Origin of the sequence: Prosthecobacter sp., assembly GCF_046154365.1 — a bacterium.
Lineage (GTDB): Bacteria > Verrucomicrobiota > Verrucomicrobiia > Verrucomicrobiales > Verrucomicrobiaceae > Prosthecobacter.
In genome coordinates this window covers 1-48372 of sequence record NZ_JBJXFV010000203.1, presented here as the reverse complement: position 1 = coordinate 48372, position 48372 = coordinate 1, and the positions used below count along the sequence as shown (strand labels likewise).

40 protein-coding genes and 1 pseudogene are annotated in these 48372 nt (G+C 60.7%); 24 read left to right on the top strand and 17 right to left on the bottom strand.

Annotation, left to right across the window (positions count from 1 at the left end; genetic code table 11):
- Nucleotides 1–677: 677 nt before the first annotated feature.
- The 7 genes from ACKVY0_RS26095 to ACKVY0_RS26065 all read right to left on the bottom strand — a co-directional run bounded on the left by ACKVY0_RS26095 (nt 678) and on the right by ACKVY0_RS26065 (nt 5413).
- Nucleotides 678–1604, bottom strand: coding sequence for a cation diffusion facilitator family transporter (locus ACKVY0_RS26095; protein ID WP_409217804.1), 927 nt, complete (start codon nt 1602–1604; stop codon nt 678–680).
- A 61-nt stretch (nt 1605–1665) separates the two neighbouring features.
- Complete coding sequence (locus ACKVY0_RS26090; RefSeq protein ID WP_409217803.1) at nt 1666–2358, bottom strand: HAD family hydrolase; 693 nt, start codon at nt 2356–2358, stop codon at nt 1666–1668.
- 113 nt (nt 2359–2471) lie between these two features.
- Nucleotides 2472–3035: a hypothetical protein gene (locus ACKVY0_RS26085; protein ID WP_409217802.1), complete on the bottom strand. Its 564-nt coding sequence runs from the start codon at nt 3033–3035 to the stop codon at nt 2472–2474.
- A 145-nt stretch (nt 3036–3180) separates the two neighbouring features.
- Nucleotides 3181–3342, bottom strand: coding sequence for a hypothetical protein (locus ACKVY0_RS26080; RefSeq protein ID WP_409217801.1), 162 nt, complete (start codon nt 3340–3342; stop codon nt 3181–3183).
- Between the two features lie 148 nt (nt 3343–3490).
- Nucleotides 3491–3949 carry an acyl-CoA thioesterase gene (locus ACKVY0_RS26075; RefSeq protein ID WP_409217800.1) on the bottom strand — a complete coding sequence of 153 codons (459 nt, stop codon included), beginning with the start codon at nt 3947–3949 and terminating at the stop codon, nt 3491–3493.
- 31 nt (nt 3950–3980) lie between these two features.
- Nucleotides 3981–5129 (bottom strand): cysteine desulfurase family protein, encoded by a 1149-nt coding sequence (locus ACKVY0_RS26070; RefSeq protein ID WP_409217799.1) that lies wholly within the window; start codon nt 5127–5129, stop codon nt 3981–3983.
- A gap of 32 nt (nt 5130–5161) precedes the next feature.
- Complete coding sequence (locus ACKVY0_RS26065; RefSeq protein WP_409217798.1) at nt 5162–5413, bottom strand: UPF0175 family protein; 252 nt, start codon at nt 5411–5413, stop codon at nt 5162–5164.
- Nucleotides 5414–5500: 87 nt separating this feature from the next.
- Between ACKVY0_RS26065 and serS the strand changes: the two genes are divergently transcribed.
- The 6 genes from serS (at nt 5501) to ACKVY0_RS26035 (ending at nt 12236) form a co-directional block, all read left to right on the top strand.
- The gene (serS, locus tag ACKVY0_RS26060) at nt 5501–6772 is read left to right on the top strand and encodes a serine--tRNA ligase (RefSeq protein WP_409217797.1); all 1272 of its coding nucleotides are present in this window, start codon (nt 5501–5503) and stop codon (nt 6770–6772) included.
- A gap of 30 nt (nt 6773–6802) precedes the next feature.
- Nucleotides 6803–7204: a hypothetical protein gene (locus ACKVY0_RS26055; protein WP_409217796.1), complete on the top strand. Its 402-nt coding sequence runs from the start codon at nt 6803–6805 to the stop codon at nt 7202–7204.
- Complete coding sequence (locus ACKVY0_RS26050) at nt 7201–8523, top strand: ImmA/IrrE family metallo-endopeptidase (protein ID WP_409217795.1); 1323 nt, start codon at nt 7201–7203, stop codon at nt 8521–8523. The genes ACKVY0_RS26055 and ACKVY0_RS26050 overlap by 4 nt, the downstream gene beginning before the upstream one ends.
- Before the next feature lie 24 nt (nt 8524–8547).
- Nucleotides 8548–9489, top strand: coding sequence for a serine protease (locus ACKVY0_RS26045; RefSeq protein WP_409217794.1), 942 nt, complete (start codon nt 8548–8550; stop codon nt 9487–9489).
- A gap of 136 nt (nt 9490–9625) precedes the next feature.
- Complete coding sequence (locus ACKVY0_RS26040; RefSeq protein WP_409217793.1) at nt 9626–10582, top strand: hypothetical protein; 957 nt, start codon at nt 9626–9628, stop codon at nt 10580–10582.
- Between the two features lie 55 nt (nt 10583–10637).
- The gene (locus ACKVY0_RS26035) at nt 10638–12236 is read left to right on the top strand and encodes an NAD(P)/FAD-dependent oxidoreductase (RefSeq protein WP_409217792.1); all 1599 of its coding nucleotides are present in this window, start codon (nt 10638–10640) and stop codon (nt 12234–12236) included.
- 427 nt (nt 12237–12663) lie between these two features.
- Here ACKVY0_RS26035 and ACKVY0_RS26030 read toward each other — a convergent pair whose 3' ends face one another.
- A complete protein-coding gene (locus ACKVY0_RS26030; protein ID WP_409217791.1) occupies nt 12664–13152 on the bottom strand; it encodes a low molecular weight protein-tyrosine-phosphatase in 489 nt (162 codons plus the stop codon).
- A gap of 170 nt (nt 13153–13322) precedes the next feature.
- On the opposite strand from ACKVY0_RS26030, the gene ACKVY0_RS26025 reads away from it, so the two are divergent.
- From ACKVY0_RS26025 to obgE, 4 genes are read left to right on the top strand one after another with little or no spacing between them, the layout of a single operon-like run.
- Entirely contained in the window at nt 13323–14444 is a 1122-nt protein-coding gene (locus ACKVY0_RS26025; RefSeq protein ID WP_409217790.1) for a citrate synthase, read from the top strand.
- Complete coding sequence (locus ACKVY0_RS26020) at nt 14434–15018, top strand: hypothetical protein (protein ID WP_409217789.1); 585 nt, start codon at nt 14434–14436, stop codon at nt 15016–15018. The genes ACKVY0_RS26025 and ACKVY0_RS26020 overlap by 11 nt, the downstream gene beginning before the upstream one ends.
- A gap of 47 nt (nt 15019–15065) precedes the next feature.
- The gene (locus ACKVY0_RS26015) at nt 15066–16886 is read left to right on the top strand and encodes a hypothetical protein (RefSeq protein WP_409217788.1); all 1821 of its coding nucleotides are present in this window, start codon (nt 15066–15068) and stop codon (nt 16884–16886) included.
- 57 nt (nt 16887–16943) lie between these two features.
- Nucleotides 16944–17981, top strand: coding sequence for a GTPase ObgE (obgE, locus tag ACKVY0_RS26010; RefSeq protein ID WP_409217787.1), 1038 nt, complete (start codon nt 16944–16946; stop codon nt 17979–17981).
- A gap of 53 nt (nt 17982–18034) precedes the next feature.
- Here the strand turns inward: obgE and ACKVY0_RS26005 are convergent, their stop codons facing one another.
- Nucleotides 18035–18403, bottom strand: a complete 369-nt coding sequence (locus tag ACKVY0_RS26005; protein WP_409217786.1) for a hypothetical protein — start codon at nt 18401–18403, stop codon at nt 18035–18037.
- A 44-nt stretch (nt 18404–18447) separates the two neighbouring features.
- Nucleotides 18448–18897: a hypothetical protein gene (locus ACKVY0_RS26000; RefSeq protein ID WP_409217785.1), complete on the bottom strand. Its 450-nt coding sequence runs from the start codon at nt 18895–18897 to the stop codon at nt 18448–18450.
- A 492-nt stretch (nt 18898–19389) separates the two neighbouring features.
- Between ACKVY0_RS26000 and ACKVY0_RS25995 the strand changes: the two genes are divergently transcribed.
- The 3 genes from ACKVY0_RS25995 (at nt 19390) to ACKVY0_RS25985 (ending at nt 23359) form a co-directional block, all read left to right on the top strand.
- The gene (locus ACKVY0_RS25995) at nt 19390–21711 is read left to right on the top strand and encodes a G8 domain-containing protein (RefSeq protein WP_409217784.1); all 2322 of its coding nucleotides are present in this window, start codon (nt 19390–19392) and stop codon (nt 21709–21711) included.
- Between the two features lie 121 nt (nt 21712–21832).
- Nucleotides 21833–22615, top strand: coding sequence for an ABC transporter permease (locus ACKVY0_RS25990; protein WP_409217783.1), 783 nt, complete (start codon nt 21833–21835; stop codon nt 22613–22615).
- A 96-nt stretch (nt 22616–22711) separates the two neighbouring features.
- Nucleotides 22712–23359: an ATP-binding cassette domain-containing protein gene (locus ACKVY0_RS25985; RefSeq protein ID WP_409217782.1), complete on the top strand. Its 648-nt coding sequence runs from the start codon at nt 22712–22714 to the stop codon at nt 23357–23359.
- Here ACKVY0_RS25985 and ACKVY0_RS25980 read toward each other — a convergent pair.
- Nucleotides 23356–25290, bottom strand: coding sequence for a matrixin family metalloprotease (locus ACKVY0_RS25980; RefSeq protein ID WP_409217781.1), 1935 nt, complete (start codon nt 25288–25290; stop codon nt 23356–23358). The two genes, ACKVY0_RS25985 and ACKVY0_RS25980, sit on opposite strands and share 4 nt — an antisense overlap.
- Before the next feature lie 167 nt (nt 25291–25457).
- Here ACKVY0_RS25980 and ACKVY0_RS25975 point away from each other — a divergent pair, with 167 nt between their 5' ends.
- The 3 genes from ACKVY0_RS25975 (at nt 25458) to ACKVY0_RS25965 (ending at nt 33246) form a co-directional block, all read left to right on the top strand.
- Nucleotides 25458–30164, top strand: a complete 4707-nt coding sequence (locus ACKVY0_RS25975) for a tetratricopeptide repeat protein (RefSeq protein ID WP_409217780.1) — start codon at nt 25458–25460, stop codon at nt 30162–30164.
- Between the two features lie 74 nt (nt 30165–30238).
- On the top strand, nt 30239–31702 hold the full coding sequence (locus ACKVY0_RS25970; protein WP_409217779.1) for a hypothetical protein: 1464 nt from the start codon (nt 30239–30241) through the stop codon (nt 31700–31702).
- A 23-nt stretch (nt 31703–31725) separates the two neighbouring features.
- A complete protein-coding gene (locus tag ACKVY0_RS25965) occupies nt 31726–33246 on the top strand; it encodes a GTPase domain-containing protein (RefSeq protein ID WP_409217778.1) in 1521 nt (506 codons plus the stop codon).
- 9 nt (nt 33247–33255) lie between these two features.
- On the opposite strand, the gene chrA is transcribed toward ACKVY0_RS25965, so the two are convergent.
- Together chrA and ACKVY0_RS25955 are read right to left on the bottom strand one after the other, a co-directional pair.
- Complete coding sequence (gene chrA / locus ACKVY0_RS25960; RefSeq protein WP_409217777.1) at nt 33256–34539, bottom strand: chromate efflux transporter; 1284 nt, start codon at nt 34537–34539, stop codon at nt 33256–33258.
- A gap of 73 nt (nt 34540–34612) precedes the next feature.
- On the bottom strand, nt 34613–37429 hold the full coding sequence (locus ACKVY0_RS25955; protein ID WP_409217776.1) for a PSD1 and planctomycete cytochrome C domain-containing protein: 2817 nt from the start codon (nt 37427–37429) through the stop codon (nt 34613–34615).
- Between the two features lie 66 nt (nt 37430–37495).
- Between ACKVY0_RS25955 and ACKVY0_RS25950 the strand changes: the two genes are divergently transcribed.
- Nucleotides 37496–38632 carry a M20 family metallopeptidase gene (locus tag ACKVY0_RS25950; protein WP_409217775.1) on the top strand — a complete coding sequence of 379 codons (1137 nt, stop codon included), beginning with the start codon at nt 37496–37498 and terminating at the stop codon, nt 38630–38632.
- A 4-nt stretch (nt 38633–38636) separates the two neighbouring features.
- Here the strand turns inward: ACKVY0_RS25950 and rpoN are convergent, their stop codons facing one another.
- The 3 genes from rpoN to ACKVY0_RS25935 all read right to left on the bottom strand — a co-directional run bounded on the left by rpoN (nt 38637) and on the right by ACKVY0_RS25935 (nt 43261).
- Entirely contained in the window at nt 38637–40055 is a 1419-nt protein-coding gene (gene rpoN, locus ACKVY0_RS25945) for an RNA polymerase factor sigma-54 (protein WP_409217774.1), read from the bottom strand.
- Between the two features lie 169 nt (nt 40056–40224).
- Nucleotides 40225–41130 (bottom strand): hypothetical protein, encoded by a 906-nt coding sequence (locus tag ACKVY0_RS25940; protein WP_409217773.1) that lies wholly within the window; start codon nt 41128–41130, stop codon nt 40225–40227.
- A gap of 163 nt (nt 41131–41293) precedes the next feature.
- Nucleotides 41294–43261 carry a phospho-sugar mutase gene (locus tag ACKVY0_RS25935; RefSeq protein ID WP_409217772.1) on the bottom strand — a complete coding sequence of 656 codons (1968 nt, stop codon included), beginning with the start codon at nt 43259–43261 and terminating at the stop codon, nt 41294–41296.
- A gap of 169 nt (nt 43262–43430) precedes the next feature.
- Between ACKVY0_RS25935 and ACKVY0_RS25930 the strand changes: the two genes are divergently transcribed.
- Genes ACKVY0_RS25930 through ACKVY0_RS25920 form a run of 3 tightly spaced genes read left to right on the top strand, consistent with a single transcriptional unit; the run spans nt 43431 to nt 45656 of the window.
- Nucleotides 43431–44486 (top strand): SPFH domain-containing protein, encoded by a 1056-nt coding sequence (locus tag ACKVY0_RS25930; protein ID WP_409217771.1) that lies wholly within the window; start codon nt 43431–43433, stop codon nt 44484–44486.
- Between the two features lie 19 nt (nt 44487–44505).
- A complete protein-coding gene (locus tag ACKVY0_RS25925) occupies nt 44506–45093 on the top strand; it encodes a sigma-70 family RNA polymerase sigma factor (RefSeq protein WP_409217770.1) in 588 nt (195 codons plus the stop codon).
- The gene (locus ACKVY0_RS25920) at nt 45090–45656 is read left to right on the top strand and encodes a hypothetical protein (protein ID WP_409217769.1); all 567 of its coding nucleotides are present in this window, start codon (nt 45090–45092) and stop codon (nt 45654–45656) included. The genes ACKVY0_RS25925 and ACKVY0_RS25920 overlap by 4 nt, the downstream gene beginning before the upstream one ends.
- A 13-nt stretch (nt 45657–45669) precedes the next feature.
- Here ACKVY0_RS25920 and ACKVY0_RS25915 read toward each other — a convergent pair whose 3' ends face one another.
- The gene (locus tag ACKVY0_RS25915) at nt 45670–46329 is read right to left on the bottom strand and encodes a Uma2 family endonuclease (RefSeq protein WP_409217768.1); all 660 of its coding nucleotides are present in this window, start codon (nt 46327–46329) and stop codon (nt 45670–45672) included.
- 150 nt (nt 46330–46479) lie between these two features.
- On the opposite strand from ACKVY0_RS25915, the gene ACKVY0_RS25910 reads away from it, so the two are divergent.
- The 4 genes and pseudogenes from ACKVY0_RS25910 to ACKVY0_RS25895 all read left to right on the top strand — a co-directional run bounded on the left by ACKVY0_RS25910 (nt 46480) and on the right by ACKVY0_RS25895 (nt 48261).
- Entirely contained in the window at nt 46480–46710 is a 231-nt protein-coding gene (locus ACKVY0_RS25910) for a hypothetical protein (protein WP_409217767.1), read from the top strand.
- A 79-nt stretch (nt 46711–46789) separates the two neighbouring features.
- Complete coding sequence (locus tag ACKVY0_RS25905) at nt 46790–46954, top strand: hypothetical protein (RefSeq protein WP_409217766.1); 165 nt, start codon at nt 46790–46792, stop codon at nt 46952–46954.
- Nucleotides 46932–47270, top strand: a pseudogene (locus tag ACKVY0_RS25900) (OmpA family protein); the annotation flags it as partial. The gene ACKVY0_RS25905 and the pseudogene ACKVY0_RS25900, both read left to right, overlap by 23 nt.
- Nucleotides 47271–47466: 196 nt before the next feature.
- A complete protein-coding gene (locus tag ACKVY0_RS25895) occupies nt 47467–48261 on the top strand; it encodes a carbon-nitrogen family hydrolase (RefSeq protein ID WP_409217765.1) in 795 nt (264 codons plus the stop codon).
- Nucleotides 48262–48372 lie beyond the last annotated feature (111 nt).

The following is a 48372-nucleotide window of genomic DNA, read 5'->3' as shown; positions in this document are numbered from 1 at the left end:
CACCAGGAAACTGAGTTATACTTGGAGTCATCCAGATGGGTGATTTTGCCGCAGATTCAGGGAAGCCACAGATTGTTTTTGCCTGGTAGTCTGCCGGGTTCGTGACCAGCACCGGCTATGCGAATGGAGCGAACGCCCCTGGCGGTGTGGTGGACTCCTGGGGCTGGGAAACCACGCCGGGACTGAGCTTACGCATCAAATTTTCCCGGCCATCGAACTCACCTAGACACTGATTGATGACCACAGAGACACGAAGAGCACTGGGGTTGTCTTCTGAGCCTCTGTGCTCTTCGTGTCTCGGTGGTCCAAATTAACGAATTCTTCAGCGTTTCCTTAAAGCGCACATCAACCGTTGGCGAACGGTTCAGCGCTTCACCCCGCAGGTGAATGCCGCTGCCACACGCAAGGCCTTCAGTGTCAGGCGCAGACAGCCTGACCTCGGGCGCTGCTTGAACCGTGACCAGGTATGTCAATGAGCCTCTGCGACCGTCCAATCTCTGCGGTTAATTGGGATTGAACCGCAGAGGCTGGACGGTCGCAGAGCAGAACTGGATCACTGAGTTTCCCCTGGGGTCAGGATGTCTGTCGCGCTATCAACCATCCATTTGCTTCGCGGCTTCGCAGCTCAACCATCAACTGCCGCATTTTGGTTCATGCTCTGGGCACGACGTTCAGCATCATGCGCGCTTGGCGTTTGGATCGCTGGCCTCGCCGTGTTGATGGAGTTCATCGTGATCGCCGAGGCATTCGAGATGGGTGGTGATGAGCACGGGATAATCGACGCTGGTCTGGACGGCGTGTTCGATCTCGGTGGCGGTGCGGTGGGCGTCGCGCAGCATGATGTCATCGGGGAAGAGCAGATGCACCTCGACGTAATGCATTTCGCCGGCATCGCGGTGGCGCAGGGCGTGGAATTGGACGCCGTGCTTTGCGGTTTCGCGGCGCAGGGCGGCATCAAGCGCGGCATCGAGTTTGGGGTCGGCGCTGTCCATCAGGCCGACGACGCTTTGGCGCATGAGGCCGTAGCCGGTCCAGATGATGTTCGCGGCCATGACGATGCCGCAGATGGGATCCCAGCCGTGCCAGCCGGTCAAGGCGACGAGTCCGAGGCCGATGAGAGCACCGAGGCTGGTCCACACATCGGTGAGCACATGCTTGCCGTTGGATTCGAGGATCAGGGAGCCTGAGCGTTTGCCGGTGCGCAGGAGATAGGCACCGAGCGCGGCATTGATGACGATGGTGAGGGCGGTGAGGGCGAGACCCGCATCCAGATTCGACGGCGGTAGATGCAGCAGCCAGCGGCGCAGGGATTCGTAGATGATGAACAGCGCGGCGAGGATGATGAGACCGCCCTCGATGCCGGCGGAGAAGAAGGCGATCTTGCTGTGGCCGTAGGGATGGTCGGTGTCGGCGGGTTTGTGCAGCAGGCCGAGGCTGAAGGCGGCGAACATCACCGCGACGACATGCACGACGGATTCCGCTGCATCGCCGAGAATCGCCGCTGAATGCGTGAGCACATATGCGCCCATCTTGAGCACGAGCATGACGAAGCCGATGGCAAGCGAGAGCCGCATGGCGCGGGTGGCATCGGTGGAGTGGCTCATGGGCTGAACAATGACGAATGACGAAATCCGAATGACGAATGAAGGCCCAAGCGCGAGTGCTTCAAGCGCGCAGCAGCAGATCGACCATCGCAGGCACGTCGGCAAAGGATTCGACGGTGCGCCAGGGATTGAGGGAGCGCAATTCATCGGCGGAATACTGGCCGGTGGCGACGGCGAGGCATTTGGCACCGAAGGCTGCGGCGCAGCGGATGTCCTTCGGCGTATCGCCGATGACGATGACGTCGGTGATGTCGTAACGCGTGTCGGTGGCGTCTTGCATGCGTTGCAGGGCCACGGGGCCGAGCTGGTTGCGATCATGATGATCACTGCCGAAGCCGCCGTCGATGAAATGCTCGTAGAGGCCGTGGCGCGAGAGTTTGATCACGGCACCACGGCGCACGTTGCCGGTGAGCAGGCCGAGATGGGCCGCGCTTTCGCTGCGCAGGGCTTCGAGCAGCGGCATGACACCGGGCAGCGTGAATCCGCTGAAGTCGGCGGCTTGCAGACGGCGCTGAAGATGGGCGAGGTAGCGGTCGAGGAACGCGGTGACTTCCTGGGGCGGATGTTCGCGGTTCACATGCTGGAACACATCCATCGCAATGGCCGGGTCGGTGGAGCCGGCGAGTTGCAGCGGCGGCAGGGCATCGCGGTGGATGCCGAAGTGTTCTTCGGCGGCATCGAGAATCGCGGCGCCGCCAGCGCCGTTGCTGTCGATCAAGGTGCCGTCGATGTCGAACAGGAGGAGGCGGGGCATGGGGGAGGCAGAGGTCAAGGCTTCGCCGTCAAGAGGTGGTCAAGGAGGTCAAGAGGTGCGTGCTTGACCCGCTTGACGATGCTTGACCTGCCTTGACGGCATGGCTGGCTCCATCAATGCGGTTTGGCCGCAGCACCGGGTTTGGCTCCGCCCGTGTTGGATGGCGCGTACTTGGCGACCATCACGGCACCGGTGGCGGCGAGGATACAGCCGAGGATGAACGGGAGCGGCAGTGCCTTGATGCCGCCTTCCGGCGGATGCAACAGCATCGCGGTGATGGTGTTGATGATGGGCGCACCGCCGAAGACGATGGGCATCACCGCGGCGGCGGCGGCGCCTTTGTAGATCGGTGCTGCGGCACCGAGTGCGAGCACGAGTGTGAAGGCTCCCAAGGCACCGGTCACACCGGCGATGAAGCTCCAGGTGATGCCGCTGCCGGTGAAGCTCCAGTTTGAACCGCGCAGCTTGATGAGCACGGCGGCTGCGATGCCAATGATGGCATAGGCGATGCAGACAAAGAGGAAGGCTTTCAGGCTGGCATGCGGTGCTTCCGGTCCCATGGGCATGTAGCCGCGGCCTTTGTGCAGAATGACGCCATACACGCCCCAGGAGAGCACGGTGAGCAGGGCAAAGATGATCCAGGTTTCCATTTTCTTGCTGTTGGGTTGGGAGTTCACGGTGAGTGGGAGTGGAAGGCCGTTCTTCGCTGAGAGTGGGCGGGATTGCAAGGGCGGTGCTCGGATCAATCCTACTCGTCCTCCTACTCCTACTCGTCCTCGATGCTACCGTGCCGATGCCCCAGCGACGTTAAGTGCTCAGTGCTCAGTGCTCAGTGGCTCCCTGGCTGGCTTGCTGATGATCTTGCGTCAGTCGTGCGTCGCGCAATAGCGTGTCCCACTCCAGCCGCCGCGAGTAGTCATGCAGCAGCGCAAACACTTTGGCTGAAGCGACTGGCATCTGCTGCTGAACGGTGGCGGATGGCATGGATGGGAGAGATGCCGCGCGTCATCAGGATTTGGGAATTTCTATTCGCCCGGGAGTGCTGGAGTGCTGGAATACAGAACTCCACAACTCCATTACTCCAAAGGACCAGAAATTCCAAATCTTGATGACGCGAGGCATACCAATGATGTCAGTGCCGCTCTGGCCTCCGCAGCAATTCATGCGACGCGGCCTCGATCTTGTCGCGGAAGCGCTGGGGAATCTCGATGGCCTTGAATTTGCCTGTCGTTGGGTCTTTGCGGACGCAGGCGGCGGTGATGCGGCCTTCGGCGGCGAGTTCGCCGTCGCTCTTCCAGAAGCGGATGAGGTGGCGGATGACCTTGTGGCGCACTTCCTCGACGAGCAGCTCGCATTCAAACTCCTCCTCGAAGCGCAGCGGGGCCATGTAATCGCAGGCGGCATGCACACGTGGCCAGCCGACACGTTCCGCGCCCTCAACCGGCGGATCGACGATGGAGAAGCCGAGGCTGCGGAAGAAGGCGTGCTCCACGCGCTCCATGTAGCGGAAGAAGTTCGAGAAATGGACGATGCCGGCCATGTCGGTGTCGGAGAACTGGACGCGTTCGGTGCAGGTGAAGCGGTGGGCCATGGCGGCTGGGGCGGGAGTTAGGAGTGATGGGTTATGAGGAGATCACCATGCTGCCATCGCCGCGTTCGGCACGCATTTTGTGGGTGGCGTCGATCACGGCATCGGCGGCGGCTTCGGCCTCGGTTTTGGTGTTAAACCGGCTGAAGGAAAAACGCAGGGTGCTGGCGGCATGCGCGGCTTCGAAGCCCATGGCTTCGAGCACATGTGAGGGATGCAGCGCGGCGCTGTGGCAGGCAGAACCGGCGGAGCAGGCGATGCCGGCCTTGTCGAGCAGGATGAGCATGCCGGCGGCGTCGATGCCAGGGAGACAGATGCTGGTGATGTTTGGCAGGCGCGGTGCGCGTGCGCCATGGATGATGCTGTCGGGCAAGGCGGACATGAGGCGTTGCTCGAAATCATCGCGCAGGGCTGCGAGATCGTGCTGGCCGCACAGACTGGCCGCAGTGCCGAGGGCGACGATGCCGGGAACGTTCTCGGTGCCGCTGCGGCGGCCGTTTTCCTGACCACCGCCGACGAGCAACGGCGCAAAGCGCACGCGCTGGCTCACGAACAAGGCACCGATGCCTTTGGGTGCATGAAACTTGTGGCCGCTGAGGCTGAGAAAATCGACCTGAACGGATTGCACGTCGATGTCGATCTTGCCGACGGCCTGCACGGCGTCTGCATGCACCAAAGCACCGGCGGCATGCGCGATCTCGACGATTTCATGCATCGGAGCAATGACGCCAGTTTCGTTGTTCGCCCACAGGTTGGAAACAAGCGCCGCATGGCCGGGACGCAGCAGCGCACGCAGTTGATCGAGATCGACCAGACCATCGCGACTCACTGGCACACGGATCACATGGCCACCCTGAGCCTCCCAGCGCTTAGCCGCTTCGAGCGTGGCGGCGTGTTCGGTGCTGGTGGTAATAAGATCGGCTTTTTCAGGCCATAATGCACGCACGGAGGCGATGGCGGTGTTGATCGACTCCGTGCCGCAGCTCGTGAAGATGATTTCATCCGCCTCCGCGCCGATAAGCGTGGCGACCTGCTCGCGTGCGGTTTGTACGGCTTTGCGCACCGTGCGTGCGGCGGCGTAGCTGGCGGAAGGATTGGCAAAGTGCTCGCGCAGAAACGGCAGCATGGCCTCGACGACCGCAGGATCGGTCGGCGTGGTGGCGGCGGAGTCGAGGTAGATCATGACAGGGGAGGCATTGATGACCCACCACATGATCAAACGCGTGAGAGGCTGCCCTGGAGTTCTGCGGCGGTTTCCTGAACGGGAGAGACCTCAAATCTCGACAGGGCGTCGATGAACTCGGCACGGCTGAGGCCGGCGATCTCGGCGGCTTTGCCCTGGGAAAGCATGCCGGCTTCAAACCACTTCACGGCGGCGGCGAGGCGCATCGCACTGCCAAATTCCTTGGGGGATACGCGCAAGGCCGAGAAGGCGGTGTCTGGCAGGTCGAGTTCCAGGGTGGTCATGGCCTGATTGTATCGGATCGCCTCTTCCATGCAACGTCTCCTTCCCGCACTCGACAAGCCGCACACTCCCGCTAACCTCCGCCGCCTATGCTCGACATCCGCCTCATTCGTGACAACCCAGACCAAGTGAAACAGCGCCTTGCTGGCCGCAGCGGCGACTTTGCGTCCCTGGTGGATGAAGTGCTGGAGATCGACACGCAGCGCCGCGCTGCGGAGACGGAACGGCAGAAATTGCAGAGCGACCGCAATCGGATCAGCAAAGAGATCGGTATTGCCAAAAAGAACGGCCAGGACACGAGTGCCATCGAGGCGGAGGTGCGCGGCATCGGCAGCCGAATCGATGAAATCGGCCGCGGGGCCGATGTGGCGGATGTGCGTCAGCGTGATCTGCTGCTGAGCATACCGAACCTGCCTCATGAAGCTTGTCCGGTCGGCAGCACGGCCGAGGAAAACCCCGAAGTGCGTGTGTGGGGAGTGAAGCCTGATTTTGCATTTCAACCGAAGGATCACACAGTGCTGGGAGCCGCGCTGGGCATGCTGGATTTTGAAGCGGGCGTGAAGATCTCTGGCAGCGCGTTTGTGGTCTATCGCGGCGCTGGTGCTCGTTTGGAACGTTCCTTGATCAGCTTTCTGCTCGATCTGCACACGACGCAGCATGGCTATGAGGAGATCAGCCCGCCCTTGCTGGTGAAGCCGGAGTGCCTTGAGGGCACGGGGCAACTGCCGAAGTTCGGCGATCAGGTCTATCACAGCCCGGAGGACAATCTCTACCTCATCCCGACCGCGGAAGTGCCGGTGACGAATCTGCATCGCGATGAAATCGTGCCGCTGGAAAAGCTGCCGATCCAGTATGCGGCCTACACGCCATGTTTCCGTCGTGAGGCGGGCAGCGCGGGTCTTGGCACACGCGGACTCATCCGCATGCACCAGTTTGATAAAGTGGAGTTGGTGAAAATTACCACGCCGGAGACAAGCATGGGTGAACTGGAGAGCCTGACGGCGAATGCGGAGAAGGTGCTGCAGCTTCTTGGCCTGCATTATCGCGTGATCGAGCTTTGCACCGGCGACATCGGCTTTGGCTCGGCCAAAACCTATGACATCGAGGTCTGGGCACCGGGGCAGGGGACGTATCTCGAAGTTTCGAGCTGCTCGAACTTCGGCGACTACCAGGCCCGCCGCATGAACCTGCGCTACAAGGACGAAAACGGCAAAAACCGCATCCCGCACACGCTGAACGGCTCCGGCACGGCGCTGGCGCGTTTGTTTGTCGCGCTCGTTGAAACGTATCAGCAGGCTGACGGAACGATTCTGATTCCTGAGGCACTGCGTGGCCACTTCGGGGCCGAAAATATTTGTTAAAGCACTCCTTGTCAGACAGTTTTCAATTCTATGCGCCGTCCAAATCGAAAACGTTCATGTCCGCGTGAGAAACGCTTCGGGCAGCCGCCAGCGGGCGTTGATTTGGATGCCGTTGCACGCCAAGCAAATTACATAGGCAGTCAAGAACACAAAAGCACACCCATGCCAGGTCAGATATTTGTTGGGCCAAGACCAAACGCGTCTTTGTGTGATCCTGCGTTCTCGCCGACCAAACCTTCATGGGCAACACTTCGTCTTTGGTTGGAAACAGGCATCATGAACGGTCAATTTCAAGCCACTTGGGATCGGGGTTTTCCAAAATACGTCTGGCACAAACAAGGTGACCAAGCATTTCTTGCCATTCACTCAGGTAACGGAGAGTATCATGGGTTCCCAATTACGAAAGATGAATGGCCTGAAGACTGGTTATGAACAATTTTAAGTTTCAGTTTGAGTGGATGGACGGCGGTCCGCCAACCAAAGTGGCCGAACATCAGGCCACTTGGTGCCAGCTAAGCATCGTGATTGATAATGTTGTTGTGACGCGGCATGAAGATCGGCGTCTTCAGACAGTGAAGCAGGCTGTGATGATTCCGCTCTATCCTCTAGCGGAGTGGGTGGCGGTCAATTGGTGGTGTTTACAAAACGAGGGGAGAAACAGGCGTCCTGAAAATTTGAGACGCTTTTCACAGCGTCACAATCTGCGATATGCGGCGGACGGTTATTCCCTTCCCAGCCTCATGATGGAGGTCGGCGATGGACATGTGGTACTTGAATGGAGCCCGGCTTCATCCCCTTTCCAACATGCTGCTTTTCTCGAACAAGGTGGTGCGTTGATGGAACGTGAAATTTGGCTTGTTGAGATCAGGCGTCTGGTGGAATCAGTTCTTGAGCGTTGCCAATCAGTCGGTCTGAACAACACGTTGCTGGAGGAGGAGTGGCAGGCGATCAGTGGGCTTGGACTTGATGAAGAGCGGTTTTGTCAGGCGGCTGGCGCGCTGGGAATTGATCCTTTTGGAATATCGGAACAGGACGCCGAGCTTATCGCTATGGTGGGAGATCATCTCCTCCCTGCTGAAAGTGAGTTGAAACGGGATTTTTTCAGTGTGGCCGCGTTAGGGCAACTTGAGGCACAGGCACACTGGGTAGTTGATCGTATTGCAACTCCGTCGGGTTTTGAAGCTACTTTGAACTTCATGCCGACAGATTTCGACACTTCATCAACATCCACACCGTGGGAAGCCGGCTATTCCGCCGCCCGGAAAGCCAGGCAGCTTATGCGCATGACGAGCCCTGTAGAGATGTTGGAACTGGGTCGTCTGGCCAAAAACGATCCCGACAAGTTCATGGAGTCGCCATCAGCCCAAGCACTGACTCCAAATCAGACACAGATGCCATTCGAAGGATTGGTGAGCCACCGTTCAGAATTGGAATTCATTCTCTCCCCAAGGAGTAAAATGCGGACGGACAACTGGCGGTTTACTTTCTCACGGGCAGTTTACGACTGTTTGGTGCGAGGGGGACAAGGAGAGTCCGCCACTCTCTTGACAAAATCACACCGGGACCGGCAACGAGCAAACCGTGCGTTTGCCGCTGAATTGCTGGCACCCGAGGCTGGCATCAGACAACTGTTGGGAAAAACGACACCAGGTGAGGATGACATTTCCTGGGTGGCCGAGCACTTCGGGGTGTCTGACATGGTTGTGCGCCATCAAATTGAAAACCATCGAATCGCTTCCATCGTCAGTTGAATTTCGAATAAACGATTCTCCCCCTTGCGCTCCTTCTTATTTCAACTCGCCTTTTTGTTGGTTGTGCGAAACGCCATTGCACAGGCTCCGGGCGTGCCGGTTTACGCGGAAGGTCGCGGCGCTCGTCCGAATGCGACGTTGATGACGCAGGCGAAGAAATTGCATGAGGCATCGGCGCTGCTGTCGATGACGAAAGTGCTGGAACAGTCGAAGCAGGCCAGTTGCACGCTCGCGCTGCCTGTGGCGGACACCAAGCCGCTGCCGTCGCGTGAACGCTGGCAGCGTGCGCGGCTCTCGCACATTCGCGTGGGCGCTTACTTCCTGTGCTCGAAGTGTGACAAATGGCATCTCGACCTTGCCGGTGGTTATGCGATCACGGCGGATGGTGCCGTGGCAACCTGCGCGCATGTCATCGCGTCGCCGCCTGACATGAAGGAAGGCTGGCTCGTGGCCGCTACAGAAGACGATGTGCTTTTGCCTGTCACCGAGGTGCTCGCGTGCAATGCGGGCACGGACAGTGCGATCATCCGCGTCAAATCCGACACGCCGCTCACCGCCGTGCCTCTCGGCTTTGATGTGAGTCCTGGCGATCCCGTGTGGTGTTTCAGCGATCCAAGCGGCAAGCGCGGCTATTTCAGCGAGGGCATCGTGAGCCGCTTCGTGAAACGTCCGTTTCTGCGGAAAAAGGAAACGGCAGATTTGCCGGAAGGCGCGGAAGTGCCAAAACCGGTGTGGCTGGAGACGACGCTCGACTGGGCGCCGGGTTCGAGCGGCTCAGCGGTGATCGACGCGTGTGGCAACTGTGTCGGCCATGTGTCGGAAATTCAGACCGTGCTCGAAGATCCGCTGCCGGTGCGGAAAAAGAAGGGTGAAACGGCTTCCACCAGCCAGCCGCTTGGCACCCAGATGGTGTTTCATCAGGCGATCGGTGCAGCGGAAGTGCGGGCGCTGGTGAAAAAACCTTGAGCGGACCGTACAACTTCGGTGTTGTGCGGCGATGCATCCGCCTCGCGCAATGGGGTGATCACCCGCCCTTGATGGGTGAGATTTTGCTTCCCAAGTGATTTTTGAACCGTTAGCATCACCGAACCTCAAACGGACCATGCACACCCAACGCCTCGCCCTCGCCACGGTTGCTCTTATGAGCACGGTCATCTCCTCGAAACTCCACGCCGAGGGTGATTGGTATGTGAAAAGCGCGGAACGGCCCAAGGTCGCAATCTATGCCGAGGATGTGACGGTGGACGGCACCCGGCGGCCGGATCTGGGCCGGGCGCTGGCGGACAGCCTCAGCACCAATCTGCTGCGCCGCGGCCAGGTGCGGGTGTTTAATCTCACCACCGAGGAAACCAAGACTGGCACGCAGACGCTGGCGTTGCCGAAGGATGCGCTGACCAAGGCGCCGGTGATGGACAAGGACGTGGACTATCTGCTGAGCTTCAATTTGTTCTCGAATGCGAACGAGCATCGTCTCACGATTAAAAAAACGCGCGTTGCAACCTCCGAGCTGATCGACTCGCACCAGTTCTTCACCTATGGCCGGGTGAGTGATGTGTTCTCGCTGGTAGGCAAAATCGCCGACCGCGTCGATCCCCTGCCGGTGCGTCACGCCTTCCCAGCCACGCAGTCACCTGCTGAGATTCGCGCCCAGCGGCCAGACCCCACCCCCTATCAGATGTTCTGGGCCGGGGATTACACGAATCCAGGCAGTGCGGCCTATGATCCTTGGCGTGCCAATCTGGCGACGCAGTATGACCTCAAGAATGTCCCGAAGGCGCTGATCTATCGCGAACTGGGCTCTATCCAGCACATCGACAACACATGGAAGTTTACCGTGGTTCGTCCGATCAAAGGCGTGCAGTTGCGCGCGAACGACCCGCTGCATGTGCTCTATGACGAGGGTGACGTGTATGCGAACCTCCGCGTCGGCACGGTGGAGCAGGCCGGAGTCATCGCTGACTACGGCGGCATGACCCCAGAGCATCACAAGCTGTTCAACGGCGACAAGGTGTTCGGCTGGCACACGCCGCCGGCCCAGGCGGCCGAGAACGCGAAGTAGGGCAAGCGTCCCGCTTGCATTTGCATGTTCTGCAAGCGAGACGCTTGCACTACCCATGTTGCAACTCTCTCAGGTTCTCCTCCCCGTCGATCATCGCGACGAAGATCTGCGTGCTGCGGTCTTCAAAACGCTCGGCGTGCGCGATGAAGAGGTGATCAGCCTCAAAGTGAAGCAACGGGCGATTGATGCGCGGCGTGGTCATGTGGAGTTCAGCTTCACGTTGCTGGTTGAAGTGAAGGATGAAGCGCGGGTGCTCAAACGCATCGGCCACAATCCACGCATCGGCCCGGCAGCGGATGAAACGTATCGTGAGATCGCAAAGCAGGTGGCGCATTCGGCTTCTGCGCGGCCGGTGATCGTTGGCACCGGGCCGTGCGGGCTGTTTTGCGGTCTGCTGCTGGCGCGTGCAGGTCTCAAACCACTGCTGCTGGAGCGTGGCAAGGCCGCTGGTGATCGTGCGCGTGATGTGACCGGTTTTTGGCGGCGCGGCTGGGATTTTAACCCCGAGTCGAACGTGCAGTTTGGTGAAGGTGGGGCCGGAACCTTCTCCGATGGCAAGCTCTACACGCAAATCCGTGATCGTGAGCGTCGCATCCCGTGGTTGCTGCGTGAAATGGTGGCAGCGGGAGCACCCGAGGACATTTTGATCAAGAGCAGGCCGCACATCGGCACCGATCGCCTCATCAAGGTGGTGCGGCATGTGCGTGAGGAAATCATCGCACTCGGCGGCGAGGTGCGTTTCGGGGCACGCGTGGCGGATGTGGTGATCGAGGGCGGCGTGATGCGTGCGGTGACGCTCGCGGATGGTGAGACCCTTGAAGGATCACGTTTCATCTTCAGCATCGGTCACAGCTCGCGAGACACGTTTTACATGCTGCACCGGCATGGCGTGCCGTTTGAGGCGAAACCGTTTTCCATCGGCGTGCGCATCGAGCATCCGCAGAAGCTGATCGACCGCACGCTTTATGGCAAATGGGCCGGGCATGCTCGGCTCGGTTCCGCCCCCTATAAATTCGTGGCGCACTGCGGCACGGGCCGGGCGGCCTACAGCTTCTGCATGTGCCCCGGCGGTCTCGTCGTCGCGGCCACATCGGAGCCGGGCATGGTGGTGACCAACGGCATGAGCAGCTATGCGCGCGAGGAGGCGAACGCGAACAGCGGCTTCATGGTCGATGTGCGGCCCGAGGACATGCCTGCGGGCGATGTGCTCTCCGGCATCGAGTTTCAGCGCAACCTCGAGCGTCAGGCCTTTGTGCTCGGTGGCGGCAATTATCATGCGCCAGCGCAGCTCTTGGGCGATTTCTTGGCAGGACGGGCCTCCACCGGCCCCGGCAAGGTTTTGCCATCCTATCAACCCGGCGTCGTGTGGACCGATCTGCGCGCATGCCTGCCCGAATACACGATTGAAACGATTCAGGAGGCGATTCCGCGCATCGACAAGAGTCTGCCAGGCTTTGCGCTTGAAGAAGCGGTGCTCACGGGCGTCGAGACCCGCAGTTCCACGCCGGCGCGCATTCCGCGTGATCCGCAGACGCTCGAATGCATCAGCGTGAAGCATTTTTATCCTGCCGGTGAAGGCGCAGGCTATGCGGGCGGCATCATTTCCGCAGCGGCGGATGGGATGCGTGTGGCCGAGGCGATTTTACGCTTGTAGCCAAGCTCGCCAGAGCTTGGAGTAGCCGCAGGGTGTCACCGTGAGACTTCCACGTTCTGGCGAACGTGGCTACACCAGCCCGCTTGTAGCCAAGCTCGCCAGAGCTTGGAGCATCCGCAGGGTGTCACCGTGAGACTTTCCACGGTCTGGGGAACGTGGATACAACAGCCCGCTTGTAGCCAAGTTCGCCAGAGCTTGGAGCAGCCGCAGGGTGTCACCGTGAGACTTCCACGTTCTGGCGAACGTGGCTACACCAGCCCGTTTGTAGCCAAGCTCGCCAGAGCTTGGAGCAACCGCAGGGTGTTATCGTGAGACTTTCCACGTTCTGGCGAACGTGGCTACACCAGCCCGTTTGTAGCCAAGCTCGCCAGAGCTTGGAGCAGCCGCAAGGTGTCATCGTGAGCCTTCCACGTTCTGGCGAACGTGGCTACACCAGCCCGCTTTGCTGGCGAATGTGCTGCAACACGCCGCGGCAGCCGTCCTCCAGCAGATCGAGCACATGCTCAAAGCCCTGCTCGCCACCGTAGTAGGGATCGGGGACTTCGTTGACTTCGTGATCGGTGCAGAACTCGCAGAACAGGCGGATTTTCGGGGCAAAGCGTGATTCGCGGTCAAAGGATCGGGTCTCGCGCAGGTTCTGCTGGTCCATGACGAGCACGAGGTCGTAGTCGCGCAGATCGTTTTCGCTGATCTGCCGGGCGCGGCTGCTAAGGTCGTAGCCGCGATTTTGCGCCGCGCTGCGCATGCGTTGATCCGGCAGCTTGCCCGTATGCCAGCCACCGGTGCCGGCGGAGCGGATCGCGACGCGTTCAGCAAGACCTTCCACCTCGATCAGCGCACGCATGACCCCCTCGGCCGCAGGAGAGCGGCAAATGTTGCCCAGGCAGACGAAAAGAAGGCGAAACGGCTCGGCCATGCACGCAGCTAGGCCAGTGGCGCTCTTTTCACAAGGCGAAACCGCTCCTGTCCGCAGGGGCTGCCGGACATCCCCAATCGCAGAATTCTTTTTCTGTGAATGACTCTTTGGTTGAGGCGTAGTTTGAGCACGCTATCTGCTGTATATCACTTAAACCCCCGTCCACTGCCATGTCTGTCGTATCCAAAGGTCTTGAAGGAATCGTTGCTGCTGAAACCCGCCTCGGCGAGGTGAAGGGAGCGGAGGGCGTGCTGTTTTACTGCGGTTACGACATCAACGAACTCGTCAAAGTCAGCTACGAAGAAGTCGTTCATCTGCTTTACTACAACAAGCTGCCGAATCGCGCTGAACTCGACAAGCTGACCACCGCGCTGCGTGCCGAACGCGAACTGCCGCAGGGCGTGATCGACTTTCTCAAGGCAGCGCCGAAGACTGCGCGCCCCATCGATGTCATGCGCACCGCCGTTTCGATGCTCGGCTGCTACGATTTGAAGCGCCACGACATCGACGTGAGCGAAAATCTCGCCACCGCCATCCGCCTGACCTCCCAGATCGGTGTGATCGCCGCCTACTTTCATCGTGCGCGTCAGGGTCTTGAACTGCCGCCGGTGCGCAAGGATCTCAGCGAAGCCGCTCACTTTCTTTATTTGATCAATGGTGAAGTGCCGAGCAAGGAGGCCGAGAAGACTCTCGATGTCGCATATGTGCTGCATGCCGAGCACGGCTTTAATGCCAGCACCTTCACCGCCCGTGTTGTCGCTTCGACGCTGAGCGACATGTATTCCGCCATCAGCGCCGCCATCGGTGCGCTCAAAGGCCCGCTGCACGGCGGTGCGAATGAAGGTGTCATTCACATGCTCGAAGAGATCGGCTCAACGGACAAAGTCGATGCCTGGGTCGAAGACGCCCTCGCCCAAAAGAAAAAAATCATGGGCATCGGCCACCGCGTTTACAAAGTGCTCGATCCGCGTGCGCCGCATCTGCGCGAGATGGCGATCCAGCTCACCAGCCAGCTCGGCGAATCGAAGTGGATTCAGATGTCCGAACGCATCGCCGAAATCATGCGTGAGCGCAAAGGCCTCAATGCCAACGTCGATTTCTACAGCGCCACCGTTTACTACAGCCTCGGCATTCCGACTGATCTGTTCACGCCGATCTTCGCCATCGCCCGCATGAGCGGCTGGACCGCCCACGTCCTCGAACAGTGGAGCGAAAACCGCCTGTTCCGTCCGCTGAGCGAGTACGTCGGCAAGCCGTATGGCCAGAAGGTCGTGCCGATCGATGAGCGTTGATGCATCGCCTTCTATCGCTGACACCATTCGGGGGCTGGCTCCCGATAATGTCATTCGCTTCGAGGTCGAAATTGATGAGAAGACCGTCAAAGCTCAACGGTTAGCCGTCTATGGTGATGGCTGGCGGCCCACCAGACGCACATACTGGAAGAGAGTGTTGCCTTGGTATGCCGCCATGATGCTGGGCCTTTACGCGTCCTTGCTGGCGGAGCGGACTTTTTTGGCCTGCATGATCGGGGTCATGGTCGTGCAAACGTTCCGGTTCCACCGGGCATCGTTGAATTTACAGATGGTTGATGCGCTGGATGGTTTCAAATCCTACAAGGTGGCCGTCACCATTTCTGATATCGGCATGTCGGATCTTGACCGAGGCGTTGAATCCAGCTTTGCATGGTCTGCCATGAATCGCTGGGTGTTGTGCGATGCAGTGCTTTGCATTGAGTTGAACAATGGGCTGTGGGCTTTAATCCCCAAAGCAACCATGTCGCCTAGTGTCATCGAGTTGGAGATGCTTGCGCAGCTCTTGAGTGAAAAGGGTGTGCCGGGAAAACGCCTGGAGCATGAAAAAACGTGATGGCAGATGTGGTAAAAAATCACGTTCGCCCGTAACGTAGCGGCTTGATGCGCCTCCTTCCAACCATCGGAGCCGTCGCTGCATTGCTTTGCGTGCAGGCGATGGCGCAGCCCGGCACACGCCTCGTGTGGCAGCCGGTGCAGGAGTATTTCATTCATCGCGATGCGGCGCAGCAGGTGCAGGCCGGCACGAAGCGGCTGAACTCGTTCACCACTTACACGCATCTTGGCACTGACTTTGGCTTCCACGGACCGGTGGAGCACGAGATCGAGTGGCTCACGGACGAAATCGTGGTGCATCTGAGCCAGCAGCCCGATGGCTGGGCGGGCATGTGGCACAGTCTGGCCGGACAGGCGCGCAATGTGAACCGCGTGATGGATTTCACCCGGGCTTATCCCGAACCGATCACCGCGAAACATCAGCCGCGTGTCAGTGCGGTGATGATCGAGGCCGCCGGACGCGGTAAGCTCAAGCTGGAGATCAAATCGCCGTCACAAGAACTGCGCTGGTCACAGATGATCGAATTGAACGCGCCGCAGTACCGCATGTTTGTGTATCCCGTCGCGTCAGAGGCAGTTCGCGATGGGAAGACCATCGTGTGGACGGCGGAACCCGGCTCGGAGGTGAAAATCTCCGGCTTGTTCCTCGGCGTTGAACTGCCGCAGATGTCCTGGGATGCGTATGCGTTCCTGGCTTCGTATGCGAAGATTGCGCGCAGTTATTCCATCGACACCGGCTTTGTCCGCGACCGTGCGCACATCGAGGAAGGCGCGTTCGAATCCGTCTCCGCCACGGGAATGTATGTGCTCGCTTCTGCCGCTGCGGCGCAAGAAGCTGTCGGCGTGGTGACGCCGGATTATGCCCGCTGGGTGCTGTCGCGCACACATGAGGCGGTGAAGAAGCTCCAAACGGCGCGTGGGCTGCTGCCGCACTTTGTGCATCGCCGGGACAACGCTTATCACATCCATCCGAATACCGAATACAGCACCGTCGATACGGCCATTTACGCGCAGTCCATGCTGCTCGCGGCCATCATGCTCGATGAACCTGCCGTGGCGGAGGACATCGTGCTACAATTGCAGCGCATCGAATACGATCTGCTCCGTCTGCCCGACGGTCACATGTCCCACGGCCTCGCCGACGATGCCATCACGCTCCTGCCGCACGGCTGGCAGGACTGGGGCGGCGAAACGACACTGGTCATGCTCATGGAAGGCATCGCGAATCCGCAGCATCGCCCGCCGCCGATGCGTACGCCGGGCAAGGCCTGGCAGGGCACCGGTTTCATCACCGAGGTGCAGAGCTTGTTTCATCCCGACTTCGACAGTGACGCGCCCGACGCCCATGACGGCGTGCGCTGGCTCAGCGTACGCCGCGCCATGCTCGGTGCGCAGCGGGCCTACATTCCCAAACGCTGGCCGAACTCGCAGGCCGCGCGCAATGGCATCTACAGCCTCTCCGCTGGCGAAAACCACGCGGGCAACAGCTACTACGTCGGCGGCGTCGATCTGCCGGACCAGAAGCTCATTCATCCGCATTACATTCTCATGTCCGCCACGCTGCACCCGCAGCCAGCGGAGATTTACGAACTGCTCGAACGCTTGGAAAAGGCCTCCTACTTCCCGCCTTGGGGCATGGTCGAGAATCTCGACGTCGATGGCCTGAGCTATCTGCCGATGGAAGGCTCTCTCAACGCCGGCTTCGAAGCCCTCAGCGCCTACCACCTCCTCGCCAAACATCGCCGCATCCCCGATGCGATCTATGCGGCCAGTCAAAAAAGCCCGCAGATTCGCAGTGCCATGCAGTTGTTCTATCCCACAGCTGCGGTGAATGAGGCCGCCGAGGTGGAGGCGGCTGCGGGGCGCTGAAAGCAGCCTGCAAGCTAAACCCTTGCCCCTACGCTCATCACCAGCTATGTCGCGGCCATGTTTGTCGATCAGATCAAAGTTCATGCGCGTGCCGGAAAGGGCGGCGATGGCAGTGCGCACTTCCACCGTGGTAAATTTCGTCCCAAAGGCGGCCCTGACGGCGGCGATGGTGGGAATGGCGGCAGTTTGATCCTGCTCGTCGATCCCAGCACCGACAGCCTGCGCAATTATGTCTTCAACCACCGCCTCCTCGCCGAAGACGGTGCCAAAGGCGGTGCCACGCAATGCACCGGCCGCAGCGGCAAGGACGTGACCTACAAGGTGCCGCCCGGCACGCTCGTCAGCCGCATCACCCAGGAATACGACAACGCCACCAATGAACTCGTCACGCGCTACGAGCCCGTGGCCGATCTGACCGAGACCAACTCCACCTTTGTGCTCTGCAAAGGCGGCAAAGGCGGGAAGGGGAACGTCCACTTCAAGACCTCCACGCATCAGGCTCCGCGTGAGTTCACCCCCGGCACCGCCGGTGAGGAAGGCGACTTCCACTTCGAGCTCCGCAGCATCGCCGATGCTGGCTTCGTCGGTGCCCCGAACGCGGGCAAATCCACGCTGCTCTCCAAACTCAGCGCCGCGAAGCCGAAAATCGCCAACTACCCCTTCACCACGCTGCAACCGATGGTCGGCGTCATCGAATTCGCTCCCAATCGTCGCGGCACCCTCGCGGACATTCCCGGCTTGATCGAAGGTGCGCATCAAAACATCGGCCTCGGCCATGATTTCCTGCGCCACATCATGCGCTGCCGCGTCCTGCTCTTCGTCGTCGATACCGCCGGCACCGAAGGCCGCGATCCTGTCTCCGACCTCGAAATCGTCCGCAAAGAAGTCTCGCTCTACTCCGACGAACTCGCCAAACGCCCCTGGTGCATCCTCGCCAACAAGGTCGATCTCCCCGAGAGCGCAGAAAACCTCGTCCACTTCAAGGAGCGCTTCAAACGCATCAAAATCCACCCCGTCTCCGCCGAAACCGGCGAAGGTCTCGACAAGCTGCGCAAGTGGCTCGACGAGAAGATCGGGCAGAAGTACGAGAAGTGAGATCAAGGCGCGGCGGTTTCCAACCGCCGGGGCAACGGCGATGATAGCAGCAATCACACCCGCGAGAGGCTTTCGATCAACGCGGCGGGAAAAACGTACCCCGCCAGGCTGAGGCGGAGCTTCCGGGCATCCCGCCCACCAGAGGTCTGATCCTCCTCAGCGACGCGCAGCAGCCCCTCACGCTCGCGTGGTTCACCGCGGAGCTGCACACGCACACGCTTCCCTAGCGGGATGCCCCAGCGCTGTTCGAAGGCCTGCTTCGCCACTGCTGCCTCGACCTTCCACCGTTCAAAGCCACCCGCCGCGCCCGCCTCGGCGGCGTTTTCAAAGAGGTCCAGGCCCGCCACCGCACCCAGTGGCCCGGGCAGGCTTCCGCCCACCACTGGAGTGCCCGCGATGGCCCAGGAGCGGGCGATGGGCACCTCAGCGGCGCTGCTTGCAGGTCTCTTATCTCCAGGCTTCATCATTAACGGAACCGGGGCAGCTTGGCCCGAAAGGTGGCATAGTGTTGACGGAGACGAAGGACGTTTCCGAGCGAGGAGAGGATGACACTCTTTGTCATCGCCAGTGCCGCAGCGGCGGCGGCGGATTGCCGCTGAAAGGGCTCCAGGCGCGCACCTGCAAGGTCGGCAGCGGTCGGCTCTCCGTGGCTCCACTTGAGGTAAAATTCGGGCGTTTCCCAGCCATATCCGATGGTAGCGATGTACGTGCCTGGGGAGTTTCCCGGGGGCCACTTTGAAAAGTATTCAACGCCGAGCCAGACGCGTCTGCAATCGCATGTGGCGTCAGTGCAGAAGTATTCAAGAAAACCGTAGTGGCCGGCTTGCAGCCCGCCTTGGGGCTTGGGCAACGTGAAGCGCCACGTTTCGGCCTTGGCGATTTCAGGGCAGATGCGGCCGAAGGATTCAAAAATCATGAGGTGCCGTAAAAGGATTCATGCTGCCAGAAGCGATTTCAACCCCGCGCCGCCGCACTTGCCCCACCCGCCTCGGTGCATGGCGTCCGCCGATCGCCGCACCAGACGTCACCAGCGTGCCGTTTTCCCCTGCTTGCTGCGCCACAACCAGCACCCGCTGGTGCTGCCGGACCATTCGATTCCCCAGGCAATACCCGCAGCGCCCGTGGCAGCGGCAAGACCGGTCAAACGCCCGGCTCTGGTGGTAAGGTTGTTTGCGTCTGCGGCTCATGGCACGGAGCTTCTGCTAGATGCTGCCGCAAAAATCAAACAGATGTTCCTCGGCAAGCCGCAAATTCTCCACCCCATTTCCGCCGCAACCGGCGCGGCCTCGGCAAGCTGCGCAAGTGGCTCGACGAGAAGACCGGGCAGGACATCGTGTGGTGAAGCGGGGAGGTTGGCAAAGTCGGTGCATCCAAGTCGTATAGTATGACGAACCGCACACCACCGACCATGAATCTCCAAATTCTTCTTTGCCTCCTGTTGTTGGTCAGCGCTGTGACCGCCGCCGATCCCGTCATCTTCAACGCCCGCAGCGCCAGCAGCGGCAGGTGGTCGGATGCATCGACATGGGAAGGCGGGCGGCTGCCGCAGGCGGGTGATTTTGTGCAAGTCCGCGCCGGTCACCGCATCACCTACGATGTGCATTCGCCTGCGGCATTGCGCATGCTGCACGTGGCGGGCGGGCTGACGTTTTCGCGCGAGAAATCCACGCTGCTGGAGGTCGGCCTGATCAAAGTGGAGCCGGGCGAGAGCACGACGGAAGACGGGTTCAACTGCCACGATGCCGCGCCAGTGGCGAACGTCGGCGCAGCCCGTCCGCTGCTTGAGATCGGCAGCATCGAGCAGCCGATTCCTGCGGGCGTGACGGCTACCATCCGGCTGCGGCATTTCGCGGGCACCAACCCGGAAACGCTGCCTGCGATCACCGTCTGCGGCGGCCACTGGGAGGTGCATGGCGCGCCCTTGAGCCGCACCTGGGTGAAACTGGCCGCACCGGCGAAGGCGGGCGATGCGAGCGTGCAGTTGCAGCAGGGCGTGACCGGCTGGCGCGTGGGTGACCGCGTGATCATCACCTCGGGGCAGATGCACGGCTCGGGGCACACCTTCCGCCAGGATGCCAAAAATCCCAAGCCCGCCGGCACGGAAGAGCGCATCATCACCGCGATGCATGAGGCCGGGATCACGCTGGACCGGCCGTTGCAGCACCCGCATCATGGCGAAGGCATCATGCGCTGCGAGGTGGCCAATCTTTCGCGCAATGTCGTCGTCGAATCCGCAAATCCGGCCGGAGTGCGCGGCCACACGATGTATCATCGCGACTCCTCCGGCGGCATCAGCTATGCGGAGTTCCGGCATCTCGGCAAAGACGGCGTGCTGGGCAAGTATGCGATCCATTTTCACCTCGTGCGCGATACCATGCGCGGCAGCGGCGTCACCGGTGCGAGCATCTGGGACTCACACAACCGCTGGATCACCATCCATGGCACCGATCATCTGCTCATTCGCGACTGCGTCGGCTACCAGTCGCGCGGCCACGGCTTTTTCCTCGAAGACGCCACCGAGCAGTGGAACGTGCTCGACCGCAATCTCGCGGTGCAGGCGTTCGTCACCAAAAAGCTGCCGCAGCAGGTGCTGCCCTTTGATCCCAACGATGGCGCGGGCTTTTGGTGGGCGAATGGCCGCAACACCTTCACGCGCAACGTCTCCTGCGAAAATGACCGTTACGGCTATCACTTCGAACTGGCAAAGACCTCGAACTTCAACCCCGTGCTGCGCCTGCGTGAACCCGACGGCACGACCGCCGCGCGCGATGTGCGCACGCTGCCGTTCCTGCGCTTCGAGGACAACGAATCGCACAGCGAGGGCCTCTACAGCTTCAACTTTGGCGATGACGAGAACGGTTCGGTGCATGGCGATCGCACGCATCCCTTCATCGCGAAAAATTTGCGTGCCTGGGAGGCGCATTACGTCGTGCGGCCGGACCTGCAGTTCTTTCTGCTCGATGGCCTGCGGGTCAAGAACGCCGTCTATGGCGTCTATCATCCCGACTACGACGCGCATGTGTATCGCGACCTCGACTTCGACAACGTCAACTCCGAGCCGGTCAACCGCGGCCACGACGACGAGAGCATCCAGTTTGGCGACTTCACCTATGAACGCCTCACGCTGGCCAACTGCCGCGTCGGGCGTGATCCGCTCATCCAGCTCGCCTGCACCGCACCGAAAGCGGGCGTCAGCGGGCACTTCAAAGATCTCGTCATGACCAACAGCCAGTCGCGCGGCGGCAGCGTGGTCGATCTCGGCGGCGGTCCGCGCAGCGAAACACTGGAGCATCCGGTGAGCTATTATTTTCACGACACCAGCGGCACCACGCGCGTCGTCAGCATGCAATTCCCCGACGCGATGAAGGACGCGGACTATCGCAGTGTCGATGGCTTCACCGGTAGCGCGGTGCGTGCCGCCAAAGTCAAACCGATCGCCTTCCCGCAGTTGCTCGCTCCCGTCGATGACCTGCCGCCGGCGACCTTGATCACCAGCATCCGGCATGACGGCAAACGCTCCATCATCCGCGGTGTCTCGCACGACAACGGCGAGGTCGCCAGCATCACCGTGAATGGCACGGTGGCTAGGATCATCACCCAGCAGGCCGGCGTCGCCGATTGGGAGGCCACACTCGCAACACCCGCCAACGGGTGCTTCAAGGCCCAAGCCGCCGACCAGGCCGGCAATGCAGAACTGCTGCCGCACGAGGTGAATCAGGCCGTCCGCTGACCTGTGCTGCTAACATCAGCCGGAAAGGGCGGGATGCGGCGCTGCGGGTGCATGCAGGCAATAACCAGCGGATGATCTTTTGCCTGAAGTGAAATGCAGACTAGCTTGGAATTTCTTCAGCATGTCCCTCAACCGTTCCAATCTCTGCTGGCTGGTGCTCGTCCTCATCACGGCGGCCTACCTGCTTTTCTGGGCACTGCTGCTGGGAGCCACGGCATCCTATAGCACGCCGGAGTCGTGGCTGAAGGTGCTGATGTCGCCGGAGATCCGGCATGCGACGTGGCTGAGTCTCGTGACGTGCTCGCTGGCCGCGGGATTCGCGCTGCTGCTGGCGGTGCCGGTGGGGTATCTGATGTCGCGTCGTGAGTTTCGCGGCAAATCGTGGCTGGATGCGGCGCTGGACATCCCGATCATCCTGCCACCGCTGGTGGTGGGGCTGTGTTTGCTGATCTTTTTCCAGACTCGCATCGGCAAGGTGATCGAGATGGCGATTCCCTTCACCTATCAAGTCAGCGGCGTGGTGCTGGCGCAGTTCGTGGTGGCGGCGGCGTTTGCGATCCGTACGATGCGCGGGACGTTTCAGCATCTCTCGGCGCGGCCCGAGGATGTGGCACTGACACTGGGCTGCACGCGGTTTCAAGCCCTGTGGCATGTGGCGCTGCCGGCGGCACGGCGCGGCATGGTGGCGGCGTTTTGCATCGCCTGGGCGCGCAGTTTGGGTGAATTCGGGCCGATCCTCGTCTTTGCGGGTGCCACGCGCATGAAGACCGAGGTGCTGCCGACGACGGTCTGGCTCGAACTCAGCGTGGGAAATCTCGAAGCCGCCGTGGCGGTGAGTTTGTTCATGGTGCTGCTGGCCGTGCTGGTGCTGGTGGTGGTGCGTGCGACGGGGGAAAAAGTATGAACCTTGGTTGATAGCGGTTGGTTGATAGTTGATGGCCTGCCGCGAACCGAATCCGACTCTCAACCACCCACTTTAAACCATCAACTCCGCTGCCGAATGATTCAGCTCGAACAACTCACCTGGAAGGTCGCGGGCCGCACGATCCTGGAGGACGTGACGGTGTCTATTCCCGCGAATACCTATGCCGTGCTCATGGGATCGACCGGTTGCGGCAAAACCACGCTGCTGGAGATACTCTGCGGCTTGCGTGAGCCAACTTCAGGCCGTGTGATCTTGGATGGCGTTGATGTCACGCATTTGGAACCGCGTGAGCGTGGCATCGGCTATGTGCCGCAGGATCTGGCGTTGTTTCCCGGTTTCCGCGTGCGCGAACAGATCGGCTTTGCCCCGAAACTGCGTGGTGTACCGCCCGACGAGCTCAATCAACGCGTGAATCGACTCGCCGAGCAGTTTGGCATCACCCATCTGCTCAATCGCCTGCCCGACATGCTGTCCGGCGGCGAAAAACAGCGCGTGGCCTTGGCTCGCGCTCTCGCGGCACAACCCAAACTGCTGCTGCTTGATGAACCGCTCTCAGCGCTCGATGAAAGCATGCGTGCCGAGGCCGTTTCGCTGCTCCAGCGCGTGCAATCCGAGCATGCGCTCACCGTGCTGCACGTCACCCACTCCAGCAGCGAGGCTGCCGCTCTTGGACACCTGCATCTGCGCATGACTGGCGGGCGGCTGGTGGTGATGTCGGCCTAAGGCGAGAACTGCACTCGATAAAACTTCCGTGCGGTGGCTGTGGGAATGAAAGTGCCGGCGGACTGACCGGTGCTGGTGGTGGGCAGGACGGGGTTGCCGAAGCGTGTCCAGGTGATCAGATCCGTCGAGGATTCGATGGTGTAGAGCAAATACGGCGTGGCCGACCATTGCAGGGAGGCGGCATCAAACGACAGCGTCTGGAGCCGCGAGGCCGCATCCACCGGATTGGTGCCACTGCGGAATTCGGCGAGGTTGCTCAAGCCGTCGCCGTCCTTGTCATCGCCCGCACGGCTGAGCGTGCCGGCGCTGGGGGTGATGGAGCCGAAGTGCGTGGTCATCCAACTGTCCGGCAGGCCGTCTTCCGCACCGGAGGGAAGGGTGTCTTCGTAGATGGCGGTGATGCGCACGCGCGACCAGGGCGAGCAGTTCACGCCATCGGAGAAGCGCACCCACTTGAGCACATAGAAGGAGGAAGTGGCCGGATCGACGCTGGCGTCGCCAAAGTAGCCTGCCTGGGTCACCTTCATCGTATTGCCGGTGAAACTCAGCGCTCCTGCCGAACCTGACGAGGGACCGGTGGTGACGAGCGTCAGCGCGGCGGAGGCCGTCTGGAGATCGCAGCCGAAGAGCTGGATTTCATTGATGCCGACCACCGTGGTGATGGCGGAAGGAGCCGAGACCATGGGCATGATGCGGTCATAGGAATAGGGCGGCGTATCCAGCGGCGGGTGCACCTTTTGAATCACCGGGCCGTCGTAGCTGCCCAGCGTGGCGCCACGGCCATCGGCATGTGCCTGAAAGTACATCATGGCCTGCTTCAAGGTGGTGTCGGACTCTGCGGCATTCTCGCTGGAGTGCGCCATGCCCAGCGCGTGGCCGACTTCATGGCAAAGCACCTCCGCGAAGGTGGCCAGGGTTTGCATGGAGGTGGCGGTGTGTTTGAGCACGATGTAGCCGCGGGTCGTTTTATGAAACTCGAGGCCGTTCACCTGCCCGCCGCCGCCGCCGGTGGCGGAGAAGTTGCTACTGACATTGGTGAAGGCACGCCCGCCGATGCCCAGCGTGGTGCCGCCGGTGATCTCGCTATGCAGATCGTGCAGTTGGATGCGCAGCCGCTCATCGGAGACATTCACCGAGGCTGCGGATGTGCCGAAATTTTGCAATCCGTCATAGCGAAAGGTGACACCCGTCACCGCGCTCCACGCCGCCAGCGCCTGGCTCACCGCCGTGAGCGCCTGCTCCTGCGTGATGCCTGCGGGCAATGCCTGGGTATCGACGAGATAGCCGATGGCTTCGCCGCGATCAGGCACCACCAGCCGTGCCGGAAGGCCGCTGCCATCCACCAGAAGTCCCGTGGCGTTCGACGGCGTGCCAGAGTTTGCCTGCTGGCTGCCGGTTTCACTGCTGAAATCGCTGCCCGTGATCGGTGTGGTGGTTGCAGCGCCTGCGCTTGCGGCAAGCTGACGCACGCGGCGCAGTTTCTGCTCGCTGGCAAAGCGGCGACCGCGTGGCGCGGTGCCAATGGCCTCGGCTCCGGCGAAACCCCGCAGCAGTTCCAGCGAACCATCCGCACGCCGAATGACATGGAGCAGACGTTCGTCACCCACGGCAAAAGCACCCGCCAGGCCGTTGGATTCGCCTTCACCATCGATGACACCACCGCGTTGGATCACCGTGAAGGTGGCGGGAAAGGTGCCTTTGATCGCTTCGAGCACTGTGATCTGCATGCGGGTGAAGATGCCACCGCGTTGCGGATGCCGGAACGCCTCGATGCTGGCGATCCTGCCCCGGCAGATGCCCAGAGCGGAACGGACGTCATCCGCTTCCGTCGTTGGTGCCAGCGACGAAGCCGCTGCGCCTGCTGCTGAGAGCAGCAGTGCTGCCAGCATTCCAGCAACGGACCCAGGGAGAGAAAAACGGTGGCTAATCATGGTCGGATCATGCCACAGCCGCGCAATGCCTGACAAGTCTGCAAAGCTGAAAATATCAGCAGCCGGCATCCTGCTCTCAGCGAAGAATCATTCGTGAAAATGCAATCTGCGATTGGAATAAGCACGCAAGGCTTGCCCGGCGACGCTGATACAGGCTATATGGCGGCATGAGAATCTTAACCGCATTCATCATGGCCTGCTGTTTGGTGGGATGGCTGCCCGCACAGACGGTGAAGCGAGATGCCGCCGCCTGCGTGCAGGCCTTGCAGGCTGCGATTGATCGAGGTGAGACGAACGCGGAGGCGCTCCTTGACCTCACGGAGTCATGCATCCTGGAAGGACAGGCCGCTACCGCGCAGCGGATGTTGCTCGCGCTGCATGATGGAGCCAGCGACCCTCATGTGAAGCTCGCATTGCTGCGGCCGTTGAAATGGGCGGCGGGGGCGGCGTGGAAAATGCCAGAGCTGGTGAAACTCTTTGCCGCGAGGCATGATGCGCAGCCCGGCTCGGCGCTTGCCTGTCTGGAACATGCGGAGGTCGAAGGCGCCTCCCATTCTTATCCCGCTCAGCGGGCCAATCTCACTAAAGCCGCCACTCTTGGCCTGGGAGACGAGGCTTTGCTGCGCGAGGTCGTGGACCGCCAGGAGGAGGCGGGGTTTTGGGATGATGCTCTGAGCACGGCAGAGAGCTGGGCGCAGCGCCATGCGACACCGCAGGCCAAGTGCCGCCTAGCGTGCCTGCATTTGATTGTCGGCGACGACGCTCGCGCATGGGCGCTGGCGTCAGAGGCCGTCAAAGACTCGCGCCTGGCTGCTGGCGATCTGCAAGAACTGGCGCGAGTGGCCTGCGAGCTGCACGCATGGGAACATGTGGCCGTACTGCTCACGGACGCATTACTGAAGTTCTCACGGCATCTCGGCTTGCTCAGTCTCCAGGCGGTGGCTTTGGAAGAAGCTGGGCGTGATGACGCGGCTGCGAAGGCTTTCCTTCATCTGCTCAGCACGCGTGAGGCTTTGGTGGTCGAGCCTGCGGTGCCATCGCCGGTAAGCGGCTCAGGCAACCTGGCCGAGATTCGCAGCCGGGATTTCAGCGACCAGCCTCCAGGCACGCGTGACTTTGTGTTGCATGAGGCATGGTCGTCGCTCGCGTATGTGCATCGTGCCGCGCCGCCGTCGATCGGAGACCGGTTCATGCGACATCTGGAGAATGTGGTGCATGTGCCTGTCGCGCAGGATGAGGCGCGCATCTTTGCGCTGCTGCATCTGTGGGCGCTGAATGCCAGTGGTGCCAAAGTCTTGGCAGAAGACATCAAGCGTGAGATGGCGGCGGCAGGCATGTCACATCTGGCGCTCAATACTGAGCCAGGCGGCGGCAAACCTGTTGAGATTGCTGATGTGTTGAAAAAGAACCCGGACAATGAAGCGCTGCACGCCTGGTGGCTGGGCATGTGGCACGGAAGGCTTTCCAGCGCGTACATGCAGGTCATGCAGCATTGCGTGGACCTGTTCGCGGGCCGTTATCCGGTGCTGGCCTTCACTGCGGCGAAGCAGCTCGCGAATTCTTCCAGCCCTGAGCAGGAGCGTTATCAGCAGCAGGCGCTCACTTTGTTTCAGGTCATCAGCAAGACCTTGACTCCCTTCGTGCTGAGCACGGTATATCGACAGGTGGAGGAGACGAAGACTTGGAAAAACGCGGCGGCTTGGCAGGACGCGACCATCGCGGTGCAAGAACGCGCTGCAAGGGAACTGCCGGATGATTGGGTGCTGCCGCGCACTCGCGTGCAGAGCCGTTATGAAGTTGTTTTGGGTTGGTTGGTGAGTTTGGAGGCAAGCCAATGGTGGGAGCAATACGCCCGCGCCTTGGAAGAGGAAGCGCGGCATCAGGCACCGACGGGATGGATCATTCAGCATAGTCCCTTCGGGAGTTATGGGCAGGGATCACCCTTGCTCGGTAAGGATGGAGTGCGTTTCCCCAATGTCCTGCTTCGCTGGCCACAGAGTCTGATCGAAACCTTCGGCGTGTTTCACGATGTAAAAACGCGTGCCAGCAGCCTCTATCATCCGAAGGGGCCATGGATCGGCATGTTGCGTGATCCCTGGCTGAAGCTGGTTGCGCAGTGGCGTCATGGCGAGGCTGCGGCGGCCCGCGCTGAGATGGAGCGGCGGCTGGCAAAGCCTGATGCGACACTCGCGGACTTGTGGCTTGGTGCCTGGCTGGCCTGGGAGGCCGACACACAGTTTGCTGATGAAGCGGCTGAGCAAGCAGCCATTCGACTCGCTGCGGAGCGTCTGGCAAAAGCGGCGACTTTTCCGCTGGAGGGAATCGTGCGCAGCTATCTGGATGCCGCGCTGCTGCGAGCCGTGCTGGCGCTGCATGAGCGCCCGCCTGCTCTTGTTGCGGCGGCGCATGATGCTGCGAAGCGGTTTTGCTCCGGCACGCTGGCAAGCGAGTATGACGGCAAAGACTTGAAGATTGCTTTCGAGACACTGGGCTTCACCCATGAGGCTGCGTTGGTCGAAAAAATCCCCGTGGTGCCGCATCCGAATGAATCTCTTGCCCGCATTCATGGTCCTGTGCCCGCTAGCACGCTGGCATGCCTGCGCAGATCACCGCCACGAACTGATGTTGATGACCGTCAGGGCAAAAAAGCACTGAGTGCTGACATCCAGGTGCGTGAGGCCATGCGACAGCTTCATCAGCTCCGTCCAGACAGCGGCTGGGGTGGCCTGGATGGCCGGCTCATGGAGCAATGGAAGACAGGCGGCATTTGGGATGCCGTACTTGCCGCTGCAAAGCCGCAGGACGGAGCGACTGCGCGCGAACTCCTGCGCGCAGGCCAGGATTTTGAGCTGCTGCGCCAGCCTGAGACCGCACGCCAGCATTACGAGACCGCTTTGCAATTGAGTGAGCGCCTCGACGAAGCCCGCGTCCGTTTGGTGATCTTGGCGCTGCCAGAACGAGGCGAGGCAGCGCTCGCGTTGCTGAAAGAAATTAAAGCGGAGAGCATCGGCCCGCTCTTGGAAAAACTGGGCGGCATGGCTTCATCGTATTCGCGTGAGAATCGAACGGCCCAGGCCGACGCTACCATGAATCTGCTGACGCGCTGGCTCCAGCATCTCACGGAGTCATGCGGCGAGCTGCCGACATCCTCCACACTTCCATTGCAACACCTGATGCTGGATTCATCCGAGCGAAGTGCGGAGCTGTGTCGCACAGCCCTAGCTTTCCGCGAGCTTGCCGACATCGCCTTCGGCAGCATCGCCGAAGATGCGCTGAGAAAGAAACGTCCTCTCACTGATGCCGCGGTGCTCGCGAGAGACTTGCTCAAGGCAAAAGCAGTGTGGGCGCGTGAGCCGCAGCGATCATTTAGTTCTACTTCGCCTACGAGCGCGGCATTGCCAGCAGACGGCGTCGTCACACAGCCTGGCGCTGCGCTCATTCTGGTGTGGGATGCCTGGCAGCGTCAGGCGGGGCAGGAAGTGGAGAGCACGATCCTGCCGCTGCTGAGTGAAACGGGGAAGATCGACGAGGCGGCCGTTCGCGCTGGCGCGGCCTTGTTCTTCTGCGCGCCGGACCAGTTTGTCGAGACCGCCGGGCGTTTTTTGCAGAATGAGCAAGCGCGGAGGATTTTCACCGGTCACAGTTTCACCGACCGCTTTTTTGCAGGAGGCACGCTGGACTTCATCACGCTGGTGTGGCGCTTGCGAAAGCTTGATGTGTCGCTTGAAGGCTTGTTCTTAGCAGAACTGGCAAAGCCGGAGACAGCAGCAAGTTCGCTGGAGGCGCTGGCCGGATACATCGGGCTGGAGGAGCATATGACTGTGCCGCAGGCCCGTAGTTTCGTGCGGGGTCTGCGTGATCTGCTCGTGGATCCTGATCCAGCACGTCGCAGGGCGTTCATTGGCAGCGTGCGTGAGAGTGGCAGCTATACGCCAGTGCCGGAGCGCTGGCAGCGGCAATCGCCCGTGCCTCCAGGCACCGTTCAGTACGTCTCATGGTTGCGGAAGCTCCTCGCCGAGCCGCGCACCTGTCGCGCGGCGTTGGAGATGGCGGTGGAGGACGGACTTGCGGGAGACCGTCAATGGCGTGCCAACGATCTGCGTGGCGCATTTTGGGAGTTGGACAAGCATGGCCCGCAGCACCTTGTCGCGTTGCTTGATGGCTTCGCCATGCTGGCCCCTGCCAAAGAATTCCGCACTTGGGCGATGGAGCCTGATCCGAGCGGCTCGTTGTTTGACACAGCCGTTGATACTCTCATAGGCGACGGCAAAGTGTCGAAGCCAGCCCTTGAGATGGTGAAAGCAATCCAGCCTGAGACATTTGGCACCGGCATGATCATGGCCTGGGCGGCGGCGGAGAAAGCGACGGATGAATCTGGGCGAAAGGATGCCTTCCTGCGCTTCGTGAAAGCTCATGGCGTGGAGTTCAAACTCATTCCTGCGGAGCATTGGCAAGAGATCGGGGTGTTTCTCAAAAGTCTCGGCGGCTGGAGCAAGCCGTGGCATCTTTCTGCGGAAGAGAAAGTGACACTCGCGCCCGTCGTCGAGGCGCAAGGCCGCTATCTGGCATGGTTTGCCGGGCAGGTCATGGCTGTGAATCACTGGGACGATTTCCACCGTTCAGGTTATGCGTTCATCGAGCTTTCAAGTCATGCATTCATCAGCCTCGCGGAGGCTGAACCAACCAGGGCATCTGCGCTTGCGGTGAAGGTTTTGGAGCTGCTTGAAAAACCAGCCAGGATTCCTGATCCGCACTTCTACAACACACCCGAAAATCCACGGCGTGACTGGTTGTTCTATGCAGCGGAGACATCTGCGGGCAAGGCGGTGCTCCGCGCCCTGGTCAAAGCAGAGGAGATCGACAAAGTGAGATGAAACGAGTTTCCGCAGATGATGGATTGGCATCCGCTCGAAGCCGCGTTTAGTGTGCGCAAAATCACCCCCCCCGCATGGATTGGAATGAATGGCAGCGCGTGCTGAAATGGCGCGCACTCGAAGAAGGCGATGCCGATGGCGTTCTCGTCAATGCGGAGCGTCGTCGCGAGGCAACGGTGTACACGCGGGCCGGGCTGGCGTCCGAGGAGGTCAAGGGGGATGCGCTGGATGAGCGGTCCGCGTCGTTTCTCGACAAACGGGCCGAGTGGCTGGACCGCGAGGCGGTGGGCTGGCGCGGGGAATTGATCCGGGTGCTGGAACTGCTGCGCGTGCCGCAAGGGCGTTGGTCGTGGGCGCTCATTGGCTGGGCGCTGGTATTGATCACCGGCTACTGGCTTTCGGATTTGGGCCAATCGAACGAGTTCAACCTGCTGGCGTTGCCGTTGATCGGTTTGCTGGCCTGGAACGCGGTGGTGATCGTGCTGGGCGTGTTGTTTGAGCTGATGCCTGCTTCGCCGGTGACGGGGCACGGCGGCTGGCTGGCGGAATTTTTGGCGAATGGCATCTCGCGTGTCGGCAAGGCGTCGAAGGCGGTCGAAAGCGGCGTCGCAGCGGCGGTGCGGGCACGGTTTGAAGAACTCGCGTGGCCGCTGGCCTGGCGGCGGTTGCAGCTGCGCCTGCGCGTGTGGCTGCATGTGGCTGCGGCGCTGCTGGCGCTCGGCGGCGCGGTGGCGCTGTATGCGCGCGGCTGGTCGCGTGAGTATCGCGCGGTGTGGGAAAGCACGCTGCTGAGCAAGGATCAAGCGGGTGTGTTCTTTGAAACCTTGTTCAAACCGGCTTCGAATGTGCTGCGCAGGCCTGTGCCGTTGGATCAGATCGCCGGCATGCATCGCACGGCAGGCAAGGCGGCGACACCGGCTCCGGCGTTGCCGTGGATTCATCTGTATGCGGGAACGATGCTGGTGCTGATCGTGGTGCCGCGGCTGTTGCTCGCTGGCATCAGTGCGGCACGCTGTGGGCGGGGGATCACCCGCAGCGCACGTTCATTGAGCTGGGGCAATCATGTGCGCGGCTTGATTCGTGCCGTGGAAGGCGGGGATGAGCGCATTCAGGTGCTGGTGCATGCGATGGAGCCGACAGCGACGCATCGCGAGGTGTGGGATCGTGGCGTGCGCGGGCGTTTCGGCGGCATGGCACGGGCGGAGTATGTGCGCATCCCGGCGGGCGATGAAGATGAGTTTGCCGCCGCGTGGCAGCCGGTGTCGGCGAATCTGGTGATGCTGTTCAACATGGCGACCACGCCGGAAGCCGAAGTACAGCGTCGTCTGGTTTCCGATGTGCGGCAGCGCCTGCTCACGAAGCATGCGGAGCCGGAATTGATCGTGCTGCTCGACGGCACGAGCCTCGCTGGCCGCTGGTCGGCGGAGAAAATCGCGGGGCGCGAGCAGTTGTGGTCGCAGATGGTCGAAGGTCTCGCGTCTGAAGTGATTGTGGCCGTGCGCAAAGAATCCACACGCGCAAACCCGCCGGTGTCGTAATGTTTCCCAAGTTTTTGTCTCTCGTGCCTGCTCTCTTTTCCAGAACCAAAGCCGCCAGTCCTCCCGACAAGCAGGGGGGTGAGCTGAACGTGCGTGATGCGTCCGACATCGTCACGCTGAGTCTGATTTCGCATACGAATGCCGGCAAGACGACGCTGGCCCGCACGCTGCTGCGCCGTGACGTGGGCGAGGTGCGCGATGCGCCGCATGTGACGCTGTTTAACGAATCGCACACGCTGCTGGAGTCCGGCGGCTTCATGCTGCGGCTGTGGGACACGCCGGGTTTTGGCGACAGCGCACGATTGATGAAGCGCCTGAAACGTGAACGCAGCCCGGTGCTGTGGTTTTTGTCGCAGACCTGGGATCGCATCACCGACAAGCCGTTGTGGTGCAGTCAGCAGGCTTTGAAAAATGTGCGCGATGAGGCGGATGTGGTGCTCTATCTCGTCAACGCTGCCGAACCGCCTGAGGCGGCGGGTTACATCGGCCCGGAGATGGAAATTCTCGGCTGGGTGGAGAAGCCAGTCGTCGTGCTGCTCAATCAAACTGGGACACAAGGTAGCCCTGCACTGGAAGCGGCGGAGCTGGAGTCGTGGCGGGAGCATTTGCAGCAGTTTGAGATCGTGCGTGATGTGCTGACGCTCGATGCCTTCGCCCGCTGCTGGGTGCAGGAGGACAAGCTCATGGAATCGCTGGCACCGTTGATGCAGGGCTCGAAAATTCCGAGCTTCCTGCAAATCAAACGCGCCTGGGCGCAGCGCAACGTGAGCGTGTTTCAAACCTCCGTGCGCCTGATCTCCGAACAGCTCACCGCAGCACTGTTTGACGGTGTGGATGTGCGCAGCGAGACGCTGCTGGAGCGTGTGGGCTGGCAGCGCGATGAATTGAACCGCGAGTACAACGATGCGCGGCAAAAACTCGCCACACAGCTCGCAGATCGCATCGAACAGACGACGAACAACCTCATCGAAGCGCATGGCTTGAAGGGCGAGGCCGGTCACGAACTCAGTCAGGTCGCCCGCGAGCATTTTCATCTGCCGCAGGCCGTTTCGGAGAACATCTGGGGTGTGCTGGGCAGTTTCGCCGGCGGCGCGATGGGCGGACTCATCGCCGATCTCAAACTCGGCGGCATGACCTTCGGTGGCGGTGCGCTGCTCGGTGGCATCGCTTCCGGTATCGGCGCTTACGCATTGATTCGCAGCTACAACCTCGTGCGTGGCAGTGATCAGCGTCTGCGCTGGTCGCGCGAGCATTTCCGCGAGCAGGTGAAGCTGGCATTCCTTACCTATCTCGCGGTCTGCCATTTCGGTCGCGGCCGTGGCGAGTGGAAGGAAAGCGCACAGCCGCAGCACTGGCATGCAACCGTCGATGCCGTGACCGATCTGCACGCGGATGCCCTGGATTACCTGTGGAAATCTGGCGTGCAAAAAGACACCCAGCCTGCCGCGCTGTCCCGCCAGGCACATCAATTGACCGGCGACTGCATGGTCGCGCTACTGGAACGATTGTATCCAGGTGTTAATGCAGCTTCGTGGCGTGCTTGAGCCGCAGATTCAGCCGAGAACCAACAGCTTCAGCAGCCCCAGGGCGGCACATGCGCCGATGACGGGCATTAGGCCGATTTTGAAGCGCTGCATGGCAATGAAGGCCAGCACGGCGAGCATGGCGACGAAGACATCAAAGCCACCGTGTGCGGGCCAGAGCGCATGCGTGGTGAACTGTGCGCCGAGATTGAGGATGACGCCGACCACGGCTGCGGTGATGGCGGTGAGCGCGGCGCTGAGGCGGGGTTGCTCGCCGAGTTTTTCAATGTGCGGTGCGCCGAGGAAGATGAAGAGGAAGCACGGCAGAAAAGTGGTCCAGGTGGTGATGAGCGCACCGAGCGTGGCTCCCGCCAGCGGTGTGAGTGTGCCGGGATGCTGCCAGCCGCCGACGAAGCCGACGAATTGCAGCACCATGATGAGCGGCCCAGGTGTGGTCTCGGCAAGGGCGAGTCCGCTCATCATCTGCGGGTGCGAAAGCCAGCCGTGATGCTCGACGGCCTGCTGCGCGACATACGGCAGCACCGCATACGCACCGCCGAAGGTGACGAGCGCAGCCTTGCTGAAGAAGAGCCCCTGCTGCGCCTGCGTGCTGCTCCAACCGAGCCACCACGCGATGCCAAAGACAGGAAGCCACCAAAGCGTGAGGCACAGTGTGTTGATGCTGAAGCTGCGTGACCATGTTGCGCGCGGTGCGGGCGGAAGTTCGAGGGCTGGGGCGGTGTCCATGGCCGCACCGTGGCCTTTGCCAGCGGGGAACTGTTTTGGAGCTGCACGATTGCCGATGTAGCCGAGCAAGGCGGCACCGAGCACGATGAAGACGAATGAAACATGGAAGAAATAGATGGAGATGAATGACAGCGCTGCCACGGCCCAGAGCGTGGGGCTTTTGAGCGCTTTCTTGCCGATGCGCAGCACTGCTTCAGCCACGACGGCGATCACTGCGCCCAGCAGGCCGTGAAAAATCGACGCCAGCCACGGCAGGTGTCCACCGGCCATGTAAAGCCAGCTCAAGCCGAAGAGAATGAAGACGGACGGCAGCACAAACAACGCACCGGCCGCGATGCCGCCTTTTGCACCATGCAAACGCCAGCCAAGATACGTGGCGAGCTGTTGCGCCTCGGGGCCGGGCAGCAACATGCAGAAATTCAGCGCATGCAGGAAATGTGCGTCACTGATCCAGCGGCGCTTGTCCACCAGCTCCTTGTGCATGATGGCGATCTGCCCCGCAGGTCCGCCGAAGCTGATGCAGCCGAGTTTGAGCCAGTAGCGCAAGGCTGCGGCGAAGGTGGGCATGGCTGGGCGCGATCCATCGTGACTCATGATGATGCCATGCCAGAGTTCGATGCCGTTTCAACGGCATAAACTCTCAACGGAGGTAGATGAACTCGTTGCTCATCATGAGCGCTTGGCAGAACTGCGTCCAGGTTTGCTGTTCACGCTTGTCGGAGTCCTGCTGGCTGGAGTTGAGCGTGGCGTTGGTGGCGGTGAGGTAGTTTTCAGCGCGACGTAGATCGTCGGCGGTGACTTCGCGGGCAAAGGCGATGCGGTAGGCGGCGCGGAGTCGCTGTTCTTGGTCTGGAGATGTTTTGAAGAGGCGTTGCGCGAAGGCTTGGGCGGCGTCAGTGGCGAGATCGCTGTTCATGAGCAGCAGCGCCTGCGGGGAGACGACGGTGCTGTTGCGCAGGCCGGTGGAGGTCGAAGGATCGGGGTAGTCGAACTGCTGGAAGAGGTCGTAGAGGTTGTTGCGAATGATGGGCAGGTAAAGCGCGCGGCGGGTGCTGCCGTAGGTGGTGAAGTCCTTGGAGGTGTGATTGAAGACGAACTCGCGATTGCGCCGCGGTATCGTTTTGCCACCGATGGAGGTGTCGAGACTCTCTGCGACATCAAGCAGTGCATCGCGGATTTCTTCGGCCTCAAGACGGCGCACGGGGAAGTGCCAAAGGAGTCGGTTTTCGGGATCAACGTCCTGGGCGTGGCGTTGCAAGTGCTCAGTGCTCAGTGCTGAGTGCTTAGACTGAGAACTGAGCACTGAGCACTGAGCACTGGATTGTTGATACGTCCGCGAACTCATGATGAGCCGGTGCATGTCCTTGAAGCTCCAGCCATTGGTGGTGAACCAGCGTGCCAGCCAGTCGAGCAGTTCAGGCTGCGTGGGCTTTAGGCCAAGGAGGCCGAAGTTGTCCGTCGTCGCGACGATGCCCTGGTTGAAATGCCAGGTCCAGATGCGGTTGGCGATGACGCGTGAGGTGAGCGGATGTTCCGGGCTGGCGAGCCAGCGGGCGAGTTCGAGGCGTCCGCTGTGATCGATCGGGAACTGCGCTTGCGGTTTTTGTGCTGCTTGAACGACTTGGATGAAGCCGCGTGGGATCGGCTTTCCCAGCGCGAGATGATTGCCACGAATGTGGATGGGCAGTTCCTTGAGAATCTTGGACGATTCTGACACCGCCAGCGTGGTGGGCAGATCGGGGAGATTGCTCTCGGTGGTCATCATGGTGTCCTTCAAGGCGCGGACTTTGTCGGCGGTCTCTTTGGGATAAAGAATGATCGGCTCGGGTGGCAACGCGAGGAAACCGGCGGTTTTGTCCAGTTCAGCACGGGCTTGATGCAGCAGGGAATCCTCCACTTTGTCCTTTGGATTGATTTTGAGCTTCGCGGCAGCGGTGAAAATCGCGACGAAGTAAGGACGGAGACTGTGGGCATTGCCGGTGGCCTCAACCGCGTCCTGCCACGGTTTGAAGAAGGTGTTTGACTCATTGGCGGCGAGATAGACGCGGCAGTTCAGCAGCACATGCGCACGCAGGCCGTGTTGGTCCGACACAGGTTTCACCTGACTCAAAGTGGGAGCGACGGGCAGTTCAGCGGCGGCCATGAGGTAATCTGCGGCCTTACCATGCACTTCATCCCGCAGCGCCTTGTTGGCGGCGGCTTCAGCCTTGGTGACGGCTTCCTTTTGCTCTTTGAGAATGCGTTCGGAGGATTTGACGGCGGCGAAGTCATCAAGCGATCCCATGGGCGATTCGTACGCGGTGCTCAGCGCACCGATGCGGTCCACGCTGAAGCTCTGCGTGCTCTTGAAGATGGCGGCGAGCGCGTAGTAGTCGTCCTGCGGGATGGGGTCGAACTTGTGATCATGACAGCGCACGCAGCCGAGCGTGAGGCCCATGAAGGCGCGGCCCATGACGTCGATCTGCTCATCGACGACATCCATTGTGAGTTTGTCCTTGTCCGGTTCGGCGAGCACTTTCGCTCCGAGATTGAGAAAGGCGGTGGCGGTGATGCGCTCGTGGCGCGTGGGAATGTCTTTTGATTCCAGCAGATCACCCGCGAGCTGCTCGGTGAGGAATTGGTCGAACGGTTTGTCCGCGTTGATCGATTTCACCACATAGTCGCGGTAACGCCACGCCGTGCCGAGAGCGATGTTTTCATCGAGGCCATTCGAATCGGAGTAGCGGGCGACATCAAGCCAGTGGCGGCCCCATTTTTCACCGTATTGCGGTGAACGCAGGAGACGATCCACGACTTTGGCAAAGGCATCAGGTGAGTTGTCGGCGAGGAAGGCATCGACTTCTGCTGGCGTGGGCGGCAGGCCGGTGAGATCGAAGGTGGCACGGCGGATGAGCGTGCGTTTGTCAGCGGGCGGAGCGAGTGCGAGGCCTTTCTCGGCGAGTTTTTCGCTGATGAAAGCGTCAATGGGGTTGGATGCTTTGACTGCGGGCACTTTGGGCTTTGTGATGGGTCTGAAGGCCCAGTGCTTACGGCCTTCCTTGAGATCAATCACGCGCGGGGCGGCTGGTTTGGCGGATGCGATGGCTTCACGCGGATCTGGCGCACCCATTTTGACCCATTCCTCGAACGCGCGCACTTCGGTGGCTGGCAGCGCGCCTTTCGGCGGCATTTGCAGATCTTGATTGTGATAGCGGACGGATTCAATGAGGCGGCTCTTGTCGGGATTACCAGCGATGAGCGCGGGGCCGTTGTCGCCGCCTTTGAGCACGGCGTCGCGTGAGTCGAGCCGCAGACCGCCTTTGTGTTTGCCGGATTCGACGGAGTGGCACTCGTAGCAGCGGTTGATCAGCAGAGGACGGATCGTGGTTTCAAAGAAGGCGATCTTGTCGGCATCGCCAGCAGTCGCACTGCTGGCATGCAGAGCGAGGATGAGGGTGATGGCTGCTGCGATCTTCATCTGTGAAAAAAATACGCTGCGGCAGTGGGCTTCTTGCCGTTTGGGGCGGTGTGGCTAGGCTTTGGCATGTCTCCCGTGCTCCAAACCCTCGCCGACCTCGTGCGCATCAATAGCATCAACAGCTCATATGAGGGCGGGCCGGGAGAAAAAGAAGTAGCGGCGTATGTGCGGTGCTTTTTTGAGCAGCGTGGCATTCAAGTATGGGAGCAGGAGGTGTTTCCAGGGCGCAACAATGTCATCGCTTGTGTTCCGGGGCGTGATCCATCGCGTCGGATCGTCTTCGAGGCGCATATGGACACAGTCTCGATCAAAGGCATGACGATTGACCCGTTCGATCCGGTGATTCGCGACGGGAAGCTCCACGGACGTGGTGCCGTCGATGACAAGGCCGGTCTGGCCGCGATGATGCATGCCGTGGCGGATATTCATGCGAGCGGCGAACTGCCGCCATGCGAGGTCTGGCTCGCGGCCGTGGTGGATGAGGAGTTTTCCTTCCGTGGCGTGGTCAAACTCTGCGAAGGTCTCAAAGCCGATGCCGCAGTGGTCGCAGAACCGACTGAATTCAAATGTGTGATCGCCAGCAAGGGCGTTCTGCGCTGGCGCATTCGCACCAAGGGCAAGGCGGCGCATAGTGCAAAGCCACATCTTGGCATCAACGCGATCACCGCCATGTCGCGCATCGTGCTGGCTCTGAACGAAGATCACGAACGCATGCAGCAGGTGCAGCACCCGCTGCTGGGGCCGGGCACCTGCAACGTGGGCGTCATCCATGGCGGTGTGCAGGTGAATTTCGTGCCCGATGAGGCGGTGATCGAGATTGATCGGCGCTTGCTGCCCGGTGAGGAGGTCGAGGCGGTGCTCGCCCATTATCAATCGCTGCTCGCCGCACTGATGAAACAGCATCCCGATGTGATCGCCGAGATGGAACAGCCGATGCTGCAGGACTGGTCGTTCCAAACCGATGCCAACGCCCCGCTGGTTCAACTCTCCCGTGACGTGTTGCGCGGGATGAATCGCGAAGACAGCGTCAGCGGCGTGCCGTTTGGCAGTGATGCGAGCAAGTTCTCACGCCTGGGCATTCCCACGATTCTGTTTGGTCCTGGCAGCATCGATCAGGCGCATGCAGCCATTGAATACGTCGAGTGTGACGAGGTGGAGGCAGCACAGGCGTTTTACACGCAGATTGCGCGGCGTTTTACCTGAGCGCTCACGAGAACGATTTGCGCAGGTGGCTGGGCAGGATGCCGAGCGCTTCGCGATATTTGGCCACAGTGCGGCGGGCGACCTTGATGCCCTGCTTGTCGAGCAGTTTTCCGAGTTTGTCGTCGCTGAGTGGCTTCTGCTTCGGCTCCGACTTGATGAGGTCGGCGATGGCGTTTTTGACGCTGGTGTTGCTCAAATCGTCGCCGGACTCGGTTCTCACGCCGTGTGAGAAAAAGAACTTCATGTCGAAGACACCGTGTGGTGTGGCGATGTATTTCCCAGCGATGGCACGGCTGACGGTGGTTTCATGCACGCCGACTTCATCGGCTACGGTGGCCATGTTCAGCGGGCGCTGAAAGCTGGTGCCTTTTTCCAGGAATTCGCGCTGGTATTTGACGATCTGCGTGGCGATGCGGTGGATCGTCTGCTGGCGCTGATGGATCGAGCGGATGAGGAATTTGCCGCTGCGGATTTTGTCGCGCACGTAGTTGCGCACTTCGCCGGTGTTGCCGGGTTGGCTGAGCAGGTCCTTGTAGGTGTTGCTGATGCGCAGATGCGGCAGGTCGTCGTTGGTCATCACGGCCACCCACTCGCGGCCCTGACGTTCAACGACGACATCGGGAGTGACGTAGTTGTTGGAGGAGACGGCGAAGCGCTGCGCCGGGCGCGGATCGAGCGTGCTGATGAAGTCAGCGCCGCGGGAAATTTGCTCCAGCGGCACACCGAGTTGGCGGGCAAGGATGGGGTAGCGCTTGTTGGCGAGGTCGTCGATGTATTGATCGACCAGCCGCCATGCGAGGCTTTGCTTTTTACCGAGACGCTCGAGCTGCACGAGCAGGCATTCGCGCAAGTCCTCGGAGCCGACGCCGACTGGGTCGAAACTTTGCAGCAGCTTCTTGGCGATGCGCAGTTCGTCGATGGGAATCGCATGCTGGAGACTCAGGTCATCAATGCGGGTGTTGAGGAAACCGCGATCATCCAAATTACCGATGAGGAACTCGACCTGCGGGATGACTTTCGGCTTGGCGTCAGAGGTGTGTAGCTGTGAGAGCAGATGTTCCTGCAAGGTGGTGGGCGTGACGATGGAATCCATCATGAATTGCCAGCGCTCTTGGTCATCGCTGCGGCGCGCGGTGGTTTGCTGCCGGCTTTGCTGCCAGTATTCGCGCCATTCATCGTCCATTTGCGTGAGAGCGTCGATGTCGCTGTCATCGACGCTGCGGTCATCAGGATCATCAGGAATGGCGTCCTGAATCGAGGTTTCGGGCGCTTCGAGTTCGAGCACCGGATTGATTTCGACCTCCTGCTGAATGATCTGGCGCAGCTCCAATGTCGGTGCCTGCAAAATCTGCAAGCTCTGCTGCATCTGTGGCCCGATGGCGAGCTTTTGAGACTGAATCTGCTGGAGTCCGTGGTCGGCCATGAATGGGTTGGTGGGACAGCGAAGTGCTGGCCCGACACCTTAGCAAGCAAACCGCGGGCCATTGACTGATTTATTTTAAAAATCTGAAAATTGAGCTGTCACTGGCATAAAACTGAAAACCCCGGCAATCACCGGGGTTTCCAAAGGTAAGCGTGGAAATCAGCAGAGTTCAGGGGACCTCGAAGACTTTCTGCGTCGTCGGGTCAAGTGCCAGTGAACCGCTTTCGAGGCCGGTGATGTCGAGTTCCTTGTAAGGCGGGTAGGGGCTGATCACCCGGCCCGGCTTCGCTGTTTTTTTGCCCTTCAAGAACGAGCCTGAAGCGCTGCTGGAGGCGGTGGAAGGTTGTTCAGGCGCGGATTCAGAGCGGCGCGTGGTTGTCGGCGGCGGTGAATCCGTGGCCGGCTGCTGTGTGCGAGTTGTGGCGGAGGATTTGCTCGGTGTCTTCACGGGCGTTTCGTTCACTTTGGGTGGCGTATATTTGCGCGTGCTGCTCGCTGTTGATGATTTGCTCGGCGTAGATGGTGCGGGCGTCGTGCTTTTGGTCTGAGGCACCGGCTGTTGTATGCGTGAAGGGTTAACAGGTTGCTGTTGCGGCGGGTAGTTATAGCGCGGCTGCGCTTGCTGCTGCTGTTGCGGGTATTGGTATTGGGAGCCGGGCAGCGGCAGCGGTTGTTGCTGAGGATAATTGGGCACCTGATTCTGGCGTGGGGTGGCATCGAGGCTGTAGCCACCGTTGAGGCCGTAGCCCTGCGGTTGGTTGTCATAGCCGGTGGGATCCTGGCCATAGAAGAGACGGCGTACCATCTCGCTCATACGCTTGCCGAACTTGGGCAGGAATTGGATTGGGCTTTCATACTGTGTCTGTGGCTGCGGTTGTTGCGAATAGCCGTAGCCTTGCGGTGCCGCTTGATAAGGTTGCTGGTAGCTCGGCGGCGGTGCAGGCTGGCTGTATTGTGGCTGTTGCGGATACCCGCCCGGTGCCTGCGGATAATAACGCTGCTGTGTCTGGGCCGCAGCCGTTGATACGATGCCAAGCGCGGCACACAGACTCGCGAGAAGGGGTCGAGTATTCATATTGGTTAATAGTTCTTAAATTTCTGACTTCTTCAAGCCGCATTTTCCCGGAGATGCCGGTCACGGGCTGGGCATTGCGGCCATGATAGACGAACGCGGCTGAAGATTGTTCAGCCGCATTGTTGTGCGCCGCGTGCGCGTCAGAATTTGTGCTGGCGCTGGCTTATGCAGCCAGGCGGACATCAATGTCCTGTTCCAACCAGGCCCACATGCTGGTCAGGCTGTCAGTGACTTTCACCTTCGCGGTGTTGAGTTCATCACTGCTGAGCTTCTGGCCTGCGGCGGGGACGCTGCGGCCAAACATGTAATACTTGATCTTCGGCTCGGTGCCGGAGGGGCGCACGGCAAAGCTGCGGCCATCAGCGAGATCGACAAAGAGCATTTTCTCCTTCGAGACGATGTCTCCTTCCTCATCCTTGATCTCATCCTTGCGGAAGTCGCGCACATTGGCCACGGCGGAGCCATCGACCTCTTTGGGCGGGTTCGCGCCGTAGCTGTCGGCGAGTTTGGCGATCTGCGCGGCACCGGCTGCACCTTCAAAAACCTTGTTCTGGTTCACCTCGAGGAAGTAACCGATCTCGCAGTACACTTCATCAAGCAAATCCGGCACCGTGAGGCCACGGCTGGCGGCGTAGGCGGCGAGTTCGGCAAACATGACGACGGCACCGTTGCCATCTTTGTCGCGGCTGAAGTCATCGCCCATGTAGCCGTAGCTTTCCTCACCGCCGAAGACGAGGAACTTGCTGTGCTTGAGCCGCATGGCGCGGCTTTCGACAGCGTTGAGGTCGCGATAGCGGTTCAAAACGTCGTTTGGCAGGGCCGCCTCGTATTTCGACAGCTTCGCGCTGATCCATTTGAAGCCGGTGAGCGTGTTCACGCAGCCGACAGCGAATTTCGCGGCGATGGCGTCCTGCATCGGGCTGGTGACATAGGTTTTCAGCAGCACGGCGTGGCTCTTGTTGGCTTCCGTGAGAATGGCGAGTTCAAACATCGTCTTGAGACGATACCAAGCCATGAGCGAGCCGACTTGATTGCCGGTGAGCAGCACCATCTCGCCTTTAGCATCACGCACGCCCACGCCCATACGGTCGCAGTCAGGATCGGTGCCGATGACAATGTCCGCGCCTTCCTTGTTGGCGAGATCGACCGCCATTTTCAAAGCCGGGGCGTTTTCAGGATTCGGTGATTTCACGGTGGGGAAACGGCCGTCACGCACGTCCTGCTCGGGCACGGTGAGGAAGTTGAAGCCGAGTTTTTTCAGCAGCACGGGCACCAGAACGCCGCCGGTGCCGTGCAGTGCGGTAAAGACGATTTTGAGCTTCTTCGCCTCCTCTTTTTCGAGGAGTTCGGGCTGTAGCATCATCGTTTCGACGCGGGCGAGGTACTTCTGGTCCATCTCGTTGCCGAGCGTGGTGAGCTTGCCGCGCTGGGCCTCGGGCAGGGAAACGTATTCCTCACCCTTGATGGCGTTCACTTCCTTGATGATGCCGGTGGCATGCGGCTCAACGATGCCGGCACCGTCGTTGAAATTCACCTTGTAGCCGTTGTCATGCGCCGGGTTGTGCGAGGCGGTGAGCATCACGCCCGCGTCAGCACGGAGCTGGCGCACGGCGAAGGACATCTCCGGCGTGGCACGGCAGCCGTCGAAGAGATAAACGTTCGCGCCGTGGTCCATCGCGATCTTCGCGCAGAACTTCGCGAACTCCGGGGAGAAATGGCGGGTATCATGCGCGAACACGACGCTTGGCTTGCCAGTGAGTTTGGCATTGGTGCGGTAGTTCTTGATGTAGGTCACGAGGCCGCGGGTGGCGCGGCTCACGTTGTAGAAGTTCATCGCGTTCGTGCCGACGCAGGGCAGTTCCGGGCGTTCGTCCGCAGCAGCGCTGCCGCGTTCGGCCTTCGTGACCACTTTGCCGATCGTCCGTCCACGCAGGCCGCCGGTGCCGAATTTCAGCGCCTGGAAGAAGCGGTCGTTCAGTTCCTCCCACTGGCCGGCGTTGGCGAGTTCCTCAATGCTGGCGCGATACAGCGGGTTGTCGCTGGCCGCGAGCAAGGCGCGGATGTTGTCGTGGCTGGCAGTGAGGAGCTGACCGGAGTCGGCGGCGGCTTGGAGGCTGGTGGCGAAAGACATACGAGGCGTGGATGTTAGCCAGCACGCAGCGGAATCAATCAGCAATCCATCCCCGCAAGTGCGGGGGACGATTTACCAAACCGTTCCCGGATTTGCACTCGCCAAATCGAAACGGACTCTCTACACTCCGCCCGCCTCGAAAAAAACCAACACTTCACCACACACGACTATGGGCCTGATGGATTACCTCAAAGGACAGTTCCTGGAAATCATCCAGTGGACGGACGATTCACGCGACACGCTGGCCTGGTGCTTCCCGGACGAGGACAAGGAAATCAAACGCGGCGCCCAGCTCATCGTGCGCGAGTCGCAGGTGGCGCAGTTTGTCTATCTCGGCCAGTTCGGCGACACCTTCGGCCCCGGCCAGCACACGCTGACCACCGACAACATCCCGATCCTCTCGACGTTGAAAGGCTGGAAGTACGGTTTCGAGTCGCCCTTCAAGGCGGACGTGTATTACGTCACCACGCGCCTGTTCACCGGCAACAAATGGGGCACCAGCAACCCCATCATGATGCGCGACCAGGACTTCGGCATCGTCCGCGTGCGCGCCTTCGGCACCTTTGACTTCAGAATCACCGATCCGAAGCTCTTCCTCAAGGAAGTCGCCGGTTCGGACCATCATTTCCGCCTGGATGAATTCGCCGACACGATGCGCAGCCGCATCATCAGCGTGTTCACCGATGCGCTCGCCACCGCCAAGGTGCCGGTGCTCGATCTCGCCACCCGCTACTCCGAACTCGGCGATGCGCTGCTGCCGATCATCAATCCCATCACCCAGGGCAAGTACGGCATCGAAATCGCCAGCTTCATCCTCGAAAACGCCAGCGTGCCGCCGGAAGTCGAGGCCGCCATCGACAAGCGCAGCAGCATGAGCGCCGTCGGCAACCTGAACGACTACGTGAAGTTCCAGATGGCCGAAGGCATGGCCAAAGGCGGTGGCGGACCCGCCGGAGCCGCTGCGGAGATCGCGATGGGCTTTGGCATGGCGCAGAACATGATGGCGCAGGGCGTCTTCAATCCCAATCAAGCCGCCACCCCGCCACCGCTGCCCACCGCCGCTCCCGCCGTGGACATCCTCACGCCCGCGCAGGTCGCCCAATCGCTCGGTGTTACCGAAGCCGATGTCATCTCCAGCATCGATGGCGGTCAGATCAAGGCGAAGAAGATCGGCACCCAGTACCGCATCACCAAGGCGGCGCTGGATGAGTTTTTGGCGCAGTAGCAAGGATGGCCGATGCTCTATGGTGCTGCCTTCGCCCAGTCTGAACGAGCTTCGAGCAAGCGATGAGCACAGCAGCGCTGTCGCTTGGAACGCGGCCTATCCACTGCTGTGGGAGACGGGGATGCGCATCGCCTGCATCCGGCTGGCGGGAGAGCGCTTTGCGCAAGACCGGGAGGATCTCGTCAGCACGGCGCTCCAGCAGCTCATTCGTGGGCTGATGGAGGGAAAAGCAGAAAGTTTCAATCAAATCGCCACCTGGGACGATTGTCTCGGTATGACCCGCCATATCATCCGCCAGCGCATCATCGACTTTCTTCGCTCCCGTGAGCGCAGCCGGGAAGATGCCGTGGAGGAACTGCCGGAGGTCATTGCGGACACGCCCAACTCACTGCGCTTCAATTTGGACGAACTCCTCCGCGAGGTGGACTGTCTGGAGCCCAATCCGCCGCTGCCACAGGTGTTTCGGGATCGTTTTATGGACGGTTGGAGCACGGATGAAATCGCCGCACGTCGCAGCATGAATCGCAACACGCTGCTCAGCCACTTCGCGAAAGGCTTCCGCGTGCTGCGGGAGCGGCTCACCCGACTGGAGGGCATCACCGCATGAATTCAGACGATCCTTTCCGTGAAAATGCCGACCTCATCCGCGCCATTGAGGATGCGCCACCGCGTGGCGGCATGATCGTGCCTGAGCGCGTGCTCTTTGACTTGGAGGAAACGCGCAGCGCCGCCCGTCGTCGGCCCGCCACTTTTTTCACCCGGCATTCGGCCGCTCTTCGACTTGCTGCTGTCCTGACTTTCTTCGCCGGTCTCACCTGGCTTATCATGCCGCATGGCGTCCCCACCGCCCATGTCACCATCACCTCGCCTGGCGATGAGATTACCAATACACAGCCCGTCATCGCCTGGAACTCGCAGGACAAGCCAGGTCAGAAGTATGATGTATGGATTCTCCCCGCCGAAGGAGATCATCTCACCGCCCCGGTGCTGTTCGTGACGAAGGGTGTCACCTCGCCCGTCACTTTTGATTCCCTCAAGCCGGGCAAGGGTATCACCGACATCGTGCTCCAGCCGGGCACAGATTACCGTGTGCTCGTTTGTCTGGCCGATGCCGGGCGCATGGCCGGTGTGCCGGTGCCGTTCAAGGTCAAGGCTGCCGAGACACGCTAAACGCTCAGCCGCTTCACTGCGCCGCCCAAATTTCCCGCATGATGCGGGCGTTCTCCGCCTCATCAAAGATCGCACGGACCGGAATCTCGAAGCCTGGAACGACATCACTGCTCAGCAGGCCATCGCCCTGCGCTGCCGCTGGTGGATAGGCGTTGCCCGCCAGCCGGTAGAGTTCCACCGTTGCCGCGACTGGATCGATGATCCAATACTCCGCCACGCCATGCAGGGCGTAGTCCTGGAACTTGATGCCGCGATCACGCTTCGAGGTGGAGGGCGAAAGCACCTCAACGACCAGATCGGGGATGGGAAACTTCAGCGTGTCAGGGGCGATGCTGGCGGCTTTGGCCAAGCCGAAGAAGATCACGTCCGGCTCGTAATCGTTGCGTGGAAAGCTGGTCATGGCCTTCTCGTGTCGCACGAGGCCGAGCTGATGCACGCGCACGAAAGCGCTAAGCAGGTCGTAGGTGTGCTGGCTGGCCGTGAGGTGTCGGTTCAGCGCGGGCGAGTGCATGATGATTTCCCCCTGGATGAACTCCCATTTGTGCTCTGGCGTGATGTCCGCATAAAACTTCTCCCGCAGCGCCTGCTCACGGTCGAAGGCAAGCTGTGCCTCGCGAATCAGCTCCGGCAGCTCCGGCGAAGCCAGCATGGCATCAAGGATGGTCGAATTCATGGTCAGAATCATGCCTCAAGACGTTGGAGGTGTAAAGCCGGTGAAAAAAACCTCACTTTCCCTCAATCAAACTTTCCGGCCCGGCGATTGGCCCTGTGAACGCGGCACTCACGCCGCGTGAAATTCGAAATCATCAACACATCCATCGCCATGAAAACACTGCTCACTCTCCTCATCCTCGCCACCGCCGTTCCTGCTGCCAAGGCGGACTACTGTCGCCCCTACGTCACCCACACCTGCGTGGTGTGCAGCCGCACGGAGTGCCGCTGGGCCACCAACTCCTGTGGTCGTCGTTACAGCTATGAGGTGAGGATCGTCACCTACCGCAGCTACTACAGCAACGGCCAGACCAGCACCTTTGCCCGCAGCTACCGCGCGTGATTGAACCGCGTGCCCGTGGCGCGGAGACCAGCTCCGCGCCACGCTTGCCTTTCTTTGCAAAACCTTCATTCTCCCGCCCATGAAACGGATCGTCTTCTTCGCCTTGGCTCTCAGTCTCGGCTCCCTGCACGCCCAGAGCGCCGCACCGCTGGATACCGCAGCCGCGAAGGCCACGCTCAGCACCCGCATTCGCAATCCGGCTGAAGAGCACCGCGGCCATTGTGAAGCGCAGTTATGGCCGTAGTGCCACGAAGGGCCTGGATGTCGAGATTCTGGAGCGTGCCGACGGTACCATCGAAGAACATCCGTATGTGGCTGTGCCCATTCTCTTTGTGCGCGGCTCGGATCAACTGCTCGATGACGTCTCCCGCACCAACGTGCAAAAGGCAGCCGCTTTGCTGCGTGACCTGACTGCGCAGGGCGGCAGCTTCACCATCCAGGGCCACACCAGCGCCGAGGGCGACCGCGCCACGAACCAGCAACTCTCCGCCGACCGTGCCGCAAAGATTCACGCTATGCTGCTCAGCGCTGGCTTGGAGGCAAAAAAACTCACCCAGGCCGGCTTCGGCCCCGACTGCGCCACCTTCCCCTCCTCCGCCCCCGAGCACCAGCTCCAGCAGGACCGCCGCGTGCTCATCGTCCGCAACAACAAACTACCCGCTTTGGCTTTGCAGTCTCGTCCCTGGTCTTGCCGAAGCCACCAACTTACTGCACTACAGACTTCCTTTTCGACCGTTTTCAGCCTTGTATGCCTGCATGCCCGACAGCCTCGCCGTCCACCTCATTCAAATCAACTCCCTTTGGGAAGATCGCCCTGCCAATCACGCCAAGGCACGGCAACTCATCGCCGCTGTAAATCCGCAGCCCGGTTCACTCATCATCCTGCCGGAAACCTTCTCCACCGGCTTCAGCATGAACCTCTCCGTCACCGCTGAGCCCGAAGGTGGCCCAACGGAACAATTCCTGCGCGAAATCGCCGCTAAATACCAAAGCTGCGTCATTGGCGGAGTCGTGACTCAAACCGCCGACGGACGCGGCATGAATCAATCCCTCGCCATCTCTCCTGCTGGCACTGTCCTCTCCCGCTACACCAAAAATCACCCCTTCAGCATGGGTGGCGAGTGCCAAGTCCATGTCGCAGGCACCAGCGTCAGTCTTTTTGAATGGCAAGGCCTCCGCATTGCCCCGCTCATCTGCTACGACCTGCGCTTTCCTGAACTCACCCGCACAGCGGTGCGTGCCGGAGCCGAAATGCTCATCTACATCGCCGCCTGGCCGGTGAAACGCATCCAGCATTGGGTCACGCTGCTCCAGGCCCGCGCCATCGAAAACCTCTGCTACGTCATCGGCGTCAACCGTTGCGGCACCGACCCCCAGTTCACCTACACTGGCCGCAGCCTCGTCGTCGATCCCCACGGCATCATCATCGCCGACGCCGCCGAGCAGGAACGCGTCATCAACGCCCAAATTGATCCCGCCATCGTCCGCGACTGGCGCTCTCAGTTTCCAGCGCTCAAAGACGCGGGGTTAATGACGAATCAATGTCATTAAGTTAAGGACAGCACATGAATGAATGCCGCAGATTCAGGAAAACCACAGATTAGACGATTCAGGCGAGAAATCTGCGGCTTCCCTGAATCTGCGGCAATCCCTTCTTAACTT

Bases quoted from the DNA above. Each gene is read 5' to 3' on its own strand.
- serS (WP_409217797.1), top strand. From the start codon at position 5,501: ATGCTCGACATCCGCCTCATTCGTGACAACCCAGACCAAGTGAAACAG.
- ACKVY0_RS26080 (WP_409217801.1), bottom strand. From the start codon at position 3,342: ATGCCATCCGCCACCGTTCAGCAGCAGATGCCAGTCGCTTCAGCCAAA.
- ACKVY0_RS26030 (WP_409217791.1), bottom strand. From the start codon at position 13,152: ATGGCCGAGCCGTTTCGCCTTCTTTTCGTCTGCCTGGGCAACATTTGC.
- ACKVY0_RS26035 (WP_409217792.1), top strand. From the start codon at position 10,638: ATGTTGCAACTCTCTCAGGTTCTCCTCCCCGTCGATCATCGCGACGAA.
- ACKVY0_RS25940 (WP_409217773.1), bottom strand. From the start codon at position 41,130: ATGAATACTCGACCCCTTCTCGCGAGTCTGTGTGCCGCGCTTGGCATC.
- ACKVY0_RS25985 (WP_409217782.1), top strand. From the start codon at position 22,712: ATGATTCAGCTCGAACAACTCACCTGGAAGGTCGCGGGCCGCACGATC.
- ACKVY0_RS25930 (WP_409217771.1), top strand. From the start codon at position 43,431: ATGGGCCTGATGGATTACCTCAAAGGACAGTTCCTGGAAATCATCCAG.
- ACKVY0_RS26015 (WP_409217788.1), top strand. From the start codon at position 15,066: ATGCGCCTCCTTCCAACCATCGGAGCCGTCGCTGCATTGCTTTGCGTG.
- ACKVY0_RS26055 (WP_409217796.1), top strand. From the start codon at position 6,803: ATGCGCCGTCCAAATCGAAAACGTTCATGTCCGCGTGAGAAACGCTTC.
- ACKVY0_RS25915 (WP_409217768.1), bottom strand. From the start codon at position 46,329: ATGAATTCGACCATCCTTGATGCCATGCTGGCTTCGCCGGAGCTGCCG.
- ACKVY0_RS26020 (WP_409217789.1), top strand. From the start codon at position 14,434: ATGAGCGTTGATGCATCGCCTTCTATCGCTGACACCATTCGGGGGCTG.
- ACKVY0_RS25980 (WP_409217781.1), bottom strand. From the start codon at position 25,290: ATGATTAGCCACCGTTTTTCTCTCCCTGGGTCCGTTGCTGGAATGCTG.
- rpoN (WP_409217774.1), bottom strand. From the start codon at position 40,055: ATGGCCGACCACGGACTCCAGCAGATTCAGTCTCAAAAGCTCGCCATC.
- ACKVY0_RS25905 (WP_409217766.1), top strand. From the start codon at position 46,790: ATGAAACGGATCGTCTTCTTCGCCTTGGCTCTCAGTCTCGGCTCCCTG.
- ACKVY0_RS26050 (WP_409217795.1), top strand. From the start codon at position 7,201: ATGAACAATTTTAAGTTTCAGTTTGAGTGGATGGACGGCGGTCCGCCA.
- ACKVY0_RS25920 (WP_409217769.1), top strand. From the start codon at position 45,090: ATGAATTCAGACGATCCTTTCCGTGAAAATGCCGACCTCATCCGCGCC.
- ACKVY0_RS26065 (WP_409217798.1), bottom strand. From the start codon at position 5,413: ATGACCACCCTGGAACTCGACCTGCCAGACACCGCCTTCTCGGCCTTG.
- ACKVY0_RS26040 (WP_409217793.1), top strand. From the start codon at position 9,626: ATGCACACCCAACGCCTCGCCCTCGCCACGGTTGCTCTTATGAGCACG.
- ACKVY0_RS26090 (WP_409217803.1), bottom strand. From the start codon at position 2,358: ATGCCCCGCCTCCTCCTGTTCGACATCGACGGCACCTTGATCGACAGC.
- chrA (WP_409217777.1), bottom strand. From the start codon at position 34,539: ATGCCCACCTTCGCCGCAGCCTTGCGCTACTGGCTCAAACTCGGCTGC.
- ACKVY0_RS26075 (WP_409217800.1), bottom strand. From the start codon at position 3,949: ATGGCCCACCGCTTCACCTGCACCGAACGCGTCCAGTTCTCCGACACC.
- ACKVY0_RS25925 (WP_409217770.1), top strand. From the start codon at position 44,506: ATGGTGCTGCCTTCGCCCAGTCTGAACGAGCTTCGAGCAAGCGATGAG.
- obgE (WP_409217787.1), top strand. From the start codon at position 16,944: ATGTTTGTCGATCAGATCAAAGTTCATGCGCGTGCCGGAAAGGGCGGC.
- ACKVY0_RS25935 (WP_409217772.1), bottom strand. From the start codon at position 43,261: ATGTCTTTCGCCACCAGCCTCCAAGCCGCCGCCGACTCCGGTCAGCTC.
- ACKVY0_RS26000 (WP_409217785.1), bottom strand. From the start codon at position 18,897: ATGATTTTTGAATCCTTCGGCCGCATCTGCCCTGAAATCGCCAAGGCC.
- ACKVY0_RS26095 (WP_409217804.1), bottom strand. From the start codon at position 1,604: ATGAGCCACTCCACCGATGCCACCCGCGCCATGCGGCTCTCGCTTGCC.
- ACKVY0_RS26025 (WP_409217790.1), top strand. From the start codon at position 13,323: ATGTCTGTCGTATCCAAAGGTCTTGAAGGAATCGTTGCTGCTGAAACC.
- ACKVY0_RS25910 (WP_409217767.1), top strand. From the start codon at position 46,480: ATGAAAACACTGCTCACTCTCCTCATCCTCGCCACCGCCGTTCCTGCT.
- ACKVY0_RS25950 (WP_409217775.1), top strand. From the start codon at position 37,496: ATGTCTCCCGTGCTCCAAACCCTCGCCGACCTCGTGCGCATCAATAGC.
- ACKVY0_RS26070 (WP_409217799.1), bottom strand. From the start codon at position 5,129: ATGATCTACCTCGACTCCGCCGCCACCACGCCGACCGATCCTGCGGTC.
- ACKVY0_RS25955 (WP_409217776.1), bottom strand. From the start codon at position 37,429: ATGAAGATCGCAGCAGCCATCACCCTCATCCTCGCTCTGCATGCCAGC.
- ACKVY0_RS25975 (WP_409217780.1), top strand. From the start codon at position 25,458: ATGAGAATCTTAACCGCATTCATCATGGCCTGCTGTTTGGTGGGATGG.
- ACKVY0_RS25970 (WP_409217779.1), top strand. From the start codon at position 30,239: ATGGATTGGAATGAATGGCAGCGCGTGCTGAAATGGCGCGCACTCGAA.
- ACKVY0_RS25895 (WP_409217765.1), top strand. From the start codon at position 47,467: ATGCCCGACAGCCTCGCCGTCCACCTCATTCAAATCAACTCCCTTTGG.
- ACKVY0_RS25995 (WP_409217784.1), top strand. From the start codon at position 19,390: ATGAATCTCCAAATTCTTCTTTGCCTCCTGTTGTTGGTCAGCGCTGTG.
- ACKVY0_RS25990 (WP_409217783.1), top strand. From the start codon at position 21,833: ATGTCCCTCAACCGTTCCAATCTCTGCTGGCTGGTGCTCGTCCTCATC.